The sequence below is a fragment of the Chryseobacterium daecheongense genome (assembly GCA_027920525.1).
GTDB classification, from domain to species: Bacteria; Bacteroidota; Bacteroidia; order Flavobacteriales; family Weeksellaceae; genus Chryseobacterium; species Chryseobacterium proteolyticum.
Genome location: CP115858.1, coordinates 3,979,331 through 4,037,001, shown reverse-complemented (window position 1 = coordinate 4,037,001; position 57,671 = coordinate 3,979,331). Strand labels below are relative to the sequence as shown.

Sequence of the window (57,671 nt, the reverse complement as noted above, 5' to 3'; positions counted from 1 at the left end):
TCAATTTGCTCGTGATAAGTGTTCACTTTAAGATCTTCGAGATCAGGAAGGCTGACCTCCAGATTATTTTCTGCTGCAAGCTCTTCAATAAAGTTTTTGGTCTTTATGTATTTCTGTCGTATGGAGTCTGTGATCGGAGGGATATCATGGGTAAAAATGTTAACGGCAAATGGCTGGTCAGCAAGTTCTTTTGTGGCCTTAATCAATTCAACGGATTGTTCCGCAGATAAATCAGCTAATGCCAGAGTTCCCAAGCAACCCACCTTTGAAGCTGACGCCGTCATCTCAGGAGTACTTACTCCGAACATAGGGGCCTGAATAACGGGATATTTTACGTTTAATTTTTCAATAAGTGTATTTGACCAGAACATACAAATTATTTTATTTTAAAGTACAAAAAATAGATACTGCTCCATCTCAGTAGATATATCTACTTTAAAAAAACAATTCCCACAGATCTCACAAGCATACAGACTATTTCTGTAAAAACCTCAGGAGCTGTGGGAACTGATAGATCTTATATTAGATATCTGCTATAGAATTCAGCATTTTCTTCTCCCATTCAGGATCTTTCGGATCAAAGAACAGTCTTTTACCCGTATCCAGCGAGCGAACGATATTCATTTCATCTTCTGTTAAGCTGAAATCAAACACATTAAAATTCTCCTCAATTCTGGATGGAGTAATGGATTTCGGAATAATAACAAAACCTTCCTGTAGATGCCATCTCAAAATAACCTGCGCTACTGTTTTGGAATATTTTTCTGCAATTGATTTTAGCTCAGGGTTTTGTAGAAGCTCAGCATTTCCGTTTCCAAGCGGACTCCATGGCTCCGTTACAATATTATTTTCACGGTCATAAGCTACCATTTCTTTTTGCTGGAAAATAGGATGCAATTCAATCTGATTGATCACCGGAAGAACAGTCGAATTCGCTTTTAACTCTTCTAGTTTTTCCACTGTAAAATTACATACTCCAATCGCTTTGATCTTTCCTTCATGATATAATTCTTCCAATGCTTTCCACGCACCTAAGAAATCCCCGAAAGGCCAGTGAATAAGATACATATCAAGGTAATCCAGTTGCAATCTGTCCAGTGTTCTTTGAAATGCCGCTTTAGCTTTTTCATACCCATGATCCTGCACCCAAAGTTTTGAGGTAATGAACAGCTCATCCCTATTCACACCACTATTTCTCACTGCGCTTCCCACAGCCTTTTCATTAAGATATATAGATGCGGTATCGATCATTCTGTAGCCTGTTTGAATAGCTTTGATCACAGCATCTTCACAAACTTTCAGATCATCAATCTGCCATACTCCGAATCCTAGTGCCGGAATATCAATTCCGTTATTTAAAGTAACAACCGGCTGCCCTGTGTACATTTTTTTCTGCATAATTCTTTATTTTAATTTTTAACATAAAGTCTAACAAATTTGCAACAAAAAATTGAAATTTTACACCTTAAATCCCTGCTTTATGAAATTTAAAAATTATTTATTTTTGCACAAAAATTAAGATAATGGACTATCAGATTATAAAGGCAGAATCAAAGGATTATTCCAGGATCATGGAAATCTGGGCTTCATCAGTGAAAGCAACCCATCATTTTCTTGCAGAAGAGGATTTTAATTATTTTCAGGAAGTGATTCCTAGAGATTATCTGCCTCATTTAGATGTTTACCTGATAACGGAAGATAATAAAGCAAAGGGATTTGCATCAGTTGCCGGTGATACTCTTGAAATGTTGTTTATCCATGATGATTTCCGAGGAAAAGGATACGGAAAAAAATTATATCAGTTTATGAAAGATCAGATCGGTTTTACAAAGCTGGATGTCAATGAGCAAAATCCCCAGGCGATTGGCTTTTATGAGAAAATGGGGTTTAAAAGAGTAGGAAGATCAGAAAAAGATGGCTCCGGAAAAAATTATCCTATTATCCATATGGCAATATAATGGATCCGTTCACACTGATTAAGATTGGGGTCTCTTCAGAGATGCCCTATGAATTGCTTCTGCTGGCTGACGAAACTGTGGAAGCAATCCATAAATACATATTTGATTGTGATGTGTATGTTTTTAAACATAGGTCCCGATCGATAGCCGTAATGGCCCTTTACCGGATTAGTAATACTGAATTGGAAATTAAAAACATAGCAGTTGGCAGCCCGTATCAGGGAAAAGGTATAGGAGGTCTTTTAATTGATAAAGCGAAGGAAATAGCAAATAAGAATCACTTTCATTCCCTATTAGTAGGAACTTCAGATACAGGCTTCCGTCAAATCCGCTTTTATGAGAAAAATGGTTTTGTGAAAAAAGCAATACGCAAAGACTTTTTTATTCAAAACTATCCGGATCCTATTTTTGAAAATGGAATTCAGATGCGGGATATGGTCGTTTTAGAGTTTTTAACTCATCACTTCTCTGAATAATTTCTTGATATGCCCGATCTCTGCCTGATAACTTGTTTTTTTCCGGCATCCGAAATATAAAGTATTTTCCAGCTTTTTATCTCCTTCCCAGATCAATTTTACATCTCCGCTTTCAATTTCGTTTTTACATAAAAAATCAGGAACTACAGCCAATCCTGTCCCTCCTTTCAGACAACGGATAATAGAATTAAGATTAGGAACGATATAATTGGGACGGAAATTAGGTTTATGTCCAAAATTCAGGATCCAGAATTGGAATAAATGTTCCATATCACCTGTTGTCCCATACCATTTCTCCTGTTTAAGCCATTCTTCTATCTTATCAATATCTTTGGTTTTAAGAACCTTTTTAAAAGCATCGGTATCTACATCTTTACCCCCGACCAGAATAATCTGCTCGGATGAAAATGCTTCATGCTCAATATTGAGTGATGATCCCTTTTTGGGTGTTATGATAAGATCAAGAATCCCTTTATCAAGCTGATCCAGCATCTCCGGATACTCCCCGAAACTTATGATCAAATTAAAAGGTAAAGTGGAAACATATTGCTCCAAAGTAGTTTGAAAAGTCTCAAAACACATCCCTACACTGATTGTCGGTGTATGCTTTTCTGTTGACTTCTGAAAGTTTTTCTCTACATTCTCAAGCTTTAAAAGCGGTTCAAAAACAGCATTATAAAGCACCTTCCCTCTTTCTGTGGGAATCATTTTTCTTCCGGTACGGTCAAAGAGTTTATATCCCACATAAGCCTCAAGTGAGCTTAGATGCAGGCTTACGCCAGGCTGTGAAATGAACAAACTTTCCGCAGCTCCGGTTAACGTTCCCGTCTTGTAGATCTCTTTAAACGTACGGTACCACTCTAAATTAACCATATCAAATCATTTAAATTATGATACAAAACTACAAAATAATCAGAATACTAATAGATAGAAATTGACTATACTTTGCATCAATAATTGTAATACCTTTGTGTAAAGGCTTGATTCAGGCATGAAAAAGGACATTCAGACATTTCATCAATTTCTAAATTCTATCGGGGAAATTTCAACACAAGATTTTGACCTGATATGTCAATATATGGAAATAAAGGAAATGGGAGTGGGAACTATTCTCCTGCAGGAAGGAAAAATCGCAAAAGATCTGTTCTTTGTACTGGATGGTATTTTAAAGATCGTCTCCACTAATGAAAAAGGGAACGAAGTCATTCATTTTTTTATTAAAGAAAATAAATTTTGTACAATCCTATACAGTTTTACAGATGAAGTTATTTCAAGGGAAGAAATCATTGCTGCAACTTCTGCGCGGGTTTTGGTATTTTCCAGGAAAAATCTGAATGAATTATTTGAGAAACTACCCCACTTTAAGAATCTGATAGAAAATATTACCCAAAAAACCCTGATGGAAAAAATTAAAGCCAGAAACCATTTAATGGGAGAAGAAGCCACAATACGTTATCACAAGTTTATTTCCGACCACCCAGACTTAATGCTTAAAGTTCCCTTAAGTGATGTGGCTTCCTACTTGGGAATAACGCAACAATCTCTTAGCCGGATCAGAAAAAATATTAACTTTTAATTTTTGACTTAAAGTCATTGGATACCAAGAAGTATCTTCATTCAATTACAATCATAGCTGCTTTTTCATCATAAAAGTTATCTTCATTCATTAAAAAATCCCCCCGATGGAAAAAAGTACAATAAATATATACTTTTAGCCATTTTTTCGAACCCGTACCGTCTCTATCTTTGCCCTGTTAAGTTATTCTAAAGTCAGATAGCTTAGCAGGGAATCAGACAATTGCTCTGGTCCGTACCAAAAAAATTTAACCTTAAAATATATACTTATGAAAAAGACTTCAATTTCAAAACAATCAAGGTTCTTACCTTTCTTAGCTGTTTTATTTATGTTATTCGGTGGAATATCTGCTTTATCAGCTCAATCATCTAAAGTAGTGAAAAACATTGTGCTGGTGCATGGGGCATTCGTAGATGGTTCCGGTTACAGGGGTGTTTATGATATCCTTACAAAAAAGGGATATAATGTTACCGTGGTACAAAACCCGCTAACTTCGTTGGCAGATGATGTTCAGGCAACAAAGGATGCACTTGACAAGCAGGACGGTCCAACTATTCTTGTGGGACATTCCTATGGCGGAACAGTGATTACTGAATCCGGAGATCATCCCAATGTAGCAGCATTGGTTTATGTAGCGGCATTTCAGCTTGATGAGGGTGAATCAGCTGTAGACTGGGCAAAAACAGAACCTGCATCTCCTAAGAGCGGAATTTTGCCTCCGGATGAAAAAGGCTTTCTTTACTATGACAAAGCGAAATTTCACGCAGGATTTTGTGCAGATCTACCTAAAGAACAAGCTGATTTCATGTATGCTTCGCAAGGACGTTTTTCTGCAGCAGCTCTGGGCGCTAAAGTAACAAAAGCACCATGGAAAACAAAACCATCTTATGGTATCGTTGCCACACAGGATGAGGCGATACTTCCTTCTATTCAACGTAAAATGTACCAAAAAGGACATGCAAAAATCACAGAAATAAAAGGAAGCCATGTTGTAATTATTTCTCATCCACAGGAAGTGGCGGAGGTGATCATCAGAGCATCAAAAGAAGTAAAATAATAGTAATAAACATCCTCACATTCAAAGCTGTTTCAAAAAATTGAAACAGCTTTGAATTATTTAGATTAAAAATTAACCGCCTTTTCGTTTCTCAGAAAAGATGCATAATAATTGGGAATTCCACTGGCTTCAATACTTTTAGCCACCGTTTCGAGCGGATACTCCAGTTGAATGATCTCAGGGACTACCTCTTTTTCATTCAACGTCAGAATTACGTAAGATGCTAATCTGTTTTCTTCCTTTGATCGACCCACAGAACCAGTATTAATTGCCCATTTTTCACAAATCTTCTTCTTGAAAGAGATATGAGTGTGTCCCATCAGAATAAGATCCGAATCAGAATCCTTCAGCATTTCGTTAAACACCTCATCAGCTTCATATTCGTAGAGATAAGTATCATTACTTTTCAGAGACGAATGTACCAGCTGGATATTCCAATATCTGCCTCCTGTCTTATAGTTTAATTTGATGTGGAAAGGAAGCTCGGCCAAAAAGGATTTATTCTCATCCGTAATAGATTTCCGGGAGTGGTCTACAGCTTCAAACCGGGCTACTGTTTCTTCTTCAGAATGTTTGATTAGCGGAATTACGGGCAGGTCGAAAGCAATTCTTTCATCATGATTCCCCAGTATACAGGGAATATGGTTCTTCCTGATCTTTTCAATTACTTCATTTCCCCACGGTGCAAAGTCCACCAGGTCACCCAGACAGAATTTTTGAGTAATTCCTCTTTGATCTATATCCTGTAAAACCACTTCTAAAGCCGGAAGATTACCATGTACATCACTAAAAACGGCTATCTGTATCATATACCACTCAAATTTACCTAACAAAATTACATGAGAAAATAATAAATAGCGTGCAGAAGGAATATGATATTCAACCATACTGCCTTAAATTTAATGTATCATTATTCTGATATTAAACTATAATTTATATTATTTTTATCATAGTAAAACACAACCTAACTTTGCATCATAAATTTTAAACAATCATAAAACAATGAAAAAAGTATTAATAATTAATGGTGGACAAAACTTTGGACATTCCGGAGGAAAATATAATAAAACAGTTGCTGATAATACATTGGAAGTATTAAAAAATTTTGAAAATGTAGAAGTTAAAGTAACCAACATAGCAGACGGATATGACAAAAATGAAGAAGTTCAGAAATTTGTGTGGGCCGATTATATAATTTACCACACTCCGATCTGGTGGTTTCAGCTTCCGAACGGATTTAAGAAATACATTGATGAAGTTTTCACTGCCGGACATGCTAAAGGCATTTATCTGAGCGACGGGAGAACAGCCGAAAACCCAGAGATCAATTATGGAACCGGAGGGATGCTCGGTGGCAGAAAATATATGGTAACAACCAGCTGGAATGCTCCAGAAACTGCGTTTACTCTTCCCGGAGAGTTTTTTAATGAAACGAGTGTAGATAACGGACCATTATTTGGATTCCACAGGATGAATGCTTTCGTTTCTTTACAGAAAATGGATAGCTTTCACTTCCATGATGTGGAAAAGAATGCCAATATAGAACGTGATATGAAACGGTACCAGGATCATATTAAAAATGTTTTCGAAAAAGAATTAAAAGTACAATTAGCCTCATGAAAAAAATACTAATAACTGGAATTACAGGCTATATCGGAGGAAGTATTGCTAAAAAATTACAGGATAAAAACTATACAGTAATAGGTCTGGTCCGTAACGAGACCCAAGCTAAAGAACTGGCGTCTGCGGGAATTGAAACCATCGTCGGAAGCATCCATAATGAAGCCCTTCTCCGCGCTGCCATTGAAAAATCAGATGCAATCATTCACAATGCCGATTCGGCAGATGATGCTTATGCTGTGGACAGCATTATCAATGCACTGGAAGGAACCGGAAAAACATTTATTTTCACTTCAGGTTCAGCTATTTTGGGAGGAAAGGAAAACGGAGAAAAAAGTGACTTTATTTTCACTGAAGATATTCCTTTAAACCCAAGGCTGGAAATGGCTTCCAGGGTTCTGATCAATGACTGCGTTTTAAGATCTGCACAAAAGAATATCAGAAGTATTGTTATTGTCCCTACAATGGTATATGGTACAGGTCTTGGGATCAAAAAAGACAGCATTCAGATTCCTGCCCTGACTCAATTCTCAAAAGAAAAGGGATTTGGCGTTTATTTCGGGAAAGGAGAAAATATCTGGTCAAATATCCACATCGAAGATCTGGCAGACCTCTATGTACTTGCTCTGGAAAATGCAAAAGCAGGTTCCCTGTATTACGCAGAAAACGGCTCATCCAATATCAGGAATATAGCTGAAACCATCAGTACAAAATATGGGTTGCAACCTGCACAATCTTTAAGCGTACAGGAGGCAGTAGATCGGTTTAGCCCTGCGGGTGGTTATTTTGGATTTGCCTCTAATAGCCTATGTAATGCGGACAAAGCAAAAAAAGAACTGGGCTGGGCTCCAAAGTATCATTCAATCGAAGACTTTATTTAAATACAATTATTATGAAAATATATTTAACAGCGATTATAAAAGCAAAAGAAGAACACCGTGCAGAAGTACTTGAAGTTCTTCAGAACATGGTAAAAGAAACGAGAAAAGAGGAAGCATGCGAACTTTACAGCCTGCATCAGGGTATAGAGAACCAAAACGAATTTGTTTTCTATGAAATATGGAAAAATGCAGCGGGGCTTGACCAGCACAATCAACAGCCATATATTAAAGCTTTCGGAGCTCTGGTTGATGAAAAACTTCAGGAAGTTCCACAGATTTATAAAACCAACATTTTATAGCCATGAAAAAACTTGCAATTGTAATATTCAGCATATTCATGATAGGATTTGTCCAGTCACAAACCAAAAAATCAATTCATATGAAAAAGAAAATTTTATTTGTCGTAACAAGTCATGACAAAAAAGGAGATACCGGCGAGAGTACCGGATATTATTTAGGAGAGGTTTCTCATCCATGGGAGGTACTTCATCGCGCAGGCTATGATATAGATTTTGTAAGCCCTAAAGGAGGAACACCGCCAGTAGATGGCTTTGATCTTAAAGACCCGGTGAACAAAGAGTTTTGGGAAAACAAAGAATACAAAAATAAAATTGATCATTCTCTAAAACCTTCTGAAGTAAAGCCTTCTGATTATTCAGCTATCTTTTATGCCGGAGGTCATGGAGCAATGTGGGATCTTGCAGATAATACCGAATTAGCTTCCATTGCCTCAAAAATTTATGAAAATGGAGGAATTGTTGCCGGAGTTTGTCATGGACCCGCAGGTTTGGTCAACATTAAACTGAAAGACGATAAATATCTTGTTGATGGTAAAAAGATCAATGCTTTTACCAATGAGGAAGAATCTGAGGTAAAACTAACGAATGTTGTTCCTTTCCTTCTGGAAGACCAGCTCAAAGCAAGAGGAGCGAAATTTGAAAAATCAGCACTTTGGCAGACGCATGTTGTTACAGATCAAAGAGTGATTACAGGACAAAATCCTCAATCAGCAAAGGCTGTTGGTGAGGCTATTTTAAAAGAATTAAACAAATAATTTCAAACAATTTTTAAATCAAAATGGAATATAGAAAACTAGGTAATACTGACCTTGAATTATCAGTAATTACTCACGGGGCTTTTGCCATCGGTGGAAATATGTGGGGCGGAAATGAAAAACAAGATTCTATAAACTCTATTCATGCTTCTTTAGATAACGGAGTAACCTCTATTGATACGGCACCTTTTTACGGTTTCGGATTAAGTGAGGAAATGATCGGGGAAGCAATCAAAGGAAAAGACCGTTCAAAGATCCAGCTATTAACTAAGTTTGGCTTAGTATGGGACGGCAGCAATCAGGGAAAAGGTGAGTTCTTTTTTAATGCAGAAAAAGATGGTAAAACACTTCCTGTATATAAATTTGCATCTAAAGAAAACATCATTAAAGAAGTAGAAGAAAGCTTACAACGTTTAGGAACCGATTATATTGATCTTTTACAATTACACTGGCCGGATAACTCGACCCCTATCAGTGAAACCATGGAAGCTTTAGAAATGTTGATACAGCAGGGAAAAATAAGAACTGCCGGTGTAAGCAATTACCTTGTGGAACAAATGGAAGAAGCTTCTAAAACGATTCAGCTGGCAAGTAATCAGGTATCATACAGCATGCTGAACAGAGCTATAGAAAAAGATTTAGTACCTTACTCTTTAAAGAACAATACCGGAATTATAGTGTATAGTCCAATGGAGAGAGGATTATTAACGGGTAAATATTTTAAACAAGCGCAATTAAAGGCTGATGATCACCGTAACGGATATTTTGCACAGTTTGATCTTGAAAAAGTAAAAGCTTTTCTGGAAACTTTGGAAACAATTGCCCAAGAAAAAAATGCTTCCGTTTCACAGTTAGTCCTACGCTGGACCAGTTTACAACCCGCTATCAGTGTTGTATTGGCAGGAGCACGAAATGCCCAGCAGGCCATTGAAAACGCAAAGGCAATGTCGTTTGAACTTTCTCGGGAAGAATTAGATACGATTAATTCTGCCCTTACCGGAATCTAACATAAAACAAGTTGGAAGAGAGAAGCTGCATACTCATTACATCTAATTGAATATCACTTATTCATACAGGGTTCAATAAACTTCCCTCTTCTAACTTCCCTTCTTTCTAATCCTAAATCATAGAAAATGAAAAATAATCTGATCACTTTGTTCGGGTTGGCTGCTTTATTGTCTTTTAACACCACAATAGTAAAAGCTCAAAAACAGTATATCAATCCTGACGATCAATCCTGGTACCCCTCAACATACGGGGTAAATGATGAAATAGGAGCCGCTAATCTCCTGACATCGCAAGTTGTAAAAGCAGCCATTTCGCTTGTAAAACAAGGTAAAACATTACCTCTGGCTGTCGCTATTGATAAAAACCTTCCTGCTTTCCGTCACAGAAGCTTTAATTTATATAACATTCAACCCGGGGAACAGGCCGGCCAAAGTTTGGGTCCTAATAAATTCACATTCAATGACGAACTGGTTAATGGCTGGACCGGCGTTGGAACACAACTTAACGGAATCGGGCACATTGGTATCAATAATATCTACTACAATGGCAATAAAGCCGCTGATTTTGTAACTGTAGAAGGTGTGAAAAAGCTGGGTATTGAAAAAGTTCCGCCATTTGTAACCCGCGGAGTGGTATTAGATATGACCGAACATTACAGAAAATCCATCGTTCCCGGAGGAACGGAATTTACAGTATCCGATATCAAAGCAGTATTGAAAAAACAGGGAATCACACTCAGAAAAGGAGATGTTGTTCTTTTCAACACAGGATGGCTTGAGCTCATTGGTAAAGACAACAAACAGTTTTTAGAAGTTGAACCCGGTATTGGTATGGAAGCAGCACAATGGCTTGCCGACCAGGGAATTGTTGCTTTTGGCGGCGATACGTGGGCTTCCGAAGTCTACCCCAATCCCAAGAGTAAAGAAGAATTTCCTATTAATCAGTTTATGCTGGCAAAAAAAGGAATCTACAACCTGGAACTGATTGACAGCCGTCCTTTGGTAAAAGAAAAAATATGGGAATTCATGTTCGTCCTTGGGCAACCATTTTATAAAGGATCAACACAAGTAAATATCAACCCTGTCGCTATTTATTAATACTTCAGCGGAATTTGTAGTTTGAAATGATCAGTAAACTGATTTTAAAAAGAGCTTCTCAATGATGAGAAGCTCTTGGTGTTAAATAAAACAATTTCAAAAAATTATTTCATAATCGGTAAATGTGTGCTTATGGCAATTCTGTTCCATCCATTAATCGTTACAATCGCCATAATGATCTGGGCAATCTGATTATCATCAAAGAATGTTTTTGCTTTTTGATATGTTTCTTCCGTCAATCCTTTATGGCTGATTAAGGTAATTTCTTCTGTCATTGCCAGTAAGATTTGTTCTTCTTCTGTGAACAGTTCTAAAGCCTCTCTCCACGCATTTAAAAGATATATCCTTTGTGGAGTTTCCCCATATTTCACAGCATCTTTCGTATGCATATCCAGACAAAAGGCACAACCGTTGATTTGTGAAGCTCTGATTTTAATGAGCTCCTTTTGAATAGGATTTAAAGAAATGGTCTGAAGATATCCTTCCAATCCCATCATAGCTTTATAAGCTGCTGCATCCGTTTTTGCAATATTTACTCTTGCACTCATAATATTTATATTTTTTTGGTTAATTGATCTGCACTTAATGAAAATTGTCGTTGACTTGCCAATAAAAATGCCCCTGCACTTCCTACCCAGACTGAATAATCGAGAGGAGCTTTAGCCCCCAAAGCAATCGTCATGGATAAAGCAAAAATGAGCAATAAAAATCCGGCTCCGTAAGCTGCTATTCTGGTTTTATACCCCACAAGTAATAACAACGGAATAGCAATTTCAAAGAATGTAGCGGTATAAGCCGAAAACTGACTCAGCCCTTCAGGAAGAAAAAAAGTTAATTTCCGGGTGTATTTCTCAAAATTCTCCCAGTTCCCCCAGGCTGAATTTTTTCCCCAAAAACCAAAACGGTCCGCCACTGCTGAAAGCATTGTCACGGCAATCGCTACTCTTAAAAATAATTGCGGGAATTGCTCTTTTATATTTGTCATTGTATTAGCTTTTAATAACATGACAAAATTCCGATTTTAAAATCTTAAAAAACTTAAACTGGTTTAAGAACGCAACTTAGCTCTAATTTCACTAAGATATTCTGGGGTAAAACCTAAAAACGAAGCAATCAAATATTGTGGAATACGCTGAATAAACCAAGGATATTGTGTGCTGAAATGAATATAAAGCTCTTCCCTTGACATTTCATATAAATAACGGATTCTTCTCTCAGAGGACGCATAAGCCCGTTGATAGATCATTCTGAAATAACGTTCCATGACGGGATGCTTTTTCAACAAAAGTTCCTGGGTTTCAAGGTCAATTACCAGAATTGTTGATCGTTCTACAGATTGAATACTAAAATCCGATTTAATCTGTCTCTCAAAAGCAAAAGTATCTGTGATCCACCAATTCTCAATCGCAAATTCAGTTGTTTGCTCGACTCCCTTTTCATTCACAAAAAATTTTCTGAGGCAGCCATTTAAAACAAAATACATGGATTTACAAACTTCACCTTCAACAAGCAGATTCTGTTTCTTCTTAACTTCCATGATCTGGAAAAAAGATAATACAGAACTATAATCTTCATCATTAATCGTAATAAATTTGTCAAGATGTGTTTTAAAAGTATCCATTTTACAATTTAGTAGTCAAACTTAACTTTATTTTTTTAGTTTTACAATTACAAAATAATTAATCATGGAAATTGTTGCAAAAATTTTGATTGCTGTAGTAGCACTGGAACATATTTATATTCTCTGGATGGAAATGTTTGCATGGGAAACAAAAGGAAAAGAAGTTTTCAAAGCCGCACTTCCTGCAGAAATGTTCAAGCCTACCAAAGGATTGGCTGCCAATCAAGGATTATACAACGGTTTTCTTGCAGCGGGACTTATCTGGACTTTTTTTATTAAAGATGCTGAATGGCAAACCAATATCGCTCTGTTTTTCCTGGGCTGTGTTGCCATTGCAGGAATTTATGGTGCTATTTCGGCTACCAAAAAAATATTTTTTGTTCAGGCATTACCTGCTATTTTAGGAATTATTGCTGTGCTTCTGAAATAACTTTTCATAAAAAGTCTGATATTGTCCAATCTTTTAATTTTTCAATTCTTTAATTAATCATTTCTGATCCCCCATCGACTGTCTGATCTTCTCGCGGTGGATAATTCCCCAATTTACTAAAGTTTCGGTAACAGGAAGTACCGATTTTCCGTAATCAGTAACCGCATAGGTTACAGTAATAGGTTTGGTATCCTGGATTGTACGCGTAATGAGTAAGTTCATTTCCAGTTCTTTCAATTCCTTGCTCAGCATTTTTGCAGAAATACCATCGATTCCTCTCTGAAGCTTTTTAAAATGGATCAACTGAGCCGTACGGTTCGTTAAATAACGCAGGATCATCAATTTCCATTTTCCACCTAAAACATCCAGACTATCCCGCATTGCGAATAATTCTTCAGTACAGGTTGCTTCCCGCTCAACTCCGTTTTCTATAATTTTTGACATAATAGTATCCTTAAAGTTACTAGTTACCAATAGTTAACTAGTAGCAAATATAAACTATTCCTGTTTTACATTTGTCTTATAAATTGATTATGATGAAAGCAGTAATACTTAATAAAGATTTCAGATTAGAAGATGGGACGGTTGAAAAGCCCCAACCCAAAAATAATGAAGTTCTGATTCAGATCAAAGCAAGCGGATTTAATCCAATCGACTATCAGATGCTCGAAAACGAACTCGAGAAAAGATTGATAAGCTCCCCCGTTTTAGGACGTGAGCTTTCCGGAATCATTGTCGAAAAAGGATCCGATGTTTCCGAATTTGAAATTGGAGACGAAATATTCTGTGGCAGTGGTTCCATGGGAAGCAATGGTTCTTATGCCGAATACATCAGCGTCCCTGCAGCAATCGTAGTTTTAAAGCCTAAAAACATTTCATTTGAACAGGCTGCTACTATTCCATCTGTGGGGATGACGGCTTTGCAGACTTTTAACCGCTTGCAGTTGAAGCCTGCTGACACAGTATTGGTTACAGGTGCTACTGGAGGTGTAGGATCTTTTTTTATCAAACTCTTAATTGCTAACCACTTTAAAAATGTGGTTGCAACGGTAGGATCGGAAGAAAACAGAATGCTATTGCTGGAGATGGGTCTTCACCATGATCAGATTGTAAACTATAAAGAAACTCATCTTCCTGAAAAATTACTCAAAGCGAATGGAAATCAGCCTTTCGATATTGGAGTAGATCTTGTGGGTGAGGGTATGTCTGAAGTGACGGCCAAAGTACTGAAAGTTCATGGAATGTATGTGGATGTTACTGCGCTAATTAGCAAAGAAGCCAAGGAAATCCTTTTTAATAAAGGAAATATTATTATGAACATTTCTAACTACACCTACAGTATGACAAAGAACTACGATTACTATAAAGACAGTTTAACAAAAATCTCAAATCTCATTGAAGATCACTTGATTGTCCCGCCCAAATATAAGATCGTTGGAAACTTATCTCTGGAAACCGTTCTTAAAGCCCATCAGATGCTTAAAAACAACCTCACCCGAGGGAATAAATTAATTATGACCCATTAAGTTATGAATAGAATACCAAGACGCATTGTAACGGGAAGTCAAAATGGGAAGTCAACTATTATTGAAGACCATGAAGTAGAAAATACGGTAGAGCATTTACCCGGACTGATTATTTCAGATCTCTGGAATACACAAAAGACTCCTGCAAGCATGGATTTTGAAGCCCCGATCCCAAACACAGGATTCCCTCAGACACCAAAAAACGGCACCTACTTTCGCTATGTGGTTATACCTCCTGATAAAAATCTGGGTGTTGAATTTAAACCAGGAGAACCTCATCCGATGATGCACCGAACGCAGACACTAGATTACATCATTATTCTTTCAGGTGAGCTTTATCTGATCATGGAGGAGGGTGAAACGCTTCTTAAAGCAGGAGATATTGTTATCCAAAGGGGGACAAATCACGCATGGAGCAATCGTTCCGATAAATCTTGTATTCAGTTGGCAGTTTTGATTGATGGAGGAGAGTAATTGAAAGACGTAAGAATTTAATCGTTAAAGGATCAACGTCCTTTTCATAATTAAAAACTTATTTAATCGATAAAAATTCCTCGCAGATTGAGATAAATTCGGCGGGGAAATTTAATTGTACAAAGCCGAAATTTCTTCAAGTTTCTTCTTCATCTTTTCCGGTTTAAATTCGCCTTCATGGTAATACACCAAATTCTGGTTGGCATCCAATATGATCCAGAGCGGATAAACCGGCTGGCTTTTATTTTTAGACAGTGCTAAAGCCAGTTCATGAATCCCGGAATTCCCATTAGGAAGATAATGAAACTCTTTTCCTTCAAAGTTGATTTTTTCTTTCGTCTTTTCCGCTTCAAAATTGATAAAATAGAAATGATCATTAATTATAGTGACAAGCTCCTTATCTTTATTCAGATTGAAAGATTCGATTTTACAAATAGCACACCACCCGGTATACAAATGAATGATAACAGGCTTTTTCTGATTATTCCGCAATGTTTCAAGTTCAGAAAAAGTGCCCTCTCTCATCTTTTGAGAAAGACCAAAGAAGGGCACTAACATTAAAAATAAAATCAATATTTTCATTTCAAAGTATATCTTATTCCCAAAAATCCACGTATCCTCTGCATTGGTGCGTAACCATATGCCGTATCAAACTTGTAGTTATTGGGATTATTAATAGGATCATTGACATGCTGGTCAAACGGATCAAAAGGTCTCATCAAAGGATCTTTTGGAGTAAAGTTGAACAGATTCTTGATTCCGCAGTACACTTCAAATCCTGACTTAAATGCTTTTGAAACCTGGATATTAGCTAACGAATAAAAAGGTGAATATTCCGGACGGAAATCATCCGGAAGAACCGGAAGACGCATAGGTCCGTAGAACTGTCCGGTAAAATCTAATGTCAAAGCATTCGGAAATTTATACGTCAGACTATACGTTCCACTCCATTTCGGTGCATGAAGCTGCTGAACTTTAGAATTGCCATCATCCAGTTTCTGAAATACTTCAAGGTAAGTCACCCCAAGATTGACACTTAAGGGAAAACTGAAACTGAAATCCACATTCATAGAAACTCCCTTAGAAATCCCATATCCATGAAGGTTGTCATAAATAATTTTATCAGGATCCGTGTCGAAATCACCCACGATCTTATTACTGAAGTAGGTATAAAAAGCTGAAGCGTCAAGGTTAATCAGGCGATTACCCACAGGAATCTTCCAGATGTAATTTAAATTTCCATTGATCGATTTTTCAGGCTTTAAATCAGATTTAATAACAACCTCACGGGAACCTGTTAATGCAGCATGATCCTCGGTAAATAAATTCACTACCCTAAAGCCGGTTCCAAAATTAAACCGTAACGTGTGGTAGGGATTAGGAGAAAATTTCCATGCAAATCTGGGAGAATGAACAGAATGATGTATTTTATCGTAATCATACCTGTAGCCCAGTAATATTGTGTTTTTAGAATCCAAATCCCACTGATCCTGGATGAAGGCACCCAAAATAGGAGATTTCATAGGTTGATTGATGAGTCCGTCTGCAGACGAAGTTCCCGGAGTATTGTCATCATAAAATGTCCTCTTGTAGGTAACTCCTAAGATCAGATCATGATTTCCGAATTTTCTATCCCAGTAAGTCTGTACAAAAGCAACTTTCTGTTGTGCGTCATAAGGATTGGTACCATAAAACGAATCCTGGTTATGATAATTGTATGAAAACTGGGTAATGATCTGCTCTTTCAATGGCCATTGGTATACCCCTAAGGCTTCTACCCTATTTGTATAAATACTTTCACCATATATTTTGTCACCACCCCTATCAGCCTTTGTCCACTGCATCTCACCGCCGAACCGATCTTCATAGAGATACCTCAGTGCTAAGCTTGCCAGTCTGTTCTCTTTTCTCTGGAAGTTCCATTTGTTGAAAACAGAAATTCTGTTCTGTAGTGTGGCATCCGTAAAATTATCTTTGTTCTGGTCTATTCTTTTGGTAAAGTTAAAATAGTTCAAACTCAATAAAGAGGCGGCTTTCTTACCTACGTTAAATTTGGTAGATAAATCTATATTATCTTCACTCCAGGTACTTGTCATTACATCCAGACTTAATTTAGGAGCTGTTAAAGCATTCTTTGTGATGATATTAATCACTCCACCCATAGCCTCAGATCCATAAATTGATGAAGCCGGACCTTTTACCACTTCTATCCTGTCGACCAGGCTGTTGGGTATCCCACTAAGCCCGTAAACAGTAGATAACGAGCTCACAATAGGCATCCCGTCAATAAGGATCATTGTATAAGGACCTTCAAGACCGTTGATATGGATATCTCCGGTATTACAAACCGAGCAATTGAGCTGAGGGCGGACTCCGTTAACCATTGAAATCGCTTCAAAAATATTCGGAGTAGGATTTTTCTGGAAAAACTTCTGGCTATAGATTTCTACAGCTACAGGGCTTTTGGATCTGCTGATAGGTTTTATGGTTCCTGTCACCACCACATCATCGATCAGCTTTGTTTTGATCTCTTTTTTAGCAACAGAAATAGAATCAGGCCTTTGATTTTGATTTAAAGTTAAACTATCTGTTTCCTGAGAAAAACAATAAGAGGATAAAAGTACACCAGAAAATAATATTCGCTTCATGAAATAATAATTGTTAGGCAAATCTAACAATTATTTTCGAAACAAAAAACTCTATGATAAATATCCTCTAAAATAATTCGTCAAAAATTATTAAATTTGAGAAAATATAAAGGTAAAAATGAGATATAACCAGTCCGGGAAAATCCCACAGAAAAGACATACGATTTTTAAATCTCCTGAAGATAAATTCTACTATGAACAACTTTTCGGAACGGAAGGGTTTCATGGTATTTCCTCTTTGCTTTATCATATCCACCGTCCTACACAGATCAAATCTATAGGTACACCAAAAGATGTAACTCCGAAAATTGCGGTAGAAAAAAATGTGACTCCGCGAATGTTTAAGGGGATGCAGGTGACTCCTGAAGACGATTTTCTGGACAGCAGAAAATTCCTTTTGGTCAATAACGACTTGAAAATGGGATTATCAAAGCCAAGAAAATCTACGGATTATTTCTATAAAAATGCAGAGTGTGATGAGCTTTTGTTCGTTCATGAAGGAAAAGGTGTTTTAAAAACCTTTGTTGGAAATCTCGAGTTCTCAACCGGTGATTACCTCATTATACCAAGAGGAACCATCTATCAGGTGGAAATCCAGTCAGAGAATACTGTATTTTTTGTTCTTGAAAGTCATTCTCCGATCTATACTCCGAAACGTTACCGAAATGAATTCGGGCAACTCCTGGAACACTCTCCTTTCTGCGAAAGAGATATCATTGCCCCTACCTTCGTTGAACCTAAAGACGAAAAAGGAGAATTTCTCATCAAAGTAAAAAAAGAAAATCAGATTACCGATTTCATTTATGCAACTCATCCATTTGACGTGGTGGGCTGGGACGGTTACTTCTACCCTTATAAATTTAATATCAAGAATTTTGAACCGATTACAGGGAGAATACATCAACCACCACCAATCCATCAGAACTTTGAAGGGCATAATTTCGTAGTCTGCTCATTCTGTGCCAGAATGTACGACTACCATCCATTAGCCATTCCTGCACCGTATAACCATTCCAATATCGATTCCGATGAGGTCTTATTCTATACTGAAGGGGACTTTATGAGCCGTAACCATGTTGATCTGATGGACTTCAGTCTTCATCCGGGAGGAATTGTTCATGGGCCACATCCGGGAGCTATGGAAAGAAGCATCGGAAAGAAATTCACAGAAGAATACGCTGTAATGGTAGATCCTTTCCGTCCTTTAAAAATCACGGAAGAAGCAATGAAGGTGGAAGATCCTACATACAAAACTTCCTGGCTGGAATAAATCCGGATAAACACAAATAACCGCAGGCAGCACGCGGTATAAATATTATTTCAAAAAAATTCAATATGTACAATTATATTAGTGCAGAGGAAGCCGTATATACAGTAAAAAGTGGTAATCGCGTATTTTTTCACGGGAGTGCCTGTACACCAAATTATCTCATTGACGAGCTTGCGAGACAATCCCACAGGCTGGAAAACGTGGAAATGGTCTCCATTACCCAACAGGGAAATGTGGAAATTGCAAAACCTCAGTACAAGGATAACTTTTTTATTAATTCCCTGTTCGTTTCAACCCCGGTGAGGGAAGCTGTTAATTCAGAGCGTGGAGATTTTGTTCCTGTATTTTTAAGTGAAATTCCGATTTTATTCAGAAATAATATCCTGCCCCTTGATGTTGCATTAATTACCGTTTCTCCTCCTGATAAACATGGTTTTTGTACGCTGGGCACATCTGTAGATGTTGCGAGAGCTGCTGTAGATACAGCGAAAATAATTGTCGCTATTGTTAATCCCCTGATGCCCAGAACACACGGGGATGGAATGATCCATATCAGCCGCATTCATAAGCTTGTGTGGCACGAAGAAGAATTGCCTACTGTAGATTACGGATCCAAGGTGGGGCCTGAAGAAATGCTGGTCGGCAAAAATGTGGCAGAACTGATCGATGACAGATCTACCTTACAAATGGGTATTGGTACAATTCCGGATGCTGTTCTTAAATGCCTGGGTAATCATAAAGATCTGGGGATCCACACCGAAATGCTGAGTGACGGAGTGATAGACCTTATCCAAAATGATGTCATCAACAATAAGTACAAAGGATACAACGATAATAAAACCATTACCAGCTTTTGTTTCGGAACAAGAAAGCTTTACGACTATGTAGATGATAACACCGTATTTGCTTTTAAAGATGTAAGTGATGTGAATTTTCCAATCAACATTATGCGTAACAAAAAAATGGTTGCAATTAATTCGGCTATTGAAATTGATCTTACAGGGCAGGTTTGTGCAGATTCGATAGGCACTTTGCAATACAGTGGTATCGGAGGACAAATGGATTTTATGAGAGGAGCTGCGCTAAGCGAAGGAGGAAAACCTATTATTGCTATCACTTCCAGAACCAAAAAAGGAGTGTCAAGAATTGTCCCTTACCTGAAACAGGGAGCAGGAGTTGTAACTACGAGAGGACATATCCATTATGTTGTCACAGAATATGGAACAGCTTATTTGTATGGAAAAAATCTTCGTCAGCGTGCCCAGGAATTAATCAGTATCGCACACCCTGACGACAGGGAGATGCTGGAAAGAGCAGCCTTTGAAAGATTCAAACATTAAGAGAATTGATATATTTCAAACGGATTTTTAACCGAACAAAAAGGGATTGATAAAAATATCCTATAATTCTTTGGCAGTATTTTTGATAAAAACCTTCTAAAGTCAGGAAATTGAAAACCATATATAACTCAATCCGGGAGGAAATAGTAAAACATTCCAAAATAAAAAATTCAGTTTTAGGTAATGTTAAAGATTGGAAAAGAAGCCATTACATTATTCTCTCTGAAATCATTAAAGAGGAACTTTCAGAATCTGAAGAACTGAAAGGAGGAAGAAAATTTGAAATAGGGAATACCATTTCGCACGTCACTTTACAACGCTTTTTTGAAAATGATTATCAGGATAAAACCCACAATGATCTTCGTTTTTTAAAGACACTCGATAAGATCTGTATCTTTTTAGGATTCAAAGATCTGAACGATTATATTCAGTTTGTCAGAGAAAAAAAACAGGACAATGGTACGGATGATGAAGCATTTTTCAGCAATATGGTCTATCAATACTGCTCTACAGCTTTTAAGTTTTATAAAAAGTTTCCTGAACACGACACCGCACTTTTCAAGGATCTTGTTTTCGATGACTCACCTTTTCTCGAAAGAGCAACCCAGTTTAGCAAAGAATTATGTGAAAGAAAGTTTCAGCTTGTAACCAAGAACAACCGTTCCAACTTTGAGGTTTTTGATATTCACATGGTCACAGACGAACCGGATAAAAAAATACTGGAGACTCAAGAATTCTGGAACCTATTGTTTAAAATAGGGGAAACCGGTGAAGAGAATTTTGTTAACCAACTGAACACCCAGATCTACTTTATCAGAAAGATAGATAACGTCTGGAAAATATGGGATAATTATAATCCCGACGCTGGTAGACTCAACAATAAAAAATGAAAGCCGTAGGAATCTACGGCTTTCAAATTTTCGAAAATATCTTTCTTTCACTTGTCTTTGTATTACAAATGTAATTAACCGAATTGTAATAAATTAAACTTAAAATTACTTAAATGAACTTTTCTTTAAGATTATGTTAACTCAATTTGAGGATTTCCCATTAATACTTTTGCCATATCTAAGATTTTTGTAATTTGCATACCAATAAAAATAAAAGTAAAAAGAAAATATGTCAACACTTACATTTGCCGAAAAAATTGCTCAAGCAGAGAATTTTTTGCCAATTAATGGTACAGATTATATTGAGTTTTATGTAGGAAATGCTAAACAGGCTGCTCATTTTTATAAAACCGCTTTTGGTTTTCAGTCTGTAGCATATGCTGGTCCTGAAACAGGAGTAAGGGATCGTGCTTCTTATGTTCTTCAACAGGGAAAGATAAGATTAATCTTAACGACAGGACTTACCTCTGAATCACCAATCAACGAACATGTAAAAAAACACGGAGATGGAGTAAAAGTTTTAGCACTTTGGGTGGATGACGCTTACAAGGCTTTTGAGGAAACGACAAAAAGAGGTGGTAAGCCTTATTTGGAGCCTGTAACTTTAACGGATGAGCATGGAGAAGTAAAAATGTCCGGAATCTATACATACGGAGAGACCGTTCACATGTTTATTGAAAGAAAAAATTATACAGGACCTTTCATGCCTGGCTACGAGAAGTGGGAAAGTGACTATCAGCCGGAAGAAACAGGTTTATTATATGTAGACCACTGTGTGGGAAATGTAGACTGGAACAGAATGATTCCTACTGTAGAATGGTATGAGAAAGTAATGGGATTTGTGAACATTCTTTCTTTTGATGACAAGCAGATCAATACAGAGTATTCTGCCCTGATGTCTAAAGTAATGTCCAATGGAAACGGATACGCTAAATTCCCGATCAATGAGCCTGCAGAAGGAAAGAAAAAATCTCAGGTAGAAGAATATCTTGATTTCTATGAAGGTGAAGGTGTTCAGCATATTGCTGTTGCTACCAAAGATATTATCCATACGGTAACAGAACTTAAGAAAAGAGGAGTAGAATTCCTTTCCGCACCGCCAGAAGCTTATTATGACATGGTTCCCGAGAGAGTCGGACACATCGATGAGGATCTTAAAAGACTACAGGATTTAGGAATTTTGATCGATCATGATGAGGAAGGTTATCTATTACAGATCTTTACCAAGCCGGTAGAAGACCGTCCTACCCTATTCTTTGAAATCATTGAAAGACATGGCGCACAAAGTTTCGGGGCAGGTAATTTTAAAGCATTATTCGAAGCTTTGGAAAGAGAACAGGAAAAAAGAGGAAATCTTTAATCCCAAATAACAATACTAAGTTTTGTCAGGATGAAAAGTCCTGACAAAACTTTTTTTTAAACACTTAATATGAAAAAAATTGTATTCGGAATTTTATTTTTCAGTGCATTAGGGCTAAAAGCTCAATATGGAACACTGAATGAAATTCTTACCAGACTTGAAGAAAGAAAAGGCATCAATCAACATCTTGAAAATGTAAATATTGATGATAAAAAATTTGTCTTTATCAAAGATTTTGACGACCATACGGAAAGGGATTTCATTATCATAAAAGGAAATAATGCAACCTATGTTGAAGTTTTCGATGATAAAACCACAGGAGAAAGCAGTTCTAATGTTTTTACCGGCGATATCATCAGGAAAAAAAATATTGTTTCTTTAAGAGCCAATATCCTGGAGGGAAAAAAAGTTCCTATGCCGGTAACCAAAACCTTATTATTAACAAGACAGGATAATATCTTATATCTGATTGACGTTAATACTAAAGACAGGTGGATTGACGAAGCCTCTTATTCAAAAAAATAATACAAAATATCTTGAGGGCGCTCGTATTTGCGAAGAGCGTAGTGAGAAGGTAATTTATTTCATATCTCAATATTGAACCGACAGGTGATCATTGGATAACCAGTCAAGGAGTTTTAAGAATATTTAGTTGGAAAACATCGCTTTTCTGCTACGGCCGCTTGAGATATTGGAACCCAAATTTTAACAGATTTATTAATCTTAATTAAATTACAATCTTATGAAATCATTTGTAGAGTATTCCTCAAATTCAGACTTTTCTATACATAATATTCCTTTTGGAGTAGCTGTTTTCAATAAAGAATATATCGGATGCTGCACCAGAATCGGTGATCAGGTCATTGACCTTGCCAGCCTGTATGATCTGGGCTATTTTGAAGATATTGAAGGACTTGAAGATAACGTCTTCGAAGCTTATACCCTTAACGAATTCATTGAATTGGGGAAACCCATTACCAATGCCGTGCGTACTAAAATCCAGGAATTATTACAGGAAGGCTCCACTTTATCAAAAGACCAGAAAACCATAGAAGATGCTTTCTACGAACTGGATCAGGTAAAAATGATAATGCCTCTGCATATTCCAAATTACACCGATTTTTACAGCAGCATCGAACATGCCACCAATGTAGGAAAAATGTTCCGTGATCCTGCCAATGCGTTATTACCCAACTGGAAGCATTTGCCTGTAGGATATCACGGCAGAGCATCGTCCATTGTGATTTCAGGAACTGATATCAACCGTCCCAAAGGCCAGACTAAACCTGCTGATGCAGAAAAGCCGGTATTCGGCCCTTCTAAACAGCTGGACTTTGAACTAGAGATGGCTTTTGTTATCAACAAAAATACGGATATGGGCGAGAGCATTTCCACAAAAGATGCTGAAGATGCAATTTTTGGGATGGTTATTTTTAATGACTGGTCTGCAAGAGATATCCAGGCATGGGAGTATGTTCCGCTTGGACCGTTTTTAGCTAAAAACTTCGGTTCTTCTATTTCTCCATGGGTTGTTACTTTAGAAGCATTAGCTCCTTTCAGAACCGCTTCACCGGTACAGGATCCGGAAGTTTTGGATTACCTGAAGTTTGAAGGTGATAAAAATTATGATATCAACCTTGAAGTATACTTACAGCCTGAAAACGGAGAAGAAAACCTAATTTCTGAAAGCAATTATAAATTCATGTACTGGAATATGACCCAGCAACTGGCACACCACACGGTAAACGGTTGTAATCTTGAAGTTGGTGACCTTTATGCCAGTGGTACTATTTCAGGAAGCGATCCAAAATCATTCGGATCTATGCTTGAACTGACATGGAGAGGCCAAAATCCTATTCAGCTAAGTAATGGCCAGGAAAGAAAATTCATTGAAGATAATGATACCATTACCATGAAAGCATGGGCTGAAAAAGATGGCGTAAGAGTAGGTTTCGGGGAAGTATCTGGTAAAATAATTCCAAGTTTATAAAAAGAGTTAAAAACGTTTGAGCTACTTAAGTTAAAATATTATGGTAAAATTAAGTTCACTTTAGTTTTTCAATTAATATTGGTAAAACTGAAGTGACTTATTATAAAATATGAAAACAGTTATCCCATCTGAAATAACACCGGTTCAATTACAAACGATAATGCAGACCGCTGTTTCACCGAGGCCTATTGCCTTGGCTTCGACAGTTGATAAGAATGGTACTATTAATTTATCGCCTTTCAGCTTTTTCAATATGTTCAGTACCGTTCCACCTATCCTGATTTTTTCACCTTCAAGGAGAGTCCGTGATAACACCACTAAACACACGTTGAAAAATGTTTCAGAGGTTCCAGAGGTGGTAATCGGAACAGTCAATTTTCCTATTGTACAACAAATATCTTTAGCTTCAACAGAATACGGAGACGGGGTTAATGAGTTCATCAAATCCGGCCTTACAATGAAGGACGCTGATCTTGTACAGCCCAAACTGATTGAAGAATGCCCGGTTAATTTTGAATGTAAAGTACTCGAAATAAAACCCCTGGGAGATCAGGGCGGAGCAGGAAATCTGATCATCTGCGAAGTACAGAAGATTCACATAAGGGAAGAATATCTGAATGAGGAAGGCAATCTGGATCAGAAAAAACTGGATATGGTAGCCCGTCTGGGAGTAAACTGGTACTCAAGAAGTAATGAAAACAGTCTTTTTGAAGTTCCTAAACCATTGATAACAAAGGGAATTGGATTTGATCTTCTTCCTATTGAAATACGATACAGTAAAATTTTTACAGGAAATGACCTGGGCATGCTTGCCAACATTGAAGTTTTACCGGACGGTAGTTTTCATTCTGAAGAAAACATTCATCAGGAAGCGCAGAAACTTCTGCTTGAAAGTAAAATTAACGAGGCCTGGAGTATTTTAACCAAGCCGACACAGAATGACTAAACATGAAATCTATAAGATCTAAAATAAAAAAGGAGTGGCAATGCCACTCCTTTTTTATTTTTATTCGTGTACAATCTTATTGTTAATAAAGTCAATACATTTTTCAATAGCTTTATCCAGGTCTTCCGGTAAATCCAGGCTTTCCCAGGGTTCTTTGGCTCCGAATGTATGATTCGCATCTTCAATTAAAAACAATTCAGAATTCGGGTTCAAAATATGGAGATGTTCCGCTTCTTTTGGAGCAACACTTTCATCGTTGGTGCCATGGATAATTAAAATATGAGCTTTTGCCATTTCCATTGCTCTTTCTACATCGAAACGATGCACATTCTCTTCAAAATCTTTATAAAACTGAAAATAATGAGGCATTTCCTGCTTTGTTCTGCCATTCATAACATAATACACACCTTCTTTTTTCCAGTTTTCAAAAGCATTTCCTGTTGGAAAACGCTCAAGGGTATCTACACTTGCAAGGGTAATTAAGCCGTTTATTCTTTCATCTTCGGAGGTTTTTATAATCGAAATACCTCCTCCTCTGCTATGCCCTATTAAAATGACCTTTTGATCATCTACCCTATCATCTGTAATAAAAAAATCAATAACAGCACCGAGATCGGAAAGTTCCTTAGAATAATTATTTTGCCCAAAAGCTTCCAGATCCCCGAAGTTATGAGGATCATTTGTTGTTGTCCCGTTATGGGAGGAATTAAACTTAACAAAGAAAAAACCGGCTTTTGCTATTTTTTCAGCCATACCCCCCCATGCTCCCCAATCTTTATACCCTTTATATCCATGTACAAAAATTACCAGTGGTAATTTTCGTTTACTTTCCGGATAATAAGCATCTGCAAGAAAATCCTTTGTTTCAGGATTTGAAATAACAATATTCTCTTTTTTTATAACTTCCATACTCACTTCTTAAAGAATCAGCCAGAAAAGAACATCTTATCACAAGAATATTTCTTCCACTTTGATGGCTGACATAATTTCAACTAAAAATATTAAAAATAGGAACAAACACAAAGTAAAATCTTATTTTTGCGGTATGTTGGATTTAAGAACAGTAACGGTAATGCGCTACATCCTTCCATTAAGAGAGGGTGGTTCGCTTCCGGCTTTGGCAGAAGCTGATGATGACTTTAAATATGTCCTGAAGTTCCGGGGTGCCGGCCACGGAGTAAAAATGCTGATATCTGAACTTTTAGGAGGAAAAATAACAGAAGTTCTGGGATTAAAAATTCCGGAGCTTGTTTTTGTAAACCTGGATGTAGATTTTGGACGAACGGAAGCTGATGAAGAAATTCAGGATTTGCTAAAATTTTCGGAAGGGCTGAATCTGGGACTTCACTATCTTTCCGGATCGATCACATATGATCCGGGTGTAGTCATCGATCCTCTACTGGCCTCAAAAATAGTATGGCTGGATGCATTCATCACCAACATCGACCGTACTTATAAAAACACCAATCTGCTGATGTGGCATAAGGAACTCTGGGTAATTGATAACGGAGCTTCTTTTTATTTTCATCACTCATGGCAAAACTTTGATGCAGCGGCAAAGACTCCTTTCAAATATGTAAAAGATCATGTTCTTCTTCCCAAAGCTAAAATGCTGGATGAAGCCGACCAATGGGCACATGAGGTTTTAAATGAAAAAGTATTCCGGGAAATTGTAAATCTGATTCCCGAAGATTGGCTACACTGGAACGATGCGGACGAAAGTCCTGAAGAAATCCGTGAGGTGTACTTCCAATTTATGAAAACAAGGCTAGAAAATTCACAAATCTTTGTAAACGAAGCTAAAAATGCAAGAGGATAAAATATACGAATATGCCGTAATACGTCTGGTACCTAAGGTTGAAAGAGAAGAATTTTTCAATATAGGCCTCGTGATGTTTTCAAAAAAAGAAAAATTCATTCGTGTAGATTTTTATCTATGCCCAGATAAATTCAGACTTATGCACAGCAAACTTGACTATGAAGACATTATTCAGAACCTGCAAAGTTTTCAAAAGATTGCCAATGGAGATAAGGATGGTGGACCAATAGCCCTTCTTGATATTCCCGAGCGTTTTCGCTGGTTAACAGCGGTAAGAAGTTCCGTTATACAAACATCAAGGCCTCATCCCGGAAAATCCAAAGACCTTGAAAAAACTTTTGGTAAACTTTTTGAGGAGTTAGTAAAATAACCAATTTCTCAAAAATTATATGGCATCATTCAAAAGCAATATTACAGTATACAGGTTTTATGTAAACCTGTTTTTTATTTTACTTCTGAGCATTTCCCCTGTCGCTTTTTCCCAGAATCAGCTTCAGCCTAAAGCCCCAAAAAGCAGTCTTTTAAAAGAAAGGACCATTTCATCAGAAGATATTTTCTATAAAACCAATAAGGAAGGTTCAATAGCTTTGGATATGTATAGCCCAAAAACAACCTCTGCGGAAAAACATCCTTTGCTTATTTATGTCCATGGAGGTGGATGGGTCGGCGGTGATAAGATCATTCACGCAGATTCCTATATAGAAAACCTTATTCTCAAGCTGGTAGAAAAGGAATATACTGTAATCAGCATCAATTATACTTTAGTGAATAAAGATATCCATTTTCCAAATCCTATCCAGGATACTAAGGATGCTATACGATGGGTCAGAAAGAACGCAGATAAATATCACTTTGATACCAACAATATAGGACTTTTCGGGGCGTCTGCCGGGGCGCATCTTTCATTGCTGGCTGCCTATACACAAGATAATGAATTCGTCGGAGCACCTGAGCTCTCATCTTATTCTGCAAAAGTAAATTATGTAGTCAATAATTTCGGGCCTACTGATCTTAATAAACTTTTACATACCCGTGTGGGAAATGTAGGTGCCTTTTTTATTAGCCTTTTTTCAAAGAAAATTGTTGATCTAAGGGGAAAACTGATCTTAGGAATTTCAGGATACGACATCAAAAAAGACAAGAAGAAAGTCATCAAATACTTTGAAACGCTTTCACCGGTAACCTATGCTGATCTTGCAACCCCAACCCTAACTCTGCAAGGAAATAAGGATAAAATTGTACCTCTCAAACAATCGATACTACTGGAACGAAAACTTGAAGAAAATGAAGTACAAAATAAACTGACTATCGTAGAAGATGGTATACACGGCTTCGGAACCACCGATAAAAACTACCTTAATCAGCTTGTTGATGAAATGGTAGATTTTATTGTTTCTCAGAGAAAGACTAAGCCCAGCAATCATTAATGTTGAAATGAAATATACTTCTAAACTAACAATAAATTATAGTTAACTCAAACGGATAACAATATAAAATATTAATTATCAGACTATTAAATAAGTAATTATTTTCAATTTTTGTTAATTTGCTAGATTAGTATACATATTCTTATTTTTTATTTACAAAATAATTAACTTGGCCATTGTTTAAATTATTCAAAATAAATTAAACAAAAAATTTAATTATTTATTCATAAAAAATCAAGACGATATGGATTTCCTAAATAACATCAACGCCTTAACTTTAGTTTTCACATCGCTCCTTATTTTCGCCATAGCATATCGTATCTATGGAATTTTTCTCGCCAATAAGGTATTACGTCTTAATAACAAAAATACGACTCCTGCATTGGAGTTTGCGGATGGTAAAGACTATGTTGCAACTAATAAGAACGTTCTTTTCGGACATCACTTTGCTGCAATTGCAGCTGCCGGACCATTGGTTGGGCCTGTTCTTGCCGCACAATTCGGATACCTTCCCGGAGCATTGTGGATTCTGATAGGCTGTGTATTAGGAGGTGGTGTTCATGATATGGTCGTTTTGTTCGCATCCGTAAGGCATAAAGGCCAGAGTCTGGCAACCATTGCTTCTAAAGAAATTGGAAAAACAACCGGAACAGTAGCCGGATTTGCCATTCTATTCATTCTCATTCTTACGCTGGCAGGACTATCGTTGGCGTGTATCAATGCTATGCACGAAGCCTCATGGTCATTATTTACCGTAGTGATTACAATGCCTATTGCCATCATTATGGGTCTGATTATGCGCTATCGCAAAAATAGTGTCACTTTTGCCAGTATCCTAGGAGGAGTCCTTCTTATTGCGGGTATTATCGGAGGGCATAACCTGATGCAGAATGAAACCATGCATAATTTGTTCTCCTGGGATATCACCACCATTTCTATAGCTATTCCTTTGTATGGTTTTTTGGCATCCGTTCTACCGGTATGGCTGCTGCTGGTCCCAAGGGATTATCTGTCGACATACCTGAAAATCGGAACTATCATCATGCTTGCTATCGGAGTAATTGTGATCCACCCCACGATACAGATGCCTGCCCTTACACAGTTTGTAAACGGTGGCGGACCCGTGATCGGAGGACCTGTCCTTCCATTCATTTTCATTGTTATCGCATGTGGTGCTATTTCGGGTTTTCACGCTGTTATAGCAACCGGAACAACGCCTAAAATGCTAAATAAAGAAAGGGAAATTCTTTTTGTAGGATATGGAGCAATGCTTGTTGAAGGATTTGTTGCCCTAATGGCATTGATCGCAGCATGTACATTAATGCCCGGAGATTATTTTGCCATAAACACTCCGAAAGACTCTTATGATGCATTTCTGGCTGCTCATCCTTCTTTACACGGAGTTGATATTGATTATTTTTCACAGAAAATCGGGATCGATCTTCATGGCAGAACCGGAGGTGCTGTATCTCTGGCTGTGGGAATGGCTCATATATTCAATAAGATCCCCTATATGGATCAGTTAATGGCTTATTGGTATAATTTTGCAATCATGTTTGAAGCTGTTTTTATTCTTACGGCTATTGACGCAGGAACAAGAGTAGGACGTTTCTTTTTGCAGGAAATGCTGGGTTCTGTAATTCCGAAATTCAATGACAAAAACTGGACCCCGGGGATTATTATCAGTAGTCTGATCTTCACTTTTGCATGGGGATACCTTGTATTTACAGGAAACGTCAGTAGTATCTGGCCATTATTCGGGATCAGCAACCAGCTGCTTGCTGCCTGTGGACTGATCGTCTGTACAACAATGCTCATACGGTTAAACAGAGGCAAATATGCCTTGTGTGCAGCTATACCGGGTGTGTTCATGGCAGGGATCACATTCTGGGCAGGTTATATCCAGGTTACCTCCATTTATATTCCCAAAGGGCAATACTTACTGGCAACACTTGCTGTGGTTGCAATGGTCTTAATGCTTATTGTATTTGTAGGAGCCTTCAGAAAGTGGTATGAGCTTATCAAAATTAATAAATCGGAAATTGATTATTACGGAGAAAGCGTAAAGGAGCTGGTAGAGAGATAAAAGGTTTGGATTACTAATTAATGATAAGGCCATATCTGATATTTTTCTTACATTTGTTATGCTTTAGGGGTATTCTGAGAAGAATTGAGAGAGTCCCTTTGAACCTGATACGGCTTACACCGACGTAGGGAAAAGCAAAAAGACATTCTTTACAATGTACTTTTGTTTTGGATTTTTTCCTGAAGCTATTTATTTAATCAATAATAATGGATAAAAATCTTTGGGAACAAGTACAGCTCGTAAAACAGCAATCCCCCCTTGTACACAATATCACCAATTACGTGGTGATGAATAATACAGCTAATGCCCTTTTGGCTGTGGGAGCTTCTCCGATCATGGCGCATGCAAAATCTGAAATTCATGAAATGGTAAGTATTGCACATTCAGTCGTTATTAACATAGGTACGCTGGATGAATATGGGGCAGAGTCAATGATAATAGCCGCAAAGGCTGCCCATTCATTAAAAAAACCGTGGATTTTGGACCCGGTAGGTGCCGGCGCAACGGGCTTCCGTGATGAGATTTTACACCAGCTTTTACCGTACCGGCCGACTGTAATCAGAGGCAACGCATCAGAAATTATTGCTTTGGCTAAAGCAAACACAATCGTTACAAAAGGAGTTGACAGCACAGCAAAAAGTGACGAAGCGATCAATGCCGCCCAATATCTCGTCAATCAACACGATACGATTGTCTGTATCTCCGGAGCTACAGATATTATTACTGACCGACAGCAGACCTCCTTTATCCGTAACGGGCATCATTTAATGACCAAAGTTACCGGATTAGGCTGCTCGGCAACTGCCCTTATTGGTGCTTTTGCAGGAGTTACCGAAAAGTATTTTGAAGCAACTGCGGCTGCAATGGCATTAATGGGTATCGCAGGTGAACTGGCTGTTTTGGAAAGTAAAGGTCCTGGAAGCCTTCAGGTTAACCTTCTCGATAAATTATATACTATTACCGAAGAGGAGTTTCTCAGTCATCTCAAGTATGAAAGATAATGAATCGACATCCTTTTCCTTACCAGCTTTACCTTGTTATTTCTGAGGCAGATTGTCCCGGAAGAGATTTTTTAAAGGTTGCAGAGCAAGCTATTCTAGGCGGCGTTGATATCATCCAGCTAAGAGAAAAAAACAGCACTCCCGATGAATTCCTCCAAAAAGCCATGCAACTGATAGCAATTACAGAAAAACATCATATTCCACTGATTATTAATGACAACGTAGAAGTGGCCACAAAAGTAAATGCGGCAGGCATCCATGTGGGTAATACCGATGCAAGCCCCGTCTATTTGAGGGAGCAGCCACTCATTCACAATAAAATGATTGGTTACTCCATTGAATATCTCGATCAGCTTGAAAATGATCAGACTGCAGCATCAGACTATCTGGGCATCAGCCCGGTCTTCCGCACGACTACCAAATCAGATACAGTTACTGAATGGGGATTGGAAGGAATAGTAAAAATAAAGCAACTCACCTCAAAGCCCCTTGTTGCTATTGGCAGTGTCAACTTAACCAATGCCAAGGCTATTATGGACGCGGGAGCGGACTGTATTGCCGTGGTTTCTGCAATATGCGGTGCTGATGATCCTCAAAAAGCAGCTTATGAACTCAAAAATGAAATTGTAAAATGAAATTGTAAAATGAAAAAATTTAAATATCCATCCGTATTAACGATAGCAGGATTCGACGGAAGCGGAGGGGCTGGCATCCAGGCTGATATTAAAACCGCTTCTGCCCTGGGATGCTTTTCAACATCGGTATTAACTGCTTTACCGGTCCAGAATACCCAGGGAGTAAGAAAGATATATCCAATTCCTGTAGAAGCAGTAGCTGATCAGATCGAAGCTATTTTAGATGACATTTTTCCTGATGCAATCAAAATCGGAATGGTCCATACTTCCCAGCTTGTGGAAACCATCGTTTCAACACTCGGTAAATATAAAAAGATTCCTATTGTATTCGATCCGGTAATGGTCGCGACAAGTGGACATCGCTTAATAGAAGAAGAGACTATTACCGCTATTACAGAAAAACTTTTCCCTATTGCAGATGTGATTACCCCTAATATGGATGAAGCAGCAATTTTAGCCAGCATGGAGGTGAAAACGCTTGAAGACCTTTATGCAGCAGGAAAACTGATCAAAGGTCTGGGCTGCAAAAGCATTCTTTTAAAAGGCGGACATCAGGACACCTCAACGATTACCTCATTATTCTACGATGAAAATAATCAATACCATACCTTTGAAACCATCAAATTGGCAACCCACAACACCCATGGTTCAGGCTGCACCCTTTCTTCGGCTATAGCAGCATATCTGGCTCAGGGAAAAACCTTATTTGATTCTGTTTCTCTTGGACAACAATATGTTTATAAAGCCATAGAAAATGGAAAAGATGTAGAAACCGGTTTAGGAAACGGCCCGCTTAATCACTTTTTTAACCCTCAAAAACTGATCAAAAATGAAATGGTCTGAACAAACCTGGCAAGCCATTGAAGACAAATACATGTCTATTTTGCAAATGGATTTTATCAAAGAGCTTTCAGCTGGCAATTTGCCGCTTGAAAATTTTAAATTTTACATGGCTCAGGACTCTCTATATCTTGAACATTTTGGACGAACGCTTTCGCTAATTGCTGCTAAGATCCCAGATCTCCAGGATGTTCTTTCTTTTATCAGGTTTGCCGAAAATGCGATCGTGGTCGAAAATGCTTTACATGAATTTTATTTTAAGGATTTTGGTGTTACCGATAAAGGTGTTTTACAGCCTGCATGTCATCACTATATCCATTTTCTGAGGAGTACTGCTGCTCTGGAATGTGTTGAAGTTGCAGTTGCTGCAGTGTTGCCGTGCTTCTGGATCTATAGGGAAGTAGGAAACTTTATCTTTAAATATCAGAACAATATTAATAATCCTTATCAAAAGTGGATCGATACTTATGGCGGAGAGGAATTTTCTGCTGCTGTAGATCATGCCATTGCTATTTGTGATAAGATCGCAGAAAAAGCTACAGATGATACAAGACATAAAATGACAGAAGCTTTTATCATGTCAACCCAAATGGAGTACCATTTTTGGGAAGCGGCCTATGAATTAAAAATATGGAAATAAAACCTGCAAAAGCTGTTATTTTTGATATGGACGGTGTTCTTATCGATAGTGAAAAATTCTGGAAACAAGCGGAGTCCGAAGTATTCAGCTCATTGGGTGTAAAGATTACTGATGAATTCACACAGCTCACTCAGACGATGACTACTGCTGAGGTTACCGAATTCTGGTATAAAAAATACCCTTGGGATAACATTGCATTGGACATTGTGGAACAACAAGTCATCTCAAGGGTCATTGAACTGATCGCAACAAAAGATTGTACTATTGCGGGTATAAAAAAGTTTATAGAAGATTTAAAATCAAAGCAATACAAAATAGGCCTAGCCACCAATTCTCCTTACAGGATCATTCAAACCGTTCTTGATAAAGCGGAGATTGCCCATTTATTCGATCATATTACCTCAGCTGAGTTTGAAGAACATGGTAAGCCTCATCCTGCCGTATATTGTACTTCAGCAAAAAACCTGAAAGTTGACCCTCAACATTGTTTTGTAATAGAGGACAGTCAGTCTGGTATTCTTGCTGCCAAAAATGCAGGAATGACTGTCATTGCTTTTACCAATCAAAATTCAGAAATTTATTTTGATCTCGCAGATCACAGAATAATCAGTTTTGAAGATCCTTTGCCTGCATTGTTCAGGTAGTTTTTATTTTTACTTAAAAAGTAAAATTAAGTCTCGTAAAAACATATCTTCCGTTCTGTCCGAATTGAGACGTGGAACGGGAGTAGATAAACTGGTCGTTATTGGTTGATACCGGAAGGTTTTTGGTTGGATAAATATCAAAAACGTTATTCACTCCCAGCGTTAAGCCTACATTTTTAGTAAACTGATACGCTACAGAAAGATCAGTAATCACCTTATCTGCTATTTTCTGATGTTCATCAAATGCAATAACCCCATCTCCATTAGCATCTAAAACATCAGCACCGGTTACCTTTCCGAAATACGTATTTCTTAAATAGAAACTGGCATTTTTCCACGAAATACTGTGGGATAAACTTGCCTTTACTCTTGGAACCGCTTCTTCAAGATAGACTCTTGATTTTTCAGAGAAATAGGTATTTTCAAGATTAGCAGATTCCAACAAACCCGATGAATGAACGTTTCCTACTTTTTTGGTCTGATTCAGGTTAACCGCAAAATTATTATCCAGCTTCACTTCCGAGAATCGCGCATTATGAGTAATTACAACATCCAATCCTTTCGTTTCAGTATCGATTGCATTCGTAAAAAACTGAGCTGCATTAACCCCTAATTGAGTATACACATTTTGTGCTTGTACCGGAACATCTTTTTTAAGGAATTGATCTGTGAGTATAATCCTGTTTTTAATTTTGGTGAAATAGCCATCAGCTGTAAAAGTCACATTTATTGATGGAATCCTGTATGTGAAACCTACACTTGCAGACTGCGAAGTTTCCTGTTTCAGTTTTGGAATTCCTAATAATCCTGCAATTTCAGAATCATTACTGAATGTCCCCACATCTAAAAGCTGACCGTTGGTAAACAATGTAGACGTAACGTTGTAATAGATCTGGTGAATAGAAGGTGCTCTGAAGCCAGTGGATCCCGCAAATCTTACATTGAAATTCTTATCAAGTTTAATTCTTGAAGCGATCTTATAATTAAAAGTAGATCCGAAATCCGAATAGTTTTCATATCTCGCAGCAGCATCTACCAGCAACCAATCTGTAAAATTGAATTCAAAATCTGCATATCCCGCAACAGATTGTCTGTTTTTATTTACAGCATTTTCAGGTCTGAAACCGCTAAATACCTGTGATCCTCCTGGAAGTGAATTTCCAAAGAAATCGGTAGGCCTGGAAGTGGTCCCGTTCCATACATTTCCATTGATATCATAAGTTGCATAAGAAGCTTCTTCTCCTGCTGTTATTTTAAAATTTTCATATCGGTGCTCAGCCCCAAATGCTATGTTGATTCCCTGCCACACATCATATTTCTTTGAAAAATCAAGATTGATCGTATTTTGAGAAAACCTTAGTCCTCCGGCACTAAATTCATTGGGGGAAGCAAATCTTAAAGAAGTATTACCTGTATTCTGGATAGTATAATCAAAGGAGTTTTGTCCGTAAGTATTACTGAAGTCAATATTCCAGCCATCCCAGTTTCCTTTTATACCTGCTGAAAGAGACAAGTCCTGAATATCTGTTCCGATCTGCGGCAGATAACCATCCTGGTATATTCCTGTAAAGGTTCTGCTTTGATTAGGTCTTCTGAAAAATCCTCCCGAAGTACCATGCCTGAAGCTATAACCTCCAAAAGTATAGACTTTCCAGTTATCATCAATCGGAACCTCTATATTTGCAAAAAGCTGGTGGTTATTCAGTTTTGACTGGCCTACCTGCATATTGAAATCTTTTCTTTCAAGACCTCTGTAGCCCAACTCCTGATTGGTTACATCAGCTCCTAACAATCCCTGTAGCGCACCAATTGTATTGGCTCCCTGAATTTGATTCTGAAAATCCTGGGAGAAATAATTGACATTCTGTGCATATTGATGAATATAATTTACGATCTGCTGAGCGTTAGGAGTAGTACCGATATTTGTAAATAATGAAGAAAGATTCACGCCATCATTTAATGCTCTTTTCTCAATAGCATTGTAAGCATTGTAAATTGCCCCGCTTTCGGTTCCTGCTCTATAGGTTGGATTTCTAAACTGTGAAGTCCAGGTAATATTGAAAAAACCTCCCTTTTTTCCTATTTTATCACCATAATTCAGATCTACCTGAAAGTTTTGTCCGTCAAAATTTCCTGTATGATCATTGGCAGCCGGCGTAAGATTTCCTCCGTAAGTAAACTGACCTGTCAGTCTTCCGGTATCTCTTTTAAGCCCTAAATTAATAACCCCTGCAATGGCATCTGATCCGTATTGTGCCGCAGCACCATCCCGCAACACTTCAATCCGGTTGATCGCGAAAGAAGGAATAGCATTCAAATCCGTACCTACAGTTCCTCTTCCCGGAGTTCCGTTCACATTAACCAATGCCGAAGTATGTCTTCTTTTACCATTGACCAAAACCAGGACCTGATCGGGACCAAGGCCTCTGAGCTGTGCAGGGTCCAAATGATCCGTACCATCAGCGTTGGTCTGAATCGTAGAGGTAAATGAGGGTGCTATAGCGTTAAGGATCTGAGAAATATTGGTCTGAGGAAGAACCAGCGAAGATTCTTTTATATTAAATACATCCACAGGAACCGGGCTGTCAACTTTAGATCTTGCTCCGCTTCGGGATCCCAGAATAACAACCTCTTCCACATTAGCGGTTTTCACTGTATCCTTCTCCTGTCCATAAACATAAGTTGCCCCCAGAAAAAATAAAACAGAAGCTGAAAAAATTGTCTTTCTATTTTTCATACATTTTATGTTAAGTTTTTTTAACTTTTTTTGAGGAGCAAATGTATGTCATATTTACAAGTCTACAAAATAAGTAGACTTATAATTTATAAAAAGTTCTGATAGCTTACGTCTATGTTTTTAAATTTTGGTTAGTTTAGCATATTTCAGAATAAGATTTTTCTCGCCTTCATGCATGAAGACCACTTTAGCCTTGATATTCTGAGGGTCTGTTCCATCCAGAAAAGTAACTTCCCCGACACCAAAACGATCATGTCTCACCTTATCTCCCACTTCAATATCCTGAGAAGAGGCTCCGCTTGGGTTAATGATTTTGGCCGTACTTACGGGTTTCAGTTTACGAGGTTCAGCAATTGGTTTTGAATTCTCATTCTTTTCAATGGTTTTCTTCTCTACCTTTTTAAAACTACGTATTTCTGAAGGATGTTCATCAAAAATATTGGATTTAAGCCCGCTTTGATTAATAAAACGTTTTTCCATTGCAGGATTGATGAATTCCAGATACTCTTCATCAATTTCACTTAAGAATCTTGATGGTTCTGCATCTGTAATTTTTCCCCATTGGAATCTGGAAATGGCATAAGAGAAAAATGCCTGCTTCTCGGCTCTTGTCAAGGCTACGTAAAACAAACGTCTTTCTTCTTCCAGATCTTCCCTTGTTGCTGAACTCATAAAACTAGGGAAAAGATTTTCTTCCATTCCTACAAGATGCACAACAGGAAACTCAAGTCCTTTGGAAAGGTGAATGGTCATCAGGGAAACCATATCATCTTCTTCATCTTTTGCTTGCGTATCTGCTGAAAGGGCAATATTTTCAAGGAAATTGGATAAACTAGGATCTCCGTCCTCCAGCTGCATCTGCTCTTCTATAAAACCCTGCATAGAGTTCATGAGTTCCTGTACGTTTTCTACCCTTGAAATCCCTTCGGGAGTTCCGTCATCTTTCAGAAATTTGATCAGACCACTTCGTTTTGCAACTTCCATGGCAACACTGTAAGCTGTTTCTGTTTTCAGCAATACCTGAAAAGCCTTGATCATTGACCAGAAATCATTCAGTTTGTTGAGAACACCATTATTGAATCCTAACTGTTGAGAATACATCGGAAGATTATCCAGGACCTTTGCTACAGACACGTTATGGGCATCTGCAAAAACGACCAGTTTATTCTGCGTTGTTTCTCCGATCCCTCTCGTAGGATAATTGATGATCCTTGTCAATGCTTCCGAATCATTTTCATTGATAAGAAGACGCAGGTAAGCAATAAGGTCCTTTACCTCTTTCCTTTGATAGAAAGATAAACCTCCATATACTTTATAAGGGATATTCTTACGTCTCAGAGCATCTTCAAAAGCCCTGGTCTGAGAGTTCGTCCTGTATAAAATGGCAAAATCACTAAATTTTCGCTGGTCCCTGTTATGAAGCTCCCATATATTTCCAGCCACAAAGTTGGCTTCATCCGCATCCGAAAGCGAACGGTAGATTTTTATTTTATCTCCTTCTTCATTCTCACTGAATACATTCTTTTTGAACTGCTGAAGGTTTTTTGCAATCACCACATTAGCGGCATTCACGATATTTTGTGTTGAACGGTAGTTTTGTTCCAAAGAAACCGTCACCGCATCAGGATAATCTTTCTTAAAATTTAAAATGTTATAAATATTGGCTCCCCGGAATGAATAGATCGATTGAGCATCATCTCCCACTACACATATATTTTCAAACTTTGAAGCCAGTGCCTTTACAATCAGGTACTGAGAGTGATTCGTATCCTGGTACTCATCTACCAGAATATAACGGAATCTGTCCTGATATTTGGCTAAAACCTCAGGAAACCGGGTAAGCAGTTCATTGGTTTTTAACAATAAATCATCAAAGTCCATCGCCCCGTTTTTAAAACAGGCTTCTACATATTTCTGATAAATCTGACCGATAAACTTCATATTCGCTTTTTCATCAGCCTCCATCAATTCAGGGTTGTTGAAATAGGCTTTTACCGTGATCAGGTTATTCTTATAGTTTGAAATTCTTGCCTGGACTTTTTTAGGTTTATAAAGATCCGCATCTATATTCATGTCTTTCAGCACTTTCCGGATTACATTCAACGCATCCTGCTGATCATAAATTGTAAAATTCGATGGAAATCCCAGATAATGAGCTTCACTTCTCAAAATTCTTGCAAATACCGAGTGAAAAGTTCCCATCCACAAACTTCTTGCATTACCGGGGCCTACTACCTTTGCAATACGCTCCTTCATTTCACGTGCTGCTTTATTGGTAAAGGTAAGGGCTAAAATATTGAAAGGATCGACACCGTTTGTAATCAGATGGGCGATACGCATAGTAAGTACACGCGTTTTCCCCGAACCTGCTCCTGCAAGTACCATTAAAGGTCCCTGTAAAGTAGTAACGGCTTCGTATTGTGATTCATTGAGTCCTTTCAAATAGTCCATGCTGCAAAAAATTTTGGGAATACAAAAATAATGTATTAAAAGGAGAATTCAAATTTTTGAAATGCAGGTATGATATATTTAACAAAACCAATAATTCAGTTAAAAATTTCACATAATAATTGTAACAATTAAAGTATTTTTAGGACTTATTGACAAACAATTTCTACTTTATGAAAAAACGACTTCTTTCTGTTGCTGCTGTAGCTTTCTTTGGAGTGATGCTGAATGCACAACAAATCAAATTCGAAGAGTATGATTTACCAAACGGTTTACACGTGATTCTTCATCAGGACAATACAGCACCGGTAGTTACAACAGGAGTAATGTACCACGTAGGTGCCAAGGATGAAGTAAAAGGAAGAACCGGTTTCGCTCACTTCTTTGAACATCTTTTATTTGAAGGAACACCTAATATCAAAAGAGGTGACTGGTTTAAAATAGTTTCTTCCAACGGAGGGCAAAACAATGCCAATACAACCAATGACAGAACATATTACTATGAAACTTTCCCTTCCAACAACGAACAACTGGGACTTTGGATGGAAGCTGAAAGAATGCGTCACGCTGTTATCAACCAGGTTGGAGTAGATACTCAGAGAGAGGTTGTTAAGGAGGAAAAAAGATTGAGAATGGACAACCAGCCTTACGGGAATCTTTTTACCACCATCCAAAAAAATCTTTTCACCAATCACCCGTACAATTGGCCAACCATCGGATCAATGGAGGACCTGAATTCTGCTAAACTTGAAGAATTCCAGGCATTTTATAAAAAATATTATGTACCTAACAATGCCACTTTGGTCGTAGCAGGAGATATTAAGCCTGAACAGACTAAAAAATGGATTGAAGAATATTACGGAGGAATTCCAAAAGGAACAATCTATCCTAAAGATTTCCCGAAAGATGCTCCTATCACTCAGGAGAAGGAAGTTACTGCTACAGATCCTAACATCCAGCTTCCGGCCTATGTTTTTGCCTACAGAACACCTGCCAATAAAGAGAAAGATGCCTACGTTCTGGATATGCTTTCAACTTATTTAAGCAACGGAAAATCATCTGTTTTGTATAAAAAATTAGTAGATCAGGACAAAAAAGCACTTCAGGTAGCGGCTTTCAACCAGGGACTTGAAGACTACAGTATATTTGCATTTTTCGCAATCCCAATGGGACAGACTACAAAGCAAACTTTACAGTCTGACATTGATGCTGAGATCAAAAAATTACAAACAACTCTAATCTCTCAGGAAGATTATCAGAAAATTCAGAATCAGTTTGAAAACCAGTTTGTAAATCAGAATTCAAGTATTCAGGGAATTGCTGCTTCATTAGCAACAAACCACGTATTGATGGGGAACACCAATTTAATCAACAAAGAAATTGACATTTACAGATCCATCACAAGAGAAGATCTTCAAAATGCTGCTAAAAAGTACCTGAATCCTAATCAAAGAATAATCATTAATTACGTACCTGAAAAAAAATAATCCAGATCAGTTGGGTTAAAAGTGATTATAACAAACAATTATTTACAAATGAAAAAGCAATTAACATATATAGCCGTAGCATTTTTATTTACCGGAATGCTTTCAGCACAAAAAATAGATCTTAATGCAATGCCAAAGCCAGGTCCTACTCCAGCGATAAACATTGCCAAGCCAAAAACTTTCCAGCTAAGCAATGGCCTTACGGTGATGGTTGTAGAAAACAACAAGTTACCACGAGTAAGCGCCAATCTATCTATGGACAGACCTCCTTACCATGAAGGAAATGTGACCGGTGTAAGCGAAATCATGGCAGAACAGTTCGAAAACGGAACAACCAATATCGGTAAAGATGAATTTAATAAAAAGGTAGATTTTCTGGGAGCTAACCTTAACTTTTCATCTTCCGGAGCTTTCGCAAGTTCTCTTTCAAAATATTTCCCTGAGGTATTGGGATTAATGGCTGATGCTATTATTAATCCAAAATTTTCTGCTGAAGAAATCCAGAATTCTAAGGAAAGAGCTATTGAAAGTTTAAAATCTGATGATAAAAACGCTTCTTCTATAGCAGCAAGGGTTTCCAATGCTTTACAGTATGGAAAAAACACATCCAGAGGAGAGTTTGAGACCGTTGAGTCCATCAATAAAATCCAGCTGGCCGATGTTCAGAATATCTACAAAAAATATTACGCTCCGGACAATGCTTATTTAGTTATCGTTGGAGATGTTAAATATGATCAGGTAAAACCTTTGATCGAAAAAGCATTCAGCGGATGGAAAAAATCCAATACTGCTTTTACCGCATTAGAACCTGCTTCAAATGTTGCAAAAACAGAGATCAATGTTGTTGATGTTCCTTCAGCTGTACAATCGGTTGTTTCCGTAGGCAATCTGAATACACTGAAAATGAAAGATCCCAACTACTTCCCTGCAACAATTGCCAACTACATCCTTGGAGGAGGTGGTGAAGCTAGACTTTTCATGAATCTTCGTGAAAAAAACGGATTTACTTACGGAGCTTATTCAAGTATGTCTGCCAGCAAATATTCTCCTAATTTCTCAGCACAGGCAAGTGTAAGAAACGAAGTTACAGACAAAGCCGTTAAAGAATTCATGAATGAACTGAATGCTATTTCTACCGTAAAACCGGAAGAGCTTGAAAATGCTAAAGCAAAGCTGAAAGGAAACTTCATTATGTCTTTGGAGAAACCTGAAACCATTGCAAGATTTGCATTAAATCAAAAAGTACAGGATCTTCCTTCAGATTTCTATACCAATTATCTGAAATCTATTGACAAAGTAACCGCTGCAGATGTTACAAGTGCGGTTAAAGCGACAATACTTCCTAATCAAAGCAGAATTTTCATCGCAGGTAAAGCTTCTGATATTTCTGAAGGTCTGGAAAAATTAGGCTACCCGGTAAAATATTTTGATAAGGAAGCTAATCCTGTAGCAAAACCGGCTGCACAAAAAGTAGATGCAGGTGTTACGATCGGATCTGTAGCGGATAAATACATCAATGCAATCGGAGGTCTTGCTGCTGTTCAGAAGATCAATTCTATTTCCAGTGACGCTACTACAAAAGTACAGGGCATGGAAATGAACATGAAAATGATTCAGGCTAAAGAAGGTAAAATGGCTATGAACATCAGCATGATGGGAAATACCGTACAAAAAATTGTATTCGACGGAAAAGATGGCTACATGGAAGTTCAAGGGAAAAAGGTTCCTCTAAGCGACAAGCAGAAAGCCGAAATGTCTGATGAGAAAGAACTATTCCCGGAAATTAATTTCGCAAAATCTACTGAATATAAATTAGCAGGAATTGAAAAATATAACAACGAAGATTCCTACGTAGTGAAAGGCGCAAAAGACACATATTATTATAGTGTAAAAACTGGTCTGAAAACAGGAGAAGTAAAAAGTGGAGAGCAGGGTTCTACCCCTACAAGCTATGCTGATTATAAAGATGTATCCGGCGTAAAATTACCTCATACCATTATTCAGAATATGGGCGGAATGGATATAAACCTGGCTGTAAAATCTTATCAGATCAATCAGGCCAAGGATTCTGATTTTAAATAAGAATAATCTCTTTTAAAGAAAAAACAGCAACAATTGTTGCTGTTTTTTCTTTTTACTAAAATCTTATTTTGCTGTTCGGTAAAAAAAGATTAAATTTGCCCATTCAAAAAGATATCAAATTAATGGATTCTATATTTATACTATTGATGGTTCTTGTTATGATTGCTAGTGTTTTACTGGTAATTATCGTTATGGCTCAAAATCCTAAAGGAGGAGGCCTTTCCAGTACCTTCGGAGGTGCTTCATCTGCGCAATTCGGAGTACAAAGAACCAACGACTTTATGGAAAAAGCAACATGGACCTTGGGAGCGACAATCATTGTTCTTATTCTTATCAGTGTTGTAATCACAGGAAAGCCATCACAAACGGCTCCGGTTCAGCAACCTGTTAAAAAAGAAGCTCCTGCAAAACAATCTGCTCCGGCTTCTCAAACAACAGCACCAGCTCAGGCTCCTGTTACTCCTGCTAAATAAGCAAATACTATTTTTACATATTAAAAAAGCAACTCAATTGAGTTGCTTTTTATTTTAATTTGATCTTTTCTATTTTGTGCCGGAGCCTTAAGCCTGCTTTTAAAAATGAATACTGCAAAGGCTTCGATTCCTTGTAATATTTACTGATAAAAATCTGCATAGCCCCATAAAAGCGCTCGAGATAGAGCTCATTTTTTACCGTACTTTCTCCTTTATAGTGCAATATTGAAGCTTTACCATAATAGTAATTCGTAAAGCCATTCCTAAGTAAGGTATAACATAAATCGATATCTTCACCATACATGAAATAAGCTTCATCCAGGCCGCCTACTCTTTCATAAACCTCTCTCTTAACAAGAAAAAATGCACCGGTGATCACTTCCACCTTATCAATTGCATTTTCATCAATGTCATTCCGATAATAGGATTTTGAATTGTTATTCTTAAAATTCACAAATAACTTTTCGAAGGAATTGAACATATCCGGAACCGAACGTTTGCTTTCCGGTAAAAATGCGCCTTTTGCATCATGCATTCTCACTCCCAGACACCCAAAGTCAGGCTGAGCATCTGCAAAATCTAAAATCTCATCCATATAACAGCCTTCAAGTTCGGTGTCAGGATTGAGGATCAGAACATAATCTCCCACTGCCCTTTTTATAGCTGTATTATTGGCTTTTGAAAAACCATCATTACTTTCGGAAGCGATAAAATGAAAACCCGGAAATTCTTCTATCAGATTTCGCCATGAGGTGTCTGTAGAAGCATTGTCAATAATGATGACTTCATAGGGAACTTCTTTTACATATTTTTTAATGGATAAAAGGCAATTCCGAAGTAACTGGGTAACGTTATAATTAACAATTATTATTGAGAGCCTGGTATTCATTTTTAATCCTTTTCGTTATAAGGAAGCCTGTTGATAATGGACCTGCCCAAAGAAATCTCATCCGCATACTCAAGTTCATCCCCTACTGAAATCCCTCTGGCAATGCTTGAAAAACTTACATTGAAATTTTTAAATTTCTTATAAATATAATACGCTGTGGTGTCCCCTTCCATGGTTGCGCTCAAAGCAAAAATAAATTCTTTGACCAGCCCTGTATTCAATTTCCTTTCAATGCTTGGAATATTAAGCTGATTCGGACCGATTCCTTCCATAGGAGAAATCTTACCTCCCAGAATCAGATATTTCCCTGTGTATTTTCCTGTATTTTCAATAGCAATAACATCCCGTACATCCTCTACTATACAAATCACCTCATCACTTCTTTTGGAACTGCTGCAGATTTCGCAAACATCAAAATCCGAAAAATTATGACATTCCTTACAGTATTTTATATCATTAACTAAACTGATAAGAGAATTGCCGAGACCAACTGCCCTGGAATTGGGCTGTTTTAATAAATGAAGCGCCAGACGCAAAGCTGTTTTCCTGCCAATTCCGGGAAGTCCTGAAATCTCATCCACAGCTTTTGCCAAAACTTTACTTGGATAATCCATAATTACTTACAAAAATAATATAAAAAGATGAGTCTATAGGGCTTTCTCAAGCATAAATCATCTCCTTCTCCAATAAAAGATATATCTTTGGAAAATATATGAAAAAAATAAACTAAATGATTCTTAACAACCTTAATTATCCTCTGGATTTCAAATTCAAAATCACAACATTAGCCAGTGATTTTAATATTACAGACAGAAACGGGAACTATGTGGCGTATGTTCGCCAAAAAATGTTTAAGCTAAAGGAAGATGTTATTGTCTTTAATGATGAAAGCAAATCTAAGGAGCTTTTCAGGATACAAGCCAATAAGTGGATCGATTTTAATGCATCCTACTCTTTAAATGATCTTGTTGATAAAAAAAACTTCGGAAGGCTGGCAAGAAAAGGAATGCGTTCACTCTGGAAGTCAACTTATAATATCCTGGACGCAAATGATCAGCCTAAATTTACAGTAACGGAAGATAATGCATGGACAAAATTCTTCGACGGGATGGTAAGTGAAATTCCGATCATCGGTATGTTTACCGGATATTTCTTAAATCCTGCTTACACGGTAAGAGGCGTGGATGGAAAAGAATATTTTAAATTAAAAAAGATGCCTTCATTTTTTGGCAGAAGATTCCAGCTAGACAGAATGATCGATATAGATGATGAGGACGAAAGTCTGGTTATACTTTCTTTATTAATGATGGTTCTGCTTGAAAGAGCCAGAGGATAAATGCATTAAAACCACAAACAATGAAATACCTTATTATTATCTTTTCAGCACTCTTGGTAGTAGCTTGTAAAAAAGAACAACCAAACGTTTTAACAACCACTCCCAAAGATTCACTGAATATTGTTCAGGATTCTGCAAAAGTGGAGAGTTCAGGAAAAATCCTGGTTGAAACGATAGCCTTCCCCAAGGAGATTAAAGAATGCTCATGTTACTTTGCAAAAAGCAAAGCTGATTTCGAAGCGGAAAAGTACATCTATGCTGATGATGCAGGAAAAACAGCTTACATGAAACTGGACGGAAAAAGATTAGCCATGAACCTGATCTCATCCAGCGATATGGAAGCTGATGAACTTCTAACCAAAGAAATAGAAAATGACGATTATAAAATATCCGTAAAAGGTAAAAAAATCAAAGGGGAAGAAGCTCTATTATTTGAAGGGACCATAACCATTGAAAAACCTGACGGAACTGTCATCACATTGCCTATTTATGGAGAATGTGGGTGCTAATCATTCTGTAATTCCGCTTTTCAAAAATTTTCCTCTCCAAAATAAAAAAGACTGCTCCCGAATTTACGGGAGCATTTTTTATTCGTAATTTTGATAAAAATAAATTTTATGGAATTATCCAATATAGAACCGCAGATTATCTGGAAGAATTTCTCCAAATTAAATGCTGTTCCAAGACCTTCAAAAAAAGAAGAAAAAGTAATCGCATTTATTAAAGGATTTGGTGAAAGTCTGGGATTACCCACAACAGTAGATGAAGTAGGAAATGTTATTATTAAAAAACCTGCAACAGCAGGAATGGAAAACCGTAAATCGATTGTATTACAATCACATTTGGATATGGTTTGTCAGAAAAACAGTGATGTTAATTTTGATTTTGATACAGAAGGTATCAAAATGGAAGTTGACGGAGACTGGGTAAGAGCAAAAGGAACTACATTAGGAGCAGATAATGGTTTAGGTGTAGCTACGATCATGTCTATTTTAGAAAGTTCAGACATTCCGCATCCGGATTTAGAAGCACTTTTTACCATTGATGAAGAAACAGGAATGACCGGAGCTCTTGGGTTAAAGCCAGGACAGCTTACCGGACAGATCCTATTGAATCTTGACACCGAGGAAGATGATGAGATTGATATCGGCTGTGCAGGAGGAATAGATGTTACTATCACTCAAAACTATGAGCTTGACGCAGCGAAAGGACAAATTGTAAGAATTGAAATCAAAGGACTACAGGGAGGTCACTCGGGAATGGATATCCATAAAGGTTTCGGGAATTCCAATATTATTTTGGGAAGATTGCTTTACAGCGGTTTACCAAAAGAAAATGTACAATTAATTTCAATTGATGGTGGTGGTTTAAGGAATGCGATCCCAAGAGAAGCAGTAGCTATTATCTCTGTAAGAAATGCCAATGAGTTTATTGAGGAGCTAACCAATGGTCTTAAAAAAGAAATTTTAGAAGAATTTGCAACTGTTGAGCCAGGTCTTCAGATCAATATAGAAAATTCAACAAGCTCTGATAAAGCCCTGTCTGAAGAAGATTCTAAAAAGGTTATTTTAGTCCTAAAATCTCTTCACAATGGTGTTTACAGAATGAGTCCGGATGTAAAAGATCTTGTAGAAACGTCCAACAATGTGGCAAGAGTAGAACTTAAAGGTGGAAATTTAAAAATATTAAACTTGTCAAGATCTTCAGTTGACTCAACTAAATATGCTGTGGCAGAACAGTTAAAATCAGTTTCTGAACTGGCAGGAATGCAGGTAGAATTCAGTGGCTCTTATCCCGGATGGAAACCAAAACCCGGATCTGAAATCGTTCAGCTCATGGAAAAGATCTATACCGAAAAATTCACTGAAAAGCCTCATGTAGTAGCTTGCCATGCAGGTCTGGAATGTGGGATCATCGGTGCTAACTATCCGGAAATGGAAATGGTAAGCTTTGGACCTACCATCAGAGGAGCCCACTCTCCTGATGAAAAGGCCAATATCCCTTCAACACAAAAATTCTGGAGTTTCCTGAAAGAAATTTTAGCGAATATTCCTCAGAAATAATTATTCAAAGTAATAATCAGTCATGTGGAGTCCATAGGTTCCACATGATTTCATCAGCAGGAAAATACAATTCAAAGATACAGTATACGTATGCTATCCGGGAATTCTAAATTTTCCAATACATAAAAAAAGTCCTGAAAAAAAATTTCAGGACTTTTATATTTTAAGTTAAAAATTTTCTAAGGATAAGGAGCAATCTCTACTTCCAGCCCTTCCATGTCTTCCACGATGTGCAGCTGACATCCTAATCTGCTGTTTTCCTTCACATGGAAAGCTTCAGCTAACATAGCATCTTCTTCATCTCCCATTTCAGTTAAGCCCGGATCATTGATCACATACACCTGGCAGGAAGCACACATAGCCATTCCTCCACAAACACCGATTGTTCCTTCTTCTGCTAATTCATAAGAACGGATAACTTCCATTAAATTCATAGACATATCCGTTGGCGCAATAACATCGTGCGTTACACCTTCCCTATCGGTAATTTTTATATTGATATCTGACATAATTTTGCAAAATTAGTCAATTTTTTTCACAACTGCTTTTTCTGCTTCTTTACGGCTTCCGTCGAACCCGTCTACTCCACTCACAGTAGTATATTTAAGAACATATTTTTTCCCAGGGTTCAATCTGTTATAAACACTTTGACACATTAATGTTGCTTCATGGAAACCACATAAGATCAATTTTAATTTACCCGGATATGTATTAATATCACCAATAGCGTAAACTCCGTCAATATTTGTCTGATAATCCAGCGCATTGTTTACAACGATGGCATTCTTTTCAATATTCAGCCCCCAGTTAGCAATATCTCCTAACTTTGGAGTTAAACCGAATAAAGGAATAAAATAATCAGTTTCAATATCATGAGCTTCTTCACCATCTACCTGAACGGTGATCGCTGAAACTTTTCCTTCTCCTTTTATTGCAGTAACCTCGGCAGGGGTAATTAATTTTATTTTTCCCTGGTTCTTTAAATCCTGAACTTTTTCTACGGAATCCAATGCTCCCCTGAATTCATTTCTTCTATGGATCAAAGTCACTTCACTGGCAACGTTAGATAAGAAAATACTCCAATCCAATGCTGAATCTCCACCTCCTGCAATAACCACTTTTTTATTTCTGAAGTGTTCAGGCTCCTTAACAAAATATTCAACACCTTTTTCTTCGTAATCTGCAATATTTTCGATGGTAGGCTTCCTTGGCTCAAAAGTTCCTAATCCACCGGCAATAGCAACCGCTTTCGCTCTGTGAACCGTTCCTTTATTCGTAACAACCTCAAACCATTCCTCATCTACTTTTGTAAGCGTAACCGCCGTTTCGCCTAAAGTAAACCCAGGTTGAAACTGCTTGATCTGCTCCATTAAATTATCTACCAGATCACCGGCATTTACCGAAGGATAACCCGGAATATCGAAAATAGGCTTTTTAGGATAAAGCTCGGCAAGCTGACCTCCTGGTTGTGGAAGTGCATCTATAATATGGCATTTCATTTTAAGCAAACCTGCTTCAAACACTGCGAAAAGTCCAGTTGGTCCGGCTCCTATAATCAATATGTCGGTAGTAATCATAATAAAATTTAATTTTACATATAACTGCAAATTTACTAATTTTAACGCGAAGCTGATTTAATTGAGTCTAAATAAAAACCTGAGATTTATCAAATAACGGGTAAAATAGAAAAATTTTAATTTTGGCAGCGTTTTTGTAAAAACCATATTATGAAGAAAATTCTCAATATCATTGCATTATTCGTATTCTTTCTCGGTTTTGGCCAGATTGATAATATAGCAGATGGCGAATCTATTACTTTCAGGATTCATTACGGAATACTAACTGCCGGAAATGCAACGCTTACAACTCAAAAAACAACTTACAAAGGAGCTCCCCACCTCTATGTAAAAGGAACGGGACAAACCTCCGGTGCTGTAAAAGCTTTTTTTAAAGTGGATGATCTTTATGAGAGTTTCATTGATATACAGACGGGACTTCCCAGTTTCTACGTTCGAAATGTAAAAGAAGGAAGCTATCGCCAACATTTTGAAACTGTGTTCAACCATGACAACAATACACTGATCCTGACGGATAAAAAAACACCGGCTAACGGCTCCAAAGTAATCAAGTCTGTAAAAGGAATACAGGATATGCTTTCCTGTTTTTATTATCTCAGAAGCCAAAGCCAGACGGAGCTTAAAGTGGGTACGGTAATTAATATGAATGTTTGGATTGATGATGAAATGTTTCCTTTTCGTTTAAGGGTTGTAGGTACCGAAAATTTAAAGACAAAGTTCGGAGTCATCAATTGCTTAAAAATCGTTCCGTCAGTAATGAGTGGAAGAGTATTTAAAGATAAAGAGGGAGTAACCATGTGGGTTTCTAATGATGCTAATCACGTTCCTATGTTACTTAAAGCTGAATTAGCTGTCGGTTCTTTAAAAGCAAGTATCGACGATTTTAAAAATGTAAAATACCCCTTAAGGTTTTCTAAATAAAAAGCCACTAACAAATATAAAAAAGCCTCTACCGGAGGCTTTTTCTATAGTGTCTTAAATTGTTCTAAAGTTCTGATATCGTTTTCAAAGAACATTCTGATATCGCTCATTTGATAAAGAAGCATTACAATCCTCTCAATACCCATTCCGAAAGCATACCCAGAATATTTTTCCGGGTCAATATTTACATTTTTTAAAACAGCCGGATCTACCATACCGCAACCCATAATTTCCAGCCAGCCTGTTCCTTTAGTAATTCTATAATCCGTTTCAGAGTTTAATCCCCAGTACACATCGATTTCAGCACTAGGTTCAGTGAAAGGGAAATAAGAAGGTCTCATTCTGATTTTGGACTTTCCAAAAAGTTCAGTAGTAAAAAACTGGATGGTTTGCTTCAAATCCGCAAAGCTTACATTTTCATCGATGTATAGCCCTTCAATCTGATGGAAAATACAATGAGAACGGGAAGATACCGCTTCATTTCTGAAAACCCTTCCAGGAGATAAAATTCTTATTGGGGGTTGGTTTTCCTCCATATAACGAATCTGTACTGAAGAAGTATGCGTCCTCAAAAGAATATCAGGATTTTGTTCAATAAAGAAAGTATCCTGCATATCTCTTGCCGGATGATATTCAGGAAGGTTAAGTGCCGTAAAGTTATGCCAGTCGTCTTCAATTTCAGGTCCATCAGCTACCGCAAAACCAATAGATTTAAAGATCTCAATAATTCTGTTCTTCACCAGGTTGATAGGATGTCTCGATCCCAGCTCCAAGGGAAAAGCAGGTTTTGTAAGATCATCTTTCTCTACTACGACGGAAGATTCAGAAGCGCTTTTCAGATCTTCTAATTTTATGGCAATAGCCTGTTTTAAAGAATTCACTTTCTGCCCGAATTCTTTCTTCTGATCGTTTGGAACTTCCTTTAATGTTTCGTAAAAATCGTTTAGAACTCCTTTCTTACCATTATACTTGATTCGGAAATTTTCGATCTCCTCTTTAGATGTAGTATTGAAGTTATTTACCTCAACGAGTAGTTCTTCTATCTTTTCTATCATTATTTTACCCTTTCAAAATGTTTTGCAAAAATACGATTTTTCAGTTTAAAAACTTTCTTATTTTATCATAAAAAATCTGCCCCTTATTCAGAGGCAGACTTCAATCACTTATTTCACTTAAATAAAAAAATTATTTCTTTTCTAAAGCTTTAACGTTGATCTGAAGAGTTACCTCATCTTTAATCACTCCGTTTTCAGCAGGAGCCTGGAATTTCACACCAAACTCTTCTCTTTTAATATCTTTAGGTTCAGTAGCTACGGTTACTTCACCTTCTTTTACAGACACATTAGCTTTAAGCTGAAGCGGCTTGGTAATTCCTTTAATCGTTAAATTACCATCCAATAGAGTATTATAATCACCTTCAGCTGCCGGTGTAACTTTAGTAATTTCATAAGAAGCAGTTGGAAATTTTTCAACTTCAAAGAAATCCCCGCTTTTCAAATGCCCGTTCAGTTTTCCTAATTGCTCTGCGTCATCTTTTAAATCCACAGATGTTAATGAATTCATATCAGCAACGAACTTTCCACTTTCTAATTTTCCGTCTTTCACTGTAAGATCACCGCTTTCAAACTTAATTGTTCCGAAATGGCTTGTACTTTCAGATTTGAAGACTTTATATCCCTTCCACTCTATTTTACTATTTAAAGTATCCAATGCATATTGAGCACCTTCTTTTGTTGTCGTAACATCATTACTTTCACTTGTAAGCGGTTTGTCTTTTTTACAAGAAACAACAACAGCTGTAGCAAAAACGGCAGGGATAACGAAATAAAACAGTTTTTTTCTCATTTTTGATATTTTTTTATTACGTTCGCTAAGATAATAAAAAAAATAATTCTTTTTTAAAAATACTACATTTGTAATATGCTATTAGAGATAAACAATCTTTATTTTTCACATCGTAAAGACCAGCCTCTTTTTCAAAACCTCAATATACGATTTGAGGAAGGGAAAATCATTGCCCTGGCCGGTGAAAGCGGCTGTGGAAAATCTACATTATTAAATTTAATTTATGGACTTTTAGACTGGGAAGGCGGTGAAATTATTTTTGACGGCACTCCACTTATGGGCCCGAAAGGCAATCTTGTTCCCGGAGAACCTCAAATGAAATTTGTTGCACAGAATTTTGACCTGATGCCTTATTCCACCGTTGCAGACAATGTGGGTAAGTTTATTTCAAATATCAATCTATCAAAAAAAAGAGAAACCGTTCATGAACTTCTTGAAGTAGTAGGCCTGCAGGAATATGCTGATGTTTTCCCAAAAAATTTAAGTGGCGGACAGCAGCAAAGAGTTGCTATTGCGCGTGCTTTGTCTATATTGCCTAAGCTCCTGATCCTGGACGAACCTTTTAGTAATATTGATTTTCCAAGAAAAATAGAACTTCGGGAAAGGCTTTTCAGGTATGTAAAGCAACATAACATTTCCTTAATCATCTCAACTCATGAACTTCAGGATATTATACCTTGGGTAGACCAGATCGTTGTTCTTCAAAGTGGAAGACTGATCCAAAACACCCATCCGGAAGAAACTTACAAAGAACCTTACAATCCTTATGTTGCTAAACTTTTTGGGGAAGTAAATATTTTCACCGATCATGAAATGAAGAATTTTGGGATCTCTAAATTTTCCTATTACCCGCATGAAATTAAAGTTTCGGAAAACGGTATGGATGCAGAAGTTCTGGAGAGCAGGTTTGCCGGTAACCATTATTGGAATAAAGTAAGAGCAAAGGAAAAGGATCTCGTTTTATATACCAACAGCAAGATTGAAGGCCCCGTTAAAATTGTCTTTGCATAAAGCCGAACTGCTAAATGGCGGAAAAAACAAAATTAACATATTCTTAATATGCTTATTGTTAGTTTGTGGATAAAAGTCCGGATTTCGGAAATTCATTTTTAAAACTTTTTATTACATTTGTAATTCTATAGCATAAGGAAACTTTTGGTTAATTCTCTTTCTGCCTCCTGGACGAACATTAGCAGAATCCTGCAATCTAGTCTTTGAAAGATTACACTGTCCAATCTTTTCCTTTTTTTGTTTCCTATAACTTCTTACATATCAAAAATGCGTCCCTAAAGACGCATCAATGAATATATTATCAGGTTTACGCTTTCTTAACAAACTCTGATTTCAAAGCCATCGAACCAAAGCCGTCAATTTTACAATCGATATTATGGTCACTATCAGGTCTCAGACGGATATTTTTCACCTTTGTTCCCGCTTTTACAGGTTTTGGAGCTCCTTTTACCGGCAGGTCCTTGATAACCACTACAGAATCACCATCCTGTAACTCATTTCCATTGGAATCAAGTATCTTGCCTTCATTGGCTGTTTCCGCAGCTGCCTCATCAGCATTCCATTCATAAAAACACTGGGAACAAACCGTCATGTTGTCGCTAGGATAAGTAAATTCGGAACCACACTTCGGACAAAGAACAATATCACTCATATTTTAATTTTTTGCAAAGGTAGAGTTTTTTAAAGGATCAAGTCAACAGAAAGGTTTAGAGATAAGATCAGGTATCGGGAGAAAAATCACCCACCCTATTTATCTATTTATGTATTAACTATCAACATCTATCGTACCTCCTGTTTCCCATCTCCTTCATCAATCTCAAATCTCAACTATAATTTGTACTTTTGCAGATTGAAAACAGCAGAAGCAATTATGGAACTTATTCACAGAAACCTGGCAATCGGAATTCACGATGCCCTACAGGAGACATTTTTTGAAAAAAACAAATACGCTGATAAAGTTATTGAAAGACTTTTAAAGGCTCACAGAAAATGGGGAAGTCAGGACAGAGCCGTTGTTTCTGAGATTTTTTACAATATCATCCGTTGGAAAAAGCGTTTGGAGTATTATATGGGAGAAGGTGTAAAACCGAATAACATATACAAACTCATTCTTGCTTATTTGCTTTGGAGCAAAACAAACTATAAAAAGTTTGAAGAGTTCGACGGGATAAAAATCGCTGATATCATTACAAAGCTAAAAAAAGATACTGTTCCTACAAAAGCTATTGAGCACTCTATTCCTGAATGGCTGGCTGAAACCCTTGAAAAAGAATTAGGCGCTGGCTGGGAAAAGGAAATGAGAGCTTTAAATGAGCAGGCTCCTACTGTTTTGAGAGCAAATTCTCTTAAAACAACGCCCAGAGAACTGATCTCCGATCTATCTGATGAAGGTATCATCTCTTTTACCGTGAGAAATTATCAGGACGCTGTACAGCTGGAAGAAAAAAAGAATGTTTTTTTAACAACAGCTTTTAAAGAAGGATTATTTGAAGTTCAGGATGCTTCTTCACAAAAAATAGGATATTTCCTTGATGTAAAAGAAGGACAAAGAGTAGTTGATGCATGTGCAGGAGCAGGAGGAAAAACACTTCACCTCGCAGCACTAATGCAAAATAAAGGACAGATCATCGCTTTGGATATCTTTGAATGGAAACTAGCAGAACTAAAACGCCGTGCCAAAAGAGCAGGCGCTCATAATATTGAAACCCGTATGATCGCGGACAATAAAGTGATCAAACGTCTTCACGAAAAAGCAGACAGGCTTCTTATTGATGCTCCTTGCTCAGGCTTAGGAGTTTTAAAAAGAAATCCTGACAGTAAATGGAAAATCGACCAGGATTTCATTGATAGAATCAAACTGGAACAACAACAGATCCTTCAGGATTATTCTAAAATCCTTAAAAAAGGTGGAAAAATGGTGTATGCCACATGCTCTATTTTGCCTTCTGAAAACACCGGACAGGTTAAGGAATTCCTTAAAAACAACCCGGACTTCAAACTTATTAAAGACGAAAAAGTAATGCCTAGCGAAGGATATGACGGATTCTATATGGCTCTTATAGAAAGGTTAGCCTAACCAGCCTTACATTATAAATATACTAACTACTCCATTTTCTGGAGTAGTTTTTTTTACAATACATCATTAATCAAAAAAAAAATTTCTCAATATTCGTAACATTTCGTATCCTTGGAATACCTATTCATGAAATGCCATTGAATTTACAGGTAGACATTTGTAAGACATTGTATATTTGTGATAAACCACCCGCACATGTGTAAACGATTTTTATTTGCTTTCTTTGCTTTTCTGTATTATGTTTCATCTGCCCAAACCTATGAAATCCAGTATACCAATTCTTACAACGGAAAAATACAGACAGAGCAGTCACCGACTTTTATATGGGTTAACGGCAGTGAAAACTTTATCCTTAATAACTCTATCAGGGAACAAAAGAGCGAATATCCGTTTGAAATTACAAAAATTGAAAAACCTTCAAATACAATTGTATCATACGGGTTTTTAAAGCCTGATGAGATTATTTCTACTGCCGATAAAGAATCAGTAGCCAAACAGACCTTTGAATTAACCAATGAAACAAAAAAAATTCTCGGCTACACCTGCCGGAAGGCTGTCACTAAAATCAACTCCAACACCATAGAAATCTGGTACACAGGAGATTTAAAGATAAGTGGCGGACCTTCAGTGCTAGGACAAAACCTGGGATTGGTTCTGGAAATTGAAAGAAATAAAAATTCTCTGATTACTGCCACTTCTATTAAAAAAGTAAAAAAAACCAATATTGCGGATATCATTAAAGGGCCCATTACCTCTACAGATCTTTTAGGTTACAAAGACCAGCTTTGGAAAAGCCGCTTTACTACTTTGAAAGTTTTTGAAAACGAAATGATCAACTTCTCGGACGAATCCAAATCCAACGAAAAGATAAAAAGATTTGCAAATGGAACAATTATCTTAAAAAAGGTAAAGTTTCCAAAGATATCTGAAGGAGAAAATGTTTTCATTGAATTAAAACAGCAATCCAATGGTGATGCTTATGACAGAACAGGAACCGTTTTCTTTATTCCTCAGAATAAATCGCAATCCTTTTTTGATGGCCTGGAAAAAGGTGCTAAAACACTTCCGGTATACGAAAACGGAAATGGAAAGCAATATTATGGCATTATCCCTACAGATAATTATGATCCGAGCATTGAAATGATGCGCTTCTTTACCGCATTTGGGATTCAAAAATTCAACCACATCCAGCTAAAAGGAAAAGACTGGCAAACAATCAGTCCATACCGTCAGGATATTACAGAACTAAAGCCTTCTTTATCTGATAAAGAATTATGGATTGGAACCTTTATAGGAAACTATGATAAAGGTGGACATACAGTAAATCTGGAGATCACGATTCATAAAAGTGATCAGACTGTTTATAAAAACAATACTGTAATTCCGTTGTTCAATACCGTCAACATCATGGAAATGGCGGGACAGGATTATTCCACGATGTTTAATGCCGAGAAAGGACTCTTCGTAGAATTCACTCTAAAAAAAGATCTGAAAAATGCGCAATTACGTTATATAACGACAGGCCATGGCGGATGGGAAAACGGAGATGAGTTCGTTCCGAAAGTCAATTCCATATTTGTAGATGGAAAAATGATTTTCTCTTTTACACCATGGAGAACAGACTGTGGTTCATACCGTTTATATAACCCTGCATCAGGAAATTTTCCGGATGGACTCTCTTCATCAGATTTAAGCAGATCAAACTGGTGTCCCGGGACTATTACGAATCCAGAATTTATTTCATTGGGAGATTTAAAGGCCGGAAAACACAGTATCCAGATCAAAATTCCTCAAGGCCCTACAGAGGGCACAAGTTTCAGTTCATGGAATGTTTCCGGGGTTTTATTAGGAATTCAATAAAAAAACAAAACCTTCTCGTGATATTAATCACAAGAAGGTAAAAACACAAATGATGAAAAAAAATTATTTCGAGCCACAAAGTAAAAGTAAAAATTCATATAATTAATTACCATATATTAATAAATATCCCATTTTAATTTCGTATAGCTACACATAGTATTCTTCTGTAAGAAAAATATTAACCAAAATCATATTTATCATTCAATTTAATTAATTAAATTCTTTAAAATAGATTATTTAATTAAAAATATTAACTTATATTTAATTAATGTTTTCTTTTTTAAATTACAAGTCTATTTTTGCTCCTAAATAAATGATAAAAAATGTGTGGAATCGTATGTTTGTTTGACGCAAAACAAAAAACAGAAATATTAAGACCTCAGGTCTTGGAAATGTCAAAAAAAATCCGTCATAGAGGTCCGGATTGGAGTGGAGTTTTTCAGAATGAAAAAGTGGTGTTTTCTCACGAAAGATTAGCCATTGTAGATCCTACATCCGGAAAGCAGCCTTTATTTTCTAAAGATGGGAATATTGTCTTAGCCGTAAATGGA

The 57,671-nt window shown here is 37.2% G+C and carries 60 protein-coding genes and 1 riboswitch (2 of these 61 running past the window's edge); of the genes, 40 read left to right on the top strand and 20 right to left on the bottom strand.

Translation table 11 applies throughout. The annotated features are described in order from the left end of the window. Positions 1-371: the start of a nitronate monooxygenase gene (locus tag PFY10_18095; protein WBV56113.1), read on the bottom strand. It extends 694 nt beyond the left edge of the window; the window shows 371 of its 1,065 coding nt (coding positions 1-371); the start codon lies at positions 369-371; the stop codon falls past the left edge of the window. Between the two features lie 151 nt (positions 372-522). Further along, positions 523-1,398 carry an aldo/keto reductase gene (locus tag PFY10_18090; protein WBV56112.1) on the bottom strand — a complete coding sequence of 292 codons (876 nt, stop codon included), beginning with the start codon at positions 1,396-1,398 and terminating at the stop codon, positions 523-525. Positions 1,399-1,523: 125 nt separating this feature from the next. Here PFY10_18090 and PFY10_18085 point away from each other — a divergent pair, with 125 nt between their 5' ends. Beyond that, the gene (locus PFY10_18085; protein WBV56111.1) at positions 1,524-1,958 is read left to right on the top strand and encodes a GNAT family N-acetyltransferase; all 435 of its coding nucleotides are present in this window, start codon (positions 1,524-1,526) and stop codon (positions 1,956-1,958) included. Continuing rightward, positions 1,958-2,434 carry a GNAT family N-acetyltransferase gene (locus tag PFY10_18080; GenBank protein WBV56110.1) on the top strand — a complete coding sequence of 159 codons (477 nt, stop codon included), beginning with the start codon at positions 1,958-1,960 and terminating at the stop codon, positions 2,432-2,434. The genes PFY10_18085 and PFY10_18080 overlap by 1 nt, the downstream gene beginning before the upstream one ends. On the opposite strand, the gene PFY10_18075 is transcribed toward PFY10_18080, so the two are convergent. Continuing rightward, positions 2,411-3,307, bottom strand: a complete 897-nt coding sequence (locus tag PFY10_18075) for a LysR family transcriptional regulator (protein ID WBV56109.1) — start codon at positions 3,305-3,307, stop codon at positions 2,411-2,413. The genes PFY10_18080 and PFY10_18075 overlap by 24 nt on opposite strands. A 118-nt stretch (positions 3,308-3,425) precedes the next feature. Between PFY10_18075 and PFY10_18070 the strand changes: the two genes are divergently transcribed. Further along, positions 3,426-4,010, top strand: a complete 585-nt coding sequence (locus tag PFY10_18070; protein ID WBV56108.1) for a Crp/Fnr family transcriptional regulator — start codon at positions 3,426-3,428, stop codon at positions 4,008-4,010. A 268-nt stretch (positions 4,011-4,278) separates the two neighbouring features. Beyond that, positions 4,279-5,067, top strand: a complete 789-nt coding sequence (locus tag PFY10_18065; protein ID WBV56107.1) for an alpha/beta hydrolase — start codon at positions 4,279-4,281, stop codon at positions 5,065-5,067. Positions 5,068-5,132: 65 nt separating this feature from the next. Here the strand turns inward: PFY10_18065 and PFY10_18060 are convergent, their stop codons facing one another. Beyond that, the gene (locus PFY10_18060) at positions 5,133-5,876 is read right to left on the bottom strand and encodes a metallophosphoesterase (GenBank protein ID WBV56106.1); all 744 of its coding nucleotides are present in this window, start codon (positions 5,874-5,876) and stop codon (positions 5,133-5,135) included. Between the two features lie 193 nt (positions 5,877-6,069). Between PFY10_18060 and PFY10_18055 the strand changes: the two genes are divergently transcribed. From PFY10_18055 to PFY10_18030, 6 genes are all read left to right on the top strand, one after another. Then, the gene (locus PFY10_18055; GenBank protein ID WBV56105.1) at positions 6,070-6,687 is read left to right on the top strand and encodes an NAD(P)H-dependent oxidoreductase; all 618 of its coding nucleotides are present in this window, start codon (positions 6,070-6,072) and stop codon (positions 6,685-6,687) included. Continuing rightward, complete coding sequence (locus tag PFY10_18050; GenBank protein WBV56104.1) at positions 6,684-7,568, top strand: NAD-dependent epimerase/dehydratase family protein; 885 nt, start codon at positions 6,684-6,686, stop codon at positions 7,566-7,568. Before PFY10_18055 ends, PFY10_18050 begins: the two co-directional genes overlap by 4 nt. Before the next feature lie 11 nt (positions 7,569-7,579). Beyond that, positions 7,580-7,867 carry a putative quinol monooxygenase gene (locus PFY10_18045; GenBank protein WBV56103.1) on the top strand — a complete coding sequence of 96 codons (288 nt, stop codon included), beginning with the start codon at positions 7,580-7,582 and terminating at the stop codon, positions 7,865-7,867. Positions 7,868-7,947: 80 nt separating this feature from the next. Continuing rightward, a complete protein-coding gene (locus PFY10_18040) occupies positions 7,948-8,622 on the top strand; it encodes a type 1 glutamine amidotransferase domain-containing protein (GenBank protein ID WBV56102.1) in 675 nt (224 codons plus the stop codon). 23 nt (positions 8,623-8,645) lie between these two features. Next, positions 8,646-9,629 (top strand): aldo/keto reductase, encoded by a 984-nt coding sequence (locus tag PFY10_18035; GenBank protein WBV56101.1) that lies wholly within the window; start codon positions 8,646-8,648, stop codon positions 9,627-9,629. Positions 9,630-9,755: 126 nt separating this feature from the next. Further along, a complete protein-coding gene (locus PFY10_18030) occupies positions 9,756-10,727 on the top strand; it encodes a cyclase family protein (protein WBV56100.1) in 972 nt (323 codons plus the stop codon). Between the two features lie 104 nt (positions 10,728-10,831). On the opposite strand, the gene PFY10_18025 is transcribed toward PFY10_18030, so the two are convergent. From PFY10_18025 to PFY10_18015, 3 genes are all read right to left on the bottom strand, one after another. Next, positions 10,832-11,275 (bottom strand): carboxymuconolactone decarboxylase family protein, encoded by a 444-nt coding sequence (locus PFY10_18025; protein WBV56099.1) that lies wholly within the window; start codon positions 11,273-11,275, stop codon positions 10,832-10,834. A gap of 5 nt (positions 11,276-11,280) precedes the next feature. Continuing rightward, the gene (locus PFY10_18020) at positions 11,281-11,712 is read right to left on the bottom strand and encodes a DoxX family membrane protein (GenBank protein WBV56098.1); all 432 of its coding nucleotides are present in this window, start codon (positions 11,710-11,712) and stop codon (positions 11,281-11,283) included. Between the two features lie 63 nt (positions 11,713-11,775). Further along, a complete protein-coding gene (locus tag PFY10_18015) occupies positions 11,776-12,348 on the bottom strand; it encodes a Crp/Fnr family transcriptional regulator (protein WBV56097.1) in 573 nt (190 codons plus the stop codon). A gap of 64 nt (positions 12,349-12,412) precedes the next feature. Here PFY10_18015 and PFY10_18010 point away from each other — a divergent pair, with 64 nt between their 5' ends. After that, entirely contained in the window at positions 12,413-12,778 is a 366-nt protein-coding gene (locus tag PFY10_18010; GenBank protein ID WBV56096.1) for a DUF1304 domain-containing protein, read from the top strand. A gap of 57 nt (positions 12,779-12,835) precedes the next feature. Here PFY10_18010 and PFY10_18005 read toward each other — a convergent pair whose 3' ends face one another. Continuing rightward, entirely contained in the window at positions 12,836-13,222 is a 387-nt protein-coding gene (locus PFY10_18005) for a helix-turn-helix domain-containing protein (GenBank protein WBV56095.1), read from the bottom strand. 92 nt (positions 13,223-13,314) lie between these two features. On the opposite strand from PFY10_18005, the gene PFY10_18000 reads away from it, so the two are divergent. Together PFY10_18000 and PFY10_17995 are read left to right on the top strand one after the other, a co-directional pair. Continuing rightward, the gene (locus PFY10_18000; protein ID WBV56094.1) at positions 13,315-14,304 is read left to right on the top strand and encodes an NADP-dependent oxidoreductase; all 990 of its coding nucleotides are present in this window, start codon (positions 13,315-13,317) and stop codon (positions 14,302-14,304) included. A 3-nt stretch (positions 14,305-14,307) separates the two neighbouring features. Continuing rightward, positions 14,308-14,778, top strand: coding sequence for a cupin domain-containing protein (locus tag PFY10_17995; GenBank protein WBV56093.1), 471 nt, complete (start codon positions 14,308-14,310; stop codon positions 14,776-14,778). A 111-nt stretch (positions 14,779-14,889) separates the two neighbouring features. On the opposite strand, the gene PFY10_17990 is transcribed toward PFY10_17995, so the two are convergent. Together PFY10_17990 and PFY10_17985 are read right to left on the bottom strand one after the other, a co-directional pair. Then, positions 14,890-15,360, bottom strand: coding sequence for a thiol:disulfide interchange protein (locus PFY10_17990; protein WBV56092.1), 471 nt, complete (start codon positions 15,358-15,360; stop codon positions 14,890-14,892). Then, a complete protein-coding gene (locus PFY10_17985; protein ID WBV56091.1) occupies positions 15,357-17,426 on the bottom strand; it encodes a TonB-dependent receptor in 2,070 nt (689 codons plus the stop codon). The genes PFY10_17990 and PFY10_17985 overlap by 4 nt, the downstream gene beginning before the upstream one ends. 118 nt (positions 17,427-17,544) lie before the next feature. Here PFY10_17985 and PFY10_17980 point away from each other — a divergent pair, with 118 nt between their 5' ends. The 7 genes from PFY10_17980 to PFY10_17950 all read left to right on the top strand — a co-directional run bounded on the left by PFY10_17980 (position 17,545) and on the right by PFY10_17950 (position 25,222). Then, on the top strand, positions 17,545-18,696 hold the full coding sequence (locus PFY10_17980) for a homogentisate 1,2-dioxygenase (protein WBV56090.1): 1,152 nt from the start codon (positions 17,545-17,547) through the stop codon (positions 18,694-18,696). A gap of 65 nt (positions 18,697-18,761) precedes the next feature. After that, entirely contained in the window at positions 18,762-20,036 is a 1,275-nt protein-coding gene (locus tag PFY10_17975) for a 4-hydroxybutyrate CoA-transferase (GenBank protein ID WBV56089.1), read from the top strand. Between the two features lie 110 nt (positions 20,037-20,146). Beyond that, on the top strand, positions 20,147-20,926 hold the full coding sequence (locus PFY10_17970; GenBank protein ID WBV56088.1) for a hypothetical protein: 780 nt from the start codon (positions 20,147-20,149) through the stop codon (positions 20,924-20,926). Between the two features lie 229 nt (positions 20,927-21,155). Beyond that, positions 21,156-22,286, top strand: coding sequence for a 4-hydroxyphenylpyruvate dioxygenase (hppD, locus tag PFY10_17965; GenBank protein ID WBV56087.1), 1,131 nt, complete (start codon positions 21,156-21,158; stop codon positions 22,284-22,286). A gap of 69 nt (positions 22,287-22,355) precedes the next feature. Beyond that, positions 22,356-22,811, top strand: a complete 456-nt coding sequence (locus tag PFY10_17960) for a hypothetical protein (GenBank protein ID WBV56086.1) — start codon at positions 22,356-22,358, stop codon at positions 22,809-22,811. 217 nt (positions 22,812-23,028) lie between these two features. Then, a complete protein-coding gene (gene fahA / locus PFY10_17955) occupies positions 23,029-24,276 on the top strand; it encodes a fumarylacetoacetase (protein ID WBV56085.1) in 1,248 nt (415 codons plus the stop codon). A 109-nt stretch (positions 24,277-24,385) separates the two neighbouring features. After that, positions 24,386-25,222: a flavin reductase family protein gene (locus PFY10_17950; protein WBV56084.1), complete on the top strand. Its 837-nt coding sequence runs from the start codon at positions 24,386-24,388 to the stop codon at positions 25,220-25,222. 60 nt (positions 25,223-25,282) lie between these two features. On the opposite strand, the gene PFY10_17945 is transcribed toward PFY10_17950, so the two are convergent. After that, on the bottom strand, positions 25,283-26,131 hold the full coding sequence (locus tag PFY10_17945) for an alpha/beta fold hydrolase (GenBank protein ID WBV56083.1): 849 nt from the start codon (positions 26,129-26,131) through the stop codon (positions 25,283-25,285). Positions 26,132-26,267: 136 nt separating this feature from the next. On the opposite strand from PFY10_17945, the gene PFY10_17940 reads away from it, so the two are divergent. The 9 genes from PFY10_17940 (at position 26,268) to hxpB (ending at position 34,314) form a co-directional block, all read left to right on the top strand. Further along, complete coding sequence (locus PFY10_17940) at positions 26,268-27,041, top strand: aminotransferase class I and II (GenBank protein ID WBV56082.1); 774 nt, start codon at positions 26,268-26,270, stop codon at positions 27,039-27,041. Next, the gene (locus tag PFY10_17935; protein WBV56081.1) at positions 27,028-27,411 is read left to right on the top strand and encodes a DUF3037 domain-containing protein; all 384 of its coding nucleotides are present in this window, start codon (positions 27,028-27,030) and stop codon (positions 27,409-27,411) included. Before PFY10_17940 ends, PFY10_17935 begins: the two co-directional genes overlap by 14 nt. A 19-nt stretch (positions 27,412-27,430) precedes the next feature. Further along, entirely contained in the window at positions 27,431-28,468 is a 1,038-nt protein-coding gene (locus PFY10_17930; protein WBV56080.1) for an alpha/beta hydrolase, read from the top strand. 244 nt (positions 28,469-28,712) lie between these two features. Further along, a complete protein-coding gene (locus PFY10_17925) occupies positions 28,713-30,554 on the top strand; it encodes a carbon starvation protein A (GenBank protein ID WBV56079.1) in 1,842 nt (613 codons plus the stop codon). Between the two features lie 55 nt (positions 30,555-30,609). Then, positions 30,610-30,702: riboswitch (TPP riboswitch) on the top strand. A gap of 58 nt (positions 30,703-30,760) precedes the next feature. Then, positions 30,761-31,555, top strand: coding sequence for a hydroxyethylthiazole kinase (thiM, locus tag PFY10_17920; protein WBV56078.1), 795 nt, complete (start codon positions 30,761-30,763; stop codon positions 31,553-31,555). Then, complete coding sequence (gene thiE, locus PFY10_17915) at positions 31,555-32,190, top strand: thiamine phosphate synthase (protein ID WBV56077.1); 636 nt, start codon at positions 31,555-31,557, stop codon at positions 32,188-32,190. Before thiM ends, thiE begins: the two co-directional genes overlap by 1 nt. A gap of 9 nt (positions 32,191-32,199) precedes the next feature. Continuing rightward, a complete protein-coding gene (gene thiD, locus PFY10_17910; protein WBV56076.1) occupies positions 32,200-33,033 on the top strand; it encodes a bifunctional hydroxymethylpyrimidine kinase/phosphomethylpyrimidine kinase in 834 nt (277 codons plus the stop codon). After that, positions 33,020-33,670 carry a thiaminase II gene (gene tenA, locus PFY10_17905; GenBank protein ID WBV56075.1) on the top strand — a complete coding sequence of 217 codons (651 nt, stop codon included), beginning with the start codon at positions 33,020-33,022 and terminating at the stop codon, positions 33,668-33,670. Before thiD ends, tenA begins: the two co-directional genes overlap by 14 nt. After that, positions 33,661-34,314, top strand: a complete 654-nt coding sequence (hxpB, locus tag PFY10_17900; protein WBV56074.1) for a hexitol phosphatase HxpB — start codon at positions 33,661-33,663, stop codon at positions 34,312-34,314. Before tenA ends, hxpB begins: the two co-directional genes overlap by 10 nt. A gap of 13 nt (positions 34,315-34,327) precedes the next feature. Here the strand turns inward: hxpB and PFY10_17895 are convergent, their stop codons facing one another. Next, positions 34,328-37,051, bottom strand: coding sequence for a TonB-dependent receptor (locus PFY10_17895; protein ID WBV56073.1), 2,724 nt, complete (start codon positions 37,049-37,051; stop codon positions 34,328-34,330). Between the two features lie 120 nt (positions 37,052-37,171). Beyond that, positions 37,172-39,502 (bottom strand): UvrD-helicase domain-containing protein, encoded by a 2,331-nt coding sequence (locus tag PFY10_17890; GenBank protein ID WBV56072.1) that lies wholly within the window; start codon positions 39,500-39,502, stop codon positions 37,172-37,174. A 170-nt stretch (positions 39,503-39,672) separates the two neighbouring features. On the opposite strand from PFY10_17890, the gene PFY10_17885 reads away from it, so the two are divergent. The 3 genes from PFY10_17885 to secG all read left to right on the top strand — a co-directional run bounded on the left by PFY10_17885 (position 39,673) and on the right by secG (position 43,541). Continuing rightward, positions 39,673-40,986, top strand: coding sequence for a pitrilysin family protein (locus tag PFY10_17885; GenBank protein ID WBV56071.1), 1,314 nt, complete (start codon positions 39,673-39,675; stop codon positions 40,984-40,986). A 48-nt stretch (positions 40,987-41,034) separates the two neighbouring features. Then, entirely contained in the window at positions 41,035-43,068 is a 2,034-nt protein-coding gene (locus PFY10_17880; GenBank protein ID WBV56070.1) for a pitrilysin family protein, read from the top strand. Positions 43,069-43,190: 122 nt separating this feature from the next. Next, positions 43,191-43,541 carry a preprotein translocase subunit SecG gene (gene secG / locus PFY10_17875; protein WBV56069.1) on the top strand — a complete coding sequence of 117 codons (351 nt, stop codon included), beginning with the start codon at positions 43,191-43,193 and terminating at the stop codon, positions 43,539-43,541. Between the two features lie 49 nt (positions 43,542-43,590). On the opposite strand, the gene PFY10_17870 is transcribed toward secG, so the two are convergent. Beyond that, on the bottom strand, positions 43,591-44,430 hold the full coding sequence (locus PFY10_17870) for a glycosyltransferase family 2 protein (protein ID WBV56068.1): 840 nt from the start codon (positions 44,428-44,430) through the stop codon (positions 43,591-43,593). Positions 44,431-44,432: 2 nt separating this feature from the next. Then, positions 44,433-45,044, bottom strand: coding sequence for a recombination mediator RecR (gene recR / locus PFY10_17865; protein WBV56067.1), 612 nt, complete (start codon positions 45,042-45,044; stop codon positions 44,433-44,435). A 116-nt stretch (positions 45,045-45,160) separates the two neighbouring features. Between recR and PFY10_17860 the strand changes: the two genes are divergently transcribed. The 3 genes from PFY10_17860 to PFY10_17850 all read left to right on the top strand — a co-directional run bounded on the left by PFY10_17860 (position 45,161) and on the right by PFY10_17850 (position 47,829). Next, a complete protein-coding gene (locus PFY10_17860; protein WBV56066.1) occupies positions 45,161-45,766 on the top strand; it encodes a hypothetical protein in 606 nt (201 codons plus the stop codon). Between the two features lie 20 nt (positions 45,767-45,786). Beyond that, positions 45,787-46,275 (top strand): hypothetical protein, encoded by a 489-nt coding sequence (locus PFY10_17855; GenBank protein ID WBV56065.1) that lies wholly within the window; start codon positions 45,787-45,789, stop codon positions 46,273-46,275. Positions 46,276-46,383: 108 nt separating this feature from the next. After that, positions 46,384-47,829, top strand: coding sequence for an aminoacyl-histidine dipeptidase (locus PFY10_17850; GenBank protein WBV56064.1), 1,446 nt, complete (start codon positions 46,384-46,386; stop codon positions 47,827-47,829). Between the two features lie 179 nt (positions 47,830-48,008). Here the strand turns inward: PFY10_17850 and PFY10_17845 are convergent, their stop codons facing one another. Together PFY10_17845 and PFY10_17840 are read right to left on the bottom strand one after the other, a co-directional pair. After that, positions 48,009-48,338, bottom strand: a complete 330-nt coding sequence (locus tag PFY10_17845; protein ID WBV56063.1) for a 2Fe-2S iron-sulfur cluster-binding protein — start codon at positions 48,336-48,338, stop codon at positions 48,009-48,011. A gap of 12 nt (positions 48,339-48,350) precedes the next feature. Further along, complete coding sequence (locus PFY10_17840; protein ID WBV56062.1) at positions 48,351-49,406, bottom strand: NAD(P)/FAD-dependent oxidoreductase; 1,056 nt, start codon at positions 49,404-49,406, stop codon at positions 48,351-48,353. 150 nt (positions 49,407-49,556) lie between these two features. On the opposite strand from PFY10_17840, the gene PFY10_17835 reads away from it, so the two are divergent. Continuing rightward, positions 49,557-50,327: a DUF3108 domain-containing protein gene (locus PFY10_17835; protein ID WBV56061.1), complete on the top strand. Its 771-nt coding sequence runs from the start codon at positions 49,557-49,559 to the stop codon at positions 50,325-50,327. 44 nt (positions 50,328-50,371) lie between these two features. On the opposite strand, the gene pheS is transcribed toward PFY10_17835, so the two are convergent. Further along, positions 50,372-51,382 (bottom strand): phenylalanine--tRNA ligase subunit alpha, encoded by a 1,011-nt coding sequence (pheS, locus tag PFY10_17830; protein WBV56060.1) that lies wholly within the window; start codon positions 51,380-51,382, stop codon positions 50,372-50,374. Positions 51,383-51,512: 130 nt separating this feature from the next. Further along, positions 51,513-52,172 (bottom strand): YceI family protein, encoded by a 660-nt coding sequence (locus tag PFY10_17825; protein ID WBV56059.1) that lies wholly within the window; start codon positions 52,170-52,172, stop codon positions 51,513-51,515. A gap of 75 nt (positions 52,173-52,247) precedes the next feature. On the opposite strand from PFY10_17825, the gene PFY10_17820 reads away from it, so the two are divergent. Then, complete coding sequence (locus tag PFY10_17820; protein WBV56058.1) at positions 52,248-53,183, top strand: ABC transporter ATP-binding protein; 936 nt, start codon at positions 52,248-52,250, stop codon at positions 53,181-53,183. Positions 53,184-53,490: 307 nt separating this feature from the next. On the opposite strand, the gene PFY10_17815 is transcribed toward PFY10_17820, so the two are convergent. Next, complete coding sequence (locus PFY10_17815; protein WBV56057.1) at positions 53,491-53,835, bottom strand: zinc ribbon domain-containing protein YjdM; 345 nt, start codon at positions 53,833-53,835, stop codon at positions 53,491-53,493. 219 nt (positions 53,836-54,054) lie between these two features. Between PFY10_17815 and PFY10_17810 the strand changes: the two genes are divergently transcribed. The 3 genes from PFY10_17810 to asnB all read left to right on the top strand — a co-directional run. Beyond that, positions 54,055-55,260 (top strand): RsmB/NOP family class I SAM-dependent RNA methyltransferase, encoded by a 1,206-nt coding sequence (locus PFY10_17810; protein WBV58961.1) that lies wholly within the window; start codon positions 54,055-54,057, stop codon positions 55,258-55,260. A gap of 195 nt (positions 55,261-55,455) precedes the next feature. Then, a complete protein-coding gene (locus PFY10_17805) occupies positions 55,456-57,120 on the top strand; it encodes a GLPGLI family protein (protein WBV56056.1) in 1,665 nt (554 codons plus the stop codon). 323 nt (positions 57,121-57,443) lie between these two features. Next, positions 57,444-57,671, top strand: the 5' portion of a protein-coding gene (gene asnB / locus PFY10_17800; GenBank protein WBV56055.1) for an asparagine synthase B. Its footprint extends 1,446 nt past the window's final position; only the first 228 of its 1,674 coding nucleotides appear in the window; its start codon is at positions 57,444-57,446; its stop codon lies off the right edge, out of view.

Coding starts and splice junctions, on each gene's coding strand:
- PFY10_18080 (WBV56110.1), top strand. CDS start 1,958: ATGGATCCGTTCACACTGATTAAGATTGGGGTCTCTTCAGAGATGCCC.
- PFY10_18045 (WBV56103.1), top strand. CDS start 7,580: ATGAAAATATATTTAACAGCGATTATAAAAGCAAAAGAAGAACACCGT.
- PFY10_17990 (WBV56092.1), bottom strand. CDS start 15,360: ATGAAAATATTGATTTTATTTTTAATGTTAGTGCCCTTCTTTGGTCTT.
- PFY10_17855 (WBV56065.1), top strand. CDS start 45,787: ATGAAATACCTTATTATTATCTTTTCAGCACTCTTGGTAGTAGCTTGT.
- PFY10_17820 (WBV56058.1), top strand. CDS start 52,248: ATGCTATTAGAGATAAACAATCTTTATTTTTCACATCGTAAAGACCAG.
- PFY10_17930 (WBV56080.1), top strand. CDS start 27,431: ATGGCATCATTCAAAAGCAATATTACAGTATACAGGTTTTATGTAAAC.
- PFY10_17815 (WBV56057.1), bottom strand. CDS start 53,835: ATGAGTGATATTGTTCTTTGTCCGAAGTGTGGTTCCGAATTTACTTAT.
- PFY10_17950 (WBV56084.1), top strand. CDS start 24,386: ATGAAAACAGTTATCCCATCTGAAATAACACCGGTTCAATTACAAACG.
- PFY10_17870 (WBV56068.1), bottom strand. CDS start 44,430: ATGAATACCAGGCTCTCAATAATAATTGTTAATTATAACGTTACCCAG.
- PFY10_18030 (WBV56100.1), top strand. CDS start 9,756: ATGAAAAATAATCTGATCACTTTGTTCGGGTTGGCTGCTTTATTGTCT.
- PFY10_18005 (WBV56095.1), bottom strand. CDS start 13,222: ATGTCAAAAATTATAGAAAACGGAGTTGAGCGGGAAGCAACCTGTACT.
- PFY10_17885 (WBV56071.1), top strand. CDS start 39,673: ATGAAAAAACGACTTCTTTCTGTTGCTGCTGTAGCTTTCTTTGGAGTG.
- PFY10_18050 (WBV56104.1), top strand. CDS start 6,684: ATGAAAAAAATACTAATAACTGGAATTACAGGCTATATCGGAGGAAGT.
- PFY10_18065 (WBV56107.1), top strand. CDS start 4,279: ATGAAAAAGACTTCAATTTCAAAACAATCAAGGTTCTTACCTTTCTTA.
- fahA (WBV56085.1), top strand. CDS start 23,029: ATGAAATCATTTGTAGAGTATTCCTCAAATTCAGACTTTTCTATACAT.
- PFY10_17825 (WBV56059.1), bottom strand. CDS start 52,172: ATGAGAAAAAAACTGTTTTATTTCGTTATCCCTGCCGTTTTTGCTACA.
- PFY10_17980 (WBV56090.1), top strand. CDS start 17,545: ATGAGATATAACCAGTCCGGGAAAATCCCACAGAAAAGACATACGATT.
- hppD (WBV56087.1), top strand. CDS start 21,156: ATGTCAACACTTACATTTGCCGAAAAAATTGCTCAAGCAGAGAATTTT.
- PFY10_17860 (WBV56066.1), top strand. CDS start 45,161: ATGATTCTTAACAACCTTAATTATCCTCTGGATTTCAAATTCAAAATC.
- PFY10_17840 (WBV56062.1), bottom strand. CDS start 49,406: ATGATTACTACCGACATATTGATTATAGGAGCCGGACCAACTGGACTT.
- PFY10_17975 (WBV56089.1), top strand. CDS start 18,762: ATGTACAATTATATTAGTGCAGAGGAAGCCGTATATACAGTAAAAAGT.
- hxpB (WBV56074.1), top strand. CDS start 33,661: ATGGAAATAAAACCTGCAAAAGCTGTTATTTTTGATATGGACGGTGTT.
- secG (WBV56069.1), top strand. CDS start 43,191: ATGGATTCTATATTTATACTATTGATGGTTCTTGTTATGATTGCTAGT.
- PFY10_18090 (WBV56112.1), bottom strand. CDS start 1,398: ATGCAGAAAAAAATGTACACAGGGCAGCCGGTTGTTACTTTAAATAAC.
- PFY10_17850 (WBV56064.1), top strand. CDS start 46,384: ATGGAATTATCCAATATAGAACCGCAGATTATCTGGAAGAATTTCTCC.
- recR (WBV56067.1), bottom strand. CDS start 45,044: ATGGATTATCCAAGTAAAGTTTTGGCAAAAGCTGTGGATGAGATTTCA.
- PFY10_17895 (WBV56073.1), bottom strand. CDS start 37,051: ATGAAAAATAGAAAGACAATTTTTTCAGCTTCTGTTTTATTTTTTCTG.
- PFY10_18025 (WBV56099.1), bottom strand. CDS start 11,275: ATGAGTGCAAGAGTAAATATTGCAAAAACGGATGCAGCAGCTTATAAA.
- PFY10_18010 (WBV56096.1), top strand. CDS start 12,413: ATGGAAATTGTTGCAAAAATTTTGATTGCTGTAGTAGCACTGGAACAT.
- PFY10_17845 (WBV56063.1), bottom strand. CDS start 48,338: ATGTCAGATATCAATATAAAAATTACCGATAGGGAAGGTGTAACGCAC.
- PFY10_17835 (WBV56061.1), top strand. CDS start 49,557: ATGAAGAAAATTCTCAATATCATTGCATTATTCGTATTCTTTCTCGGT.
- thiM (WBV56078.1), top strand. CDS start 30,761: ATGGATAAAAATCTTTGGGAACAAGTACAGCTCGTAAAACAGCAATCC.
- PFY10_17985 (WBV56091.1), bottom strand. CDS start 17,426: ATGAAGCGAATATTATTTTCTGGTGTACTTTTATCCTCTTATTGTTTT.
- thiD (WBV56076.1), top strand. CDS start 32,200: ATGAAAAAATTTAAATATCCATCCGTATTAACGATAGCAGGATTCGAC.
- PFY10_17940 (WBV56082.1), top strand. CDS start 26,268: ATGTTGGATTTAAGAACAGTAACGGTAATGCGCTACATCCTTCCATTA.
- PFY10_17810 (WBV58961.1), top strand. CDS start 54,055: ATGGAACTTATTCACAGAAACCTGGCAATCGGAATTCACGATGCCCTA.
- PFY10_18060 (WBV56106.1), bottom strand. CDS start 5,876: ATGATACAGATAGCCGTTTTTAGTGATGTACATGGTAATCTTCCGGCT.
- PFY10_17925 (WBV56079.1), top strand. CDS start 28,713: ATGGATTTCCTAAATAACATCAACGCCTTAACTTTAGTTTTCACATCG.
- PFY10_17935 (WBV56081.1), top strand. CDS start 27,028: ATGCAAGAGGATAAAATATACGAATATGCCGTAATACGTCTGGTACCT.
- PFY10_18075 (WBV56109.1), bottom strand. CDS start 3,307: ATGGTTAATTTAGAGTGGTACCGTACGTTTAAAGAGATCTACAAGACG.
- PFY10_18070 (WBV56108.1), top strand. CDS start 3,426: ATGAAAAAGGACATTCAGACATTTCATCAATTTCTAAATTCTATCGGG.
- PFY10_17805 (WBV56056.1), top strand. CDS start 55,456: ATGTGTAAACGATTTTTATTTGCTTTCTTTGCTTTTCTGTATTATGTT.
- PFY10_17960 (WBV56086.1), top strand. CDS start 22,356: ATGAAAAAAATTGTATTCGGAATTTTATTTTTCAGTGCATTAGGGCTA.
- pheS (WBV56060.1), bottom strand. CDS start 51,382: ATGATAGAAAAGATAGAAGAACTACTCGTTGAGGTAAATAACTTCAAT.
- PFY10_18015 (WBV56097.1), bottom strand. CDS start 12,348: ATGGATACTTTTAAAACACATCTTGACAAATTTATTACGATTAATGAT.
- PFY10_18055 (WBV56105.1), top strand. CDS start 6,070: ATGAAAAAAGTATTAATAATTAATGGTGGACAAAACTTTGGACATTCC.
- PFY10_18020 (WBV56098.1), bottom strand. CDS start 11,712: ATGACAAATATAAAAGAGCAATTCCCGCAATTATTTTTAAGAGTAGCG.
- PFY10_17945 (WBV56083.1), bottom strand. CDS start 26,131: ATGGAAGTTATAAAAAAAGAGAATATTGTTATTTCAAATCCTGAAACA.
- PFY10_18085 (WBV56111.1), top strand. CDS start 1,524: ATGGACTATCAGATTATAAAGGCAGAATCAAAGGATTATTCCAGGATC.
- PFY10_18000 (WBV56094.1), top strand. CDS start 13,315: ATGAAAGCAGTAATACTTAATAAAGATTTCAGATTAGAAGATGGGACG.
- PFY10_18040 (WBV56102.1), top strand. CDS start 7,948: ATGAAAAAGAAAATTTTATTTGTCGTAACAAGTCATGACAAAAAAGGA.
- PFY10_18035 (WBV56101.1), top strand. CDS start 8,646: ATGGAATATAGAAAACTAGGTAATACTGACCTTGAATTATCAGTAATT.
- PFY10_17995 (WBV56093.1), top strand. CDS start 14,308: ATGAATAGAATACCAAGACGCATTGTAACGGGAAGTCAAAATGGGAAG.
- PFY10_17880 (WBV56070.1), top strand. CDS start 41,035: ATGAAAAAGCAATTAACATATATAGCCGTAGCATTTTTATTTACCGGA.
- PFY10_17890 (WBV56072.1), bottom strand. CDS start 39,502: ATGGACTATTTGAAAGGACTCAATGAATCACAATACGAAGCCGTTACT.
- tenA (WBV56075.1), top strand. CDS start 33,020: ATGAAATGGTCTGAACAAACCTGGCAAGCCATTGAAGACAAATACATG.
- thiE (WBV56077.1), top strand. CDS start 31,555: ATGAATCGACATCCTTTTCCTTACCAGCTTTACCTTGTTATTTCTGAG.